The organism is Haladaptatus sp. QDMS2 (genome assembly GCF_029338295.1).
Classification (GTDB): Archaea; Halobacteriota; Halobacteria; order Halobacteriales; family Halococcaceae; genus QDMS2.
Map to the genome: position 1 here is coordinate 230,687 of NZ_CP119792.1, position 56,505 is coordinate 287,191.

The following is a 56,505-nucleotide window of genomic DNA, read 5'->3' on the forward strand; positions in this document are numbered from 1 at the left end:
TTCGCCAGCGGCTCTAACCCGGCACAGTTTTTTGGAAAATGTGAGGGCGTGGGCGGTGGGTCAGTCGTAGACGCGTCCACCGAGGGCGTTCTCCTCGATGTACTCCCAGTCGTAGGTGACCCCGAGGCCCGGCCCGTCGGGGACCGAGACCATCCCGTCAGAATCGATGGTGTCGAGTTGGTCCGAGTAGCCATCGAGGTAGACCGGCGGCGAGGTGTTCGAACACTTCGGTCCGACGAGCGCCATCTCGTAGTAGTTGGAGTTACGCGTCGCAGCCATGCAGTGGCGCTGGGCCGGTCCCGGTGCGTGATACTCCACGTCCAGACCGAAGCCCTCTGCCACTCGGGCCACCTTCATCGCACCCGTAATGCCGGCGTCGTACTCTGGGTCGGCGCGGACGAAGTCCGTCGATTCGTTCGCGATGAAGTCGGTGTGCGATTCGAGCCCCCGGACGTGTTCGGTCTGGAGGATGGGCGTGTCGAGTTGTTGGCGAAGTTTCCGGTGTGCATGCTGGGAGATGCCTGCGTCGCGGAATGGATCTTCGTACCAGAAGAAACCCGCCTCGTCGCACGCCTTGCCCACCTTCAGCGCGTCACCGTAGGTTTCGAGTTGGCAGGCGGGGTCAAGCATCAGGTCCATCTCGTCGCCCACTCGCTCACCAACTTCATGGACGGTGTCGATGACGCCATCCGTGTCTCGCCAGTCGCCGTCCCAGACGTGAATCTTGTAGCCGGGATAGCCCATGTCGAGACACTCCTCGGCGAAGTCAGCGTAGGCAGACGGCGAGTCGAGACCGCCGTTTCGGTCCCCGCCGTAGGTAGACGCGTAGGTCGGCAGTTCGGTTCGATACGTGCCCAATAACTCGTGGATCGGCGCGTCGTGGTACTTCCCCGCGAAATCCCACAGCGCGATGTCGAGCGGACCGATTCCCATGCGGTCGTACTTCCGGAGGGCGCGTTTCATCTCGGACCAGTGTTTCTCGCGGGCGAGCGGGTTCTTCCCGATGAGGTAATCGGCGACCATGTGAATCTGCGCGAAGGCGGGCGAGTTGCCGCCGACGTACTCGCCAGTGATTCCCTCGTCGGTGTGGATTTGCAGACCGAACAGTTTGCGTTCGCTGGTCGCCCCTTCCTCGTAGGCGAGGCTGAAGCCGTTTGGCGCGTACCCCACGTCCGAAAGCGGGTAGCTAAACTCGGTAGACTCGATGCGCGTGATAGTCGGTGGCATCCCGCACGGACAGACGGGAAGCGCCGACAAATAGCTTCGCGACGCGGCGAGCGTGGCCCCCTAGGCGCGGTCGAGCCAGAAGTCGAACGAACGACCCGGCGCGAACACGTCGATGCCGACCGCCACCGCATCACCCGTGTTCTCGACGCGGTGGGGTTCACCCGACTCCAGCCAGACCGAGTCGTACGGGCCGAGTGTCACCTCGTCGTCCTCGGTGTAGACGGTCAACTCGCCTTCGGTGACGAGACAAACCTGCTCGTTTTCGTGGTCGTGCATGGGCGAGGAGTGGCCCGGTGGCTTCTCGAACCACTCGAAAGAGAAGGCGGGCGACCCTGCCATCTCGACACGCCGCCAGCCGTCTTCGGGTTCGTACGACTCCGCTTGCTCGAAAGGAACGTCTTCCATAGCCGGTTGGTACACTCTCACACGGAGCAATGAATGTTGGCGTGGCGGCACGAACCGCGAGAATTAGAGGTTCGACCGCCCCTGACCGCCGTCGATGACGATGGACTGACCGTTGATGTAACCCGCCTTCGGCGAGGAGAGGAAGGCGACGGTGTTGCCGAGTTCCATTGGGTCGCCGATGCGTCCGAGGGGAACCACAGACCCGCGGGCTTTCAGCCCCTGTTCGTAGCTCTCGTAGTCGCCGCGTTCGACGCCCTGTTCTACGAGATCAGTGATGCGGGAGGTTTCGTGGGAGCCGGGCAAGACGGCGTTCACTCTAATGTCTGGGGCGAGTTCACGCGATAGCGTCTTCTCTAAGCCGATGACGCTCATGCGCACCGAATTCGAGAGCACGAGCGAATCGACGGCTTCTTTCACGCTCTGTGAGGTGATGTTCACGATAGTTCCCCCACCGTCCTCTAGGTGCGGCGTCGCCTCCCGAACGAGGCGCACCGCGCTCATCACGAGCAGGTCGTAGGTTCGATACCAGTTCTCGTCGGTCGTTTCGAGGAAGGGGCCGGACGGTGGGCCGCCCGAGGACGTGACGAGGTGGTCGAGGCCGCCGAACTCCTCGACGGTTCGCTCGACGAGTCGTTCGATGTCCTCGGGGTCGGTCAGGTCGCCCTGTACGCCGACGATCTCACCGCTGCCGACCGATTCGAGTTCCGAAACCGCCTCCGCGAGTCGCTCTTCGTCCCGGCCGTTCAGGACGACGTTCGCGCCCTCTCGGGCGAGCGCCGTTGCGGATGCGTTGCCAAGACCACTGCTCGACGCCGTCACGAGTGCGGCGTTCCCACTGATTTCGAGGTCCATGACAGGGAGTGACGGACGCGCCCGCTAAAATTCTTCGTACAGGGGCAACAACCCGGAGAACAGGCTGCGGCTACTCGATAGGGTCGAACGTGGGTTCCCCCCGTTCGAAAGAGAGTCTGGACTCTCCCGTGACGCTGACGTGGGTGACGTCTTCTCGAGCGAGGGCGGACGAGACGCGGAACGCGGAGAGGTGTCCCGTATCCCGAATCCACGCGATACGAACCGTCTCCGGGTCGTACGGGCCGATGGAGGAGACGGCGGCGGTCAGCGCGTGTCGGTCAGTCGGGAGCGCGACGGGCAAGCGGGCCTTCGAGAGCGATCCACTCGTGAGTGCGTTCGTGTAAATCTGGTCCAGGTCGAGTTCAGCAATGACGGCCTCGGTGGTGAGGTCGGCGAGGCCGATGCCCTGGCCGTTGCCGTGGGTCGCCTCGGTCAGGCCGCGGACGAGGATGCGTTTGATGTCCGGGAACTCCGGGTCGTCCGTGTTCAGGACCTCGTAGCGCCCGATGACGTTGGTGTCCATGCCCGCTCCCGAGATGTCCTTTCCAATCTGGTCGACGACCAGCACGTCCAATTCGTCGTACGGGAGCATCGGCATGTGCTCGTAGGCCCGTTCGAGCAGGTCACCCTCACGCTCGGGCAAGTCCCCTGCCGGCACGCCCGTGACTTCCGCCGTCTCGTCGTAGAAGTTCTCGACGATGGCGACTCCGCCGAGATGGGTGGTCGCCTCTCGGACTACCTCGAACGCGCCGCCGATAGCGGGTTCGTACCCCTTTACGAGCGCCTGCTCGTGGATGGCTTTCGCACCCACCTGCTTGCCGAGGCCGATGGTGGACATCTTACACAGGCCACTCTCGAACGTCCCGTCGAAGTTGGTGTGGGCCTTGATGCGATTGACGACCAGAACGGCGTCGGCTTCGAGAACCGTCTCTGCGAGGTAGACGTCCCCACCGATGGCCGACTCGCCGACGAGTTGGGTGTCCATCCGTGGGTCAATCGAACAACCAAGAGCGTCCTCCGTCAGGCCGAGCGTGGCGAGCGTCCTGCGCTGGCCCTCCGCGGTCGCGCCCCCGTGGCTGCCCATCGCGGGGACGACGACGGGGTCGAATCCTCGGTCAGCTAATTCACCGACGACGGCCGTGGCAATTTCCACGATGTTGGTGATGCCGCGACTGCCGAGGCCGACAGCGACGGTGGCCCCCGCCGGAAGCGATTCGAGCGGGAGGTCGCCGACTGCCGCCCTCGCGGCGGCCGCAACGTCGTCGAGTTCCGGTGCAGGTGGGTCGTAGGACATGTCGAAGAAGGTGGGAAACGACACGTCTGGGAGTGCCGCCTCGACGGTGTCCGGGTCGGGGAAGTCCATTTGCGTGGGTATTCGGCCGGGGGGCCTAAAGCAGTTCCTCGAACCGGCAAGGTGCGCGTGGGCATCCGATATTATAAGGGGGTTGCCCGCACAGAGTGGGGCGTATGCAGCCACATTCGACGCGACGGGGTGGTTCGCGATGAGCGACTTGTCCCCAGACGTACTCGTACTGAGACGCGGCGCACACGGCATGTCATCTGCGGACCTGGCGGCAGAACTGCGCGACCGATTGCCCGACTACGACGTGGTTCGGGCGTCGACGCCCCAGGAAGAACGTGAAGCCATCGCGACGGCTCCCGTCGCCGTTGGCCACCGCCTCGACCCGTCACTGCTCGACCACGCAGAAAACCTGAAACTGTTCGCCTGTGCAGCCGCGGGCGTCGGTCACCTCCCCTTAGAGCGCCTCGAAGAGCTGGGCGTGACCGTCACGAACGCCTCGGGCGTCCACGGCCCGAACATTGCAGAACAGGTGCTCGGTAACATCCTCGTTTTCGCCCGCAACCTCCACGTCGGGTGGGAGCGCCAGCAACGACGCGAGTGGCGCCACTTTCAGGCAGCGAATCGGGAACTCTACAGAAGCACCGTAACCGTGGTCGGACTCGGCTCGATTGGCGAGGCAATCGCCGAGCGACTGGATGCGTTCGGTGTCCACACAATCGGCATCCGGTACACGCCCGAGAAGGGCGGCCCGACAGACGAGGTGCTCGGTTTCGAGGAAGCCGACCTCCACTCGGCGCTCGCCAGGAGCGATTACGTCGTCATCGCCTGCCCGCTCACCGAAACGACCCGCGGACTCATCGGTGCGGCGGAGCTCGAAACGATGGAACCCCACGCCGTCCTCGTCAACATTGGTCGCGGCCCAATCGTCGATACCGACGCGCTGTTGCAGACAGTGAAGGACAACGCCATCAGAGGGGCCGCACTCGACGTGACCGACCCCGAACCGCTGCCCGAAGACCACGAACTCTGGGGGATGCAGAACGTCCACATCACGCCGCACAATTCGGGACACACCGTCCAGTACTACCCGCGCGTGGCCGACATCGTCGCCGAAAACCTGGCGCTGGTCGAGGAGACGGGCAATTACGAGAACCTGAACAACCAGGTCAACTGACTGGCGACGGTGCGCGAACCGCCCTCGTGACGGGGACTCCATTCGTCTGCAACATTTATAACGACCCACTCGCAATCTGGCGTATGGCATACGGTCCCGATGCGATCATCGAACTCATCGACGAAGCCGGGTGGACGTACCCGGTGACGGTTCGTCGCCTCGAAAGCGAGTACTCGCTCGCGAACGTCCAGGTGGATGCGAAGGGCAACTCCATCATGCTGGCAGAACTGTTCTTGGACGCAGACGTGGACCGGTTCGAGAGCGAAGCAGACCTGCGACGGAAACTCGAACCCATCTTCAAAGCCGAGAGCAAATCGAGAGAAAAGAGCCTCGTCGGACGGTTGAAACAGACTTTCTTCGGTGGCAACTAGATGGTGAACAAGCTTCGCATCCTCTCGCTCGTGTCGGGATTGTTCCTCATCCTGTTGAGCGGGTGGGCTGCGACGCGCTACGCTGCGGGTCCCACCGCTTTCCTCCCCGGTGTACTCCTCGGCATCGTCATCCTCGTCCTCCCGACGGCGCTCGCCCACGGAAAACTCTGGCAGCGCCGGGGCCACCGCTACATCAGGAGTCGCCGGTCTACGACCAACGAGATTGGTTCGACGTACGTCTCTACGGCTTCCGACCCGGACCCCGAGGCGGCGCTCGCGGAAATCGTGGCGGCCATCCGCGACGGGGATGCGTACGAAGCCGTCAGGCGAGAACCGTTCTCCGAAGGCGACGGCCTGCTCGTCACCCATGCTGGGTTCCACAACTCGTTCGTCCGCGTCACGGAGGCGGGAAAACTCGTCGTGACCGGCGCGTCGAAGAAGACGGGCGAGCTCGCCGCCCACATCGGTGACCTGCGCGGACTCACCCTGCGAAACCAGTCGAACAACCCGTTCCTCCAGCCGATTCCGGTGCGCGGGTCCTCACGGGTGTTCTTGAGTCTCGGTCTCGTCGCCATGCTCGTCGTCGGCACGAGCGGCGTGTTCGGGGCGGCCTACCCGCTCGCGGCGTACAACACCGCAGAGAAGGGCGTATTCGTCTCCTACGACGCGCGTGAGGATTTCGACCCCGGGACGTCTGCCGCCGAAGTCCGGCTCGCGAAGGCCTCGTTCATGGTCGATGCAATCTCCGAGGAGGCGGTCGAAATTTCCTGGGAACGCAATAACTCACAGTACGTCCGACAGAACGGCGAACAGGCGCTTGCGATGAGCCAGGACGTGAGAATCATCCTGGGAGAAGTCGAATCTGGGTCGTCCACCCCCAAGCAACGAGCCGAAGCTGACGCCATCGAGGTGGAACTCCACGAGGCGGAACGACGGGTCGCCGAGGCCCTCACCGCCCGGCTCGCGAACGGGACGGTCCACGACCCAGAACGAGTGCGCGCGGTCCGCGACGACCTGCGCGTGGCGGCGAACACCACCGTCTGAATTGGTCTCACCCAAACTGTTTTTATCCCGTGCCGTATGGACACAGGTGGCATGGAAATCACGGAAATCGAGACGTTTGCCGTCTCTATCCCCTTAGAAGAGCCGGTGGCATTCGCCACACGCGTCGTCGAAGAGCGGGACCACGCAATCGTGTACGTCAGAACCGCAGACGGAACGGAAGGTCTCGGCTACTCCCTCGGCTACGGCGGGGCACAGCTCATCGCAGACGCTGCCTCGGACGTCCTCGGCCCGATGATAATGGGCGAAGACCCGCGAGATACGGAACGCCTCTGGCGGGAGATGTTCGATGGGACGGTCCAGATTGGCCGGAAAGGCGTGATGCTGCGGGCCATTTCGTGTATCGACATCGCCCTCTGGGATATCAAGGCGAAGGCGGCGGGGATGCCGCTGTACAAACTGCTCGGCGGGAGCAAGGAGAAGATTCCCGCGTACGCGAGCGGCGGGTACTACCGCGAGACGAAGGGACTGGACGGCCTCCGCGAGGAGATGGAAACCTACGTCGACCGCGGGCACGACGTGGTGAAGATGAAAGTAGGCCGCGAATCGCTGGCCGACGAGGTAGAGCGCGTGCGAACGGTTCGGGAGGCAATCGGCCCTCATCGAACGCTGCTCATGGACGCGAACGGCAAGTGGCAGAACAAACAGGAGGCGGTGCGCGCCTGCCGCGCCTTCGCCGAATTCGACCCGTACTTCATCGAGGAACCGGTGATGCCAGACAGCATCGACCTGATGAGCGAGGTGAACGACGCGCTCCCGTATCCGGTCGCCGCGGGTGAACTCGAGTTCAATCGCTACGGCTTCGAGCATCTGATGGACTCGGGAGCGGTCGAAATCGTCCAGCCTGACGTGAGCGTCGTCGGCGGCGTCACAGAGTGGCTTCGCGTCGCCCACGCCGCCGCTGCCCGTGACATTCCAGTGGCTCCCCACTACAACTGGGACCTCCACGTTCACCTGCTTGGGGCCATCGAAAACGGCCTGTGGGCCGAGTTCTTCTACCGCGACTCGGACGTGAAGGCGTTCGACGACGTGCTCGTCCACCCGATGGAGGCGAAAAACGGGATGCTCGAAATACCGGACCGCAACGGTCACGGCGTCGAACTCGACCACGAGGCGCTCGAACGGTTCCGTATCTGACGGCCACAAATGTAGCGACGCGAGGGTTTATGCGACCTCGCGTCACACGTCAACCAGACGCATGCGAGACTTTTCCAACCACGCGACCAACCGCGGAGCGGGACGCGACGTGAAGATTACGGACATCGAGACGTGCATCGTGAAAGGCAACTTCGAGTGGAACCTCGTGAAGGTACACACCGATGCCGGCGTGACCGGCATCGGCGAATCCTACCGCGGCGGTGGGGTCCCCGAGATAATGGAGTACATGAAGCGATTTCTCATCGGGGAGAACCCACTCGACGTCGAACGACTGTTCCGACGGATGGTCCAGGAAACCTCGGGACACAGCGGGACGACCGGCAAAGTCGTGACCGCCGCCACCGGCATCGAAATCGCCCTCTGGGACATCGCCGGAAAGGTCCTCGGCGTGCCAGTCTACCAGTTGCTGGGCGGGAAATACCGTGACGAGGTGCGCATCTACTGTGACTGTCACGCAGGCGAGGCGTTCGCCCTCGAACACGGCTACCACTCGCCCGCCTCAGACGACGCCTACTCGGTCGAAGCCTACGCTCAAGAGGCTGGTCGCGTCGTCGACATGGGCTTCTCTGCGCTCAAGTTCGACTTAGACCAGCCGTTCGACAACCACCCCGATCCGTACAACGGACGGGTGAGCAACGCCGCTATCGAGCGCAAACGAGAGACCGTCGAAGCCATCCGCGACGAAATCGGCTACGACATCGACCTCGCGTTCGACATCCACTGGGACTACTCGATGGACAGCGCAAAACGTATCTGCCAGAAGTTAGAGCCATACGACCTGATGTGGCTCGAAGACCCGGTTCCGCCGGAGAACATGGAAGCCCAGCGCGAGATTACGCGCTTCTCTCGGGTGCCGATTGCGACGGGTGAAAATCGCTTCCGCGTCCACGAGTTCAAGCATCTGCTCTACGACTTCGGCGTCGACATCATCACGCCCGATCCATCCACCTGTGGCGGCCTCGCGGAGTCGAAGGCAATCGCCAATCGCGCAGAGGAGAATTACATCGCGTTCTCGCCGCACAACGTCTGTAGTCCCATCGGGACGATGGCGTGCGTCCACCTCGGCGCGAGCGTGCCGAACTTCGACGTACTCGAATACCACGCTCTCGAAGTGGACTGGTGGGACGACCTGCTCGTCCGTGAGGAACCGCTCATTCAGGACGGCTACATCGAGGTGCCAGAGACGCCCGGCCTCGGCATCGAACTCGACGACGAGGTGGCACAGGAACACCTCCTCGACCCCGGCACGATGTACGCCTGATTCAGCCCTCGAATTGAATTCCGACGACCGACGACGCCGGCGCGTCCACGCCGACGCGTCCGTCTGCTTCTATGGTTACGTCGAGCAACTCCGATTCGAACGCCGCGGCGTTCGCCGCCGTCGTGTGCGCCGCTGGCGCGTGACCCTCGAAGAGAACCCTCGCCTCGACACCGGTCTGTTCTCCATTCCCGTCCATCGCAATCTGGACTGTACGCTCGTCAAGGTCGCGATTGCTGAGGGTGAGGAACACCCCGGACTCGTCGCGGGAGGCGGACGCACTTACCAGTGCCACCTCGGTTGTCTCGTCGCCGTCGACGACGGAGCGCGACGCGGTCTCCACGTCGGTTCGAAGCGCTTTCGAGCCCATATGAGGACGGTAGAGGTCGAACACTCGGTAGGTCGGCGTCGCCCACGCCGACTCCTCGTCGGTCTGAACCATACACTGGAGCACGTTTATCGTCTGTGCGATGTTCGCCATCGAGACCACATCCGCCCGATCGTTGAGCATGTCCAGAACGCCCGCCGCGGTGAGTGCGTCGCGGACCGTCTGTTCCTGTTCGAGACCGTTTGCTGGGGTCGCCTGCGGATGCCAGACTCCCCACTCGTCTACAATGATGCCGACCGACTCGTCGGGGACGAACGACGAGAGTACCGCCGCTGCGCGGTCGACGTCGTCAGCAACGGCCTTCGCTCTCGCGAAAAGTCGGAAGTACTGTTCGTCGGTGAAGTCGGTGTCTTCGCCAGCTTCGTAGTACCGGTGGACGGAGATGTGGTCGAGCAGTTCGTACCCACCGATGTCGGCGATCGCCCCGCTCTCGCCCAGCGTCTGCATGAACTGTCGGTTCCAGTCTGGGTCGTTGTCGCCGCAGGCGACGAGTTCGAGCGACCGTTCGCCGAGCACCCGTTCGAACGCCCGCAGGTAGTTCGCGAACCGACGGTACTCCTGAGCGTAGGTATCCGGGTCGTACCGACCACCACAACCCCAGTTCTCGTTACCGACGCCCCAGTACCTGACGTCGTGGGGTTCCTCGTGACCATTTTTGACTCGTTTTCGTGCATACTCGGTGTCGCCGTCGTGGTTGCAGTACTCTACCCAATCGACTGCCTCGCCAGGAGACCCCGAGCCGACGTTCGCGGCGAGGTAGGGTTCCGCCCCGACGGTGCGACAGACACGGAGGAATTCCTCGGTTCCGAAGGCATTCGACTCCTCCCAGCTGTCGTCGCGCCCCTGCGCCCACCAGAGACTTCGGCGACGCGGGCGCTCCTCCCGCGGACCGATGCCGTCCTCCCAGTGGTAGTCGTCTGCGAAACACCCGCCTGGCCAGCGCAATACTGGCGGGTCGAGAGAAGAGAGAAGCGAGAGCGTGTCGGCGCGAACGCCGTCAATCGTCTCTACGTTCTCATCGTCACCTACCCAGAGGCCGCCGTAGATGCAGCGACCGAGGTGCTCCGCGAAATGACCGTAAATCTCTGGGGCGATGCGGCTGATAGGCGTTGCTGTCCGCACGCGAATCGTATCTGTCATCGGTGTCTAACTCCGTCAGTGAGGTGTGTGGCCACACCGCATCGACGCGTGGGTGGTGACAATATTTTCCTCGTCTTTGCTATTCCGTGCGAAACCGTTCGACTGCGTCCTCGTTCACCGAGACGCCGAGCCCCGGCCCCTGCGGGACGGCGAGCGACCCGCCGGTCGGGTCGAGCGGCGCGTCGAGGAGTTCGTCGCGCAGCGGGTTCTGGCTCCGGTCGAACTCGAACAGCAACGGTTCTGGCACGTTTTCGTTGTGTGGATAGGACGGCAAACTCGCGGCGAACTGAAGGGCGGCGGCCACGCCGACGGCCCCGTTCCAGACGTGCGGGTACACGGCAACGTTCTCGGTGGTGGCCCACTTCGCCAGGAATCGCGACTCTGAAAAGCCGCCGGCACGCCCGAGGTCTGGCTGGATGATGTCCACACCGTGGTCGGCGATGAGGCGTTTGTAGTCGAACCGGCCGAAGTGCGATTCGCCCGTGGCGACGGGCACGTCCACCCGGTCGGTGAGTTTCCGGAGGCCCGTGTAGTCCTCGGGCGGCACCGGCTCCTCTATCCACGTGAGGTCGTAGGGTTCGAGGGCGTTCGCGGACTGAATGGCTTGTTTGAGCCGATAATTGCCGTTGTAATCGACCATCAGGTGGGCGTCGTCACCGAGGAGTTCTCTGGCCGTCGCCACCCGCTCGACGTCGTCTTCGACGCTGCGGCCGATTTTGAGTTTCGCAGCCGTGAACCCCTCTTCGACGGCGCGTTCGATTGGTTCCGCCGGGTCCTCGCCCCACTCGGTAATGTACATCGTCGAGGCGTAGGGTGTCACCGCCTCGGTCTGCTGGCCACCGAGCAATCGGTAGATGGGTTCGCCCGTCGCCTTGCCGATGAGGTCCCAGAGCGCGATGTCCACCGCGCTCACCGCGCTCTGGAGGATGGGGCCGCCACCCAGATTGTAGGCCTCCTGGTGGGTTCGCTCGGTAAGGGTTTCGACCTCGTATGGACTCGCGCCTTCGACCATCGGTGCGAGAACTTCTTCGACGGCCGTCGCGGTCGTCTGTGGCGGAGCCAGCGCCTCGCCGTAGCCCACTTCGCCGGTCGTCGTTTCGACGCGGACGAGCATCGCGCTTCGCGTGTCCATGACGCCGCGGGCGTGACCGAAGGCACGTCCGTCTTCGAGGGGATACGAAAGCGGTATTGCCGCTACTGAATCGACTTGCATAGTCTGAGTCGCGTGGCGCGTCGCATAAAACCTCGTTCCTCGGTAACAGGTTACGCGTCGAGGAATTCGGTCCAGGGGCCGTCGATGTGTGGGTACTCCTCGACCACGTCGAGGTTGACCGTGACGCCGAGGCCCGGGCCGTCGGGGAGCGAGAAGTGACCGCCCTCGATTCCGAGGTCCTCCTGAATGATGTCCTCGGCGAGGGGGAACGGGTACATCCCGGCCACGTCGTCGCCGAAGACGGGGTATTCGAGCGGTTCGGCCATGGGAATCGCGGCGGCGAGGTGGGCGTTCGCCACGAGGCCGAGGTGCGTCCCGAAGTTGTGCGGGAGAAAGGTCACGTCACGGTCTCGGCACGCTTCGACGACTTCCCAGCAACCGGTAAAGCCGCGGTGGTGGCGAACGTCTCCCTGCAGGAAGCCAACGGCATCGGTGTCTGCGAGGGCCAGCAACCCCTCGGGAGATTCCTCGCTCTCGCCACCCGCGAGGGGAACGTCAACTTGGGCGGCAAGCCTGCGGTAGGCGTCGTAGTCGGCGGGGGGAACGGGTTCTTCGAGCCAATACGGGTCGAATGCCTCCATCTCGCGGACGAGCGAGACTAGTTCGTCGAACGAGTAGGACGCATCGCCGAGTTTCCACCAGGTGTGGGCGTCCACCATGATTTCCACGTCGTCGCCGACTGCCTCCCGGATGAGTTCGATGGTTCGCAGGTCCTCGTCGTATCCGAGACCGGGGCGATACTTATACCCGCGAAAGCCGCGGTCTGCGATTGCGCGGGCCTGTTTTGCATAGCCCTCCGGTGGCATGTACATCCCGGCGCTCGCATACAAGGGAAGTTCCGTGCGGACGTCGCCGTCCGCGAGCAGGTCGTAAATCGGCGCACCTTGTCGCTTGCCGAGGATGTCGTGGTACGCGATGTCGACGGCGGAAATCGCCTGCGATTCGAGCATCTCGGGGAGGTCGAGGTCTTCGATTCGCGCTCGAACGTCGGCGGGGCCGGAGAGCGGGCCCTCGGTCAGCGCGGGGGCGACCATGTCTTCGAGGACGCCCGCGAAGTCGCTGTGGGAGGCTCCTTCGAAGTATTCACGCATCGCCGAACTCGTCGCGCCACCCGTCGCGACGCCGCGCTCTCCGTCTGCGGTTTCGACGACGACGAGGACCACGTCGCGCTTCAGCAGGCGGCGAACCCCACCGGCGTAGTGGCGGTCCTGGGGCGGGTCGATGGGCGAGGAGAGATTGTACGCACTAATCGTATCGAGTTGCATGCGAGAGAGTCACTGACACGTGAGTACAAAGAACTGCCGCTTTCGGTAACTATCCTGCTCAGAAGACGTATTCCGGACCTTCTTCGTACTCGAAACGGTCCATGAGGTCCTCCCGGAGCGTAAAGCCGAGGCCGGGTTCGTCGGGGGCGTAAACGCGCCCGTCGCGGATGTCGAACGACTCCTCGAAGAGGTCGGTCATGAGCGGCATGTGGGCCTGCCCGACTTCGAGGATGTGGCAGTTGGGAATCGCCATGGCGAGGTGGATGCTCGCGGCGACGAGGACGCCGCTCCCCCAGGCGTGGGGGGCGACCCGGAGACCGTGCGCGGAGGCGAGCGCCGCGATGCGCTTGATTTCCGTGATGCCACCCGCCCGCGAAACGTCCGGCTGGGCGATGTCCGTCGCGCCCTGTGCAAAGAGGCTCTGGAAGTCAAAGCGCGTCCACTCGCGCTCGCCAGTTGCAATGGGGATGGTCGTGGCCCGGCGCACTTCCGCGAGGCCGGCGTGGTCGTCGGGCGAAATCGGCTCTTCGAACCACGCGAGGTCATAGGGTTCGAGCCGGTCGGCGAGGCGAATAGCGGTCGAAACGTCGAGCGACCCGTGGGCGTCAATCATCAGCTCCACGTCGTCGCCGATGCCCCGCCGGGCGGCCTCGACCCGGCGGACGGTGTTCTCGATGGAGAAACCGTCCTTTCCGACCACGCGCATCTTCACGGCGTCGAACCCCTGGTCTGCGTAGCCGCGCATCTCGGCTTCCGCTTCCTCGCCGGGTGCCCAGCCACCGCTCGCGTAGCCTCGGATGGAGTCACGCACCCCGCCGAGCAAGCGGTAGATGGGCTGGTCGAGTGCCTTTCCCTTCAGGTCCCAGAGGGCGATGTCGAGCCCCGAAATCGCTTCGAGCGTGAGTCCCCGGCGGTCCTCACGTGGTTGAGAGTACCCGCGTTCGAGCGACGGTTTCCATCGCGACCCGTTGTACAGCTTTTCCCACAGGCGTTCTGTGTAAAGCGGGTCTTCGCCCTTCAGCAGCGGCGCGAGTTCGTGTTCGACGATGGACTGAATCGTCGGCGGATTGCCGAGTGACGCACCGACGCCCCGGTGGCCGTCGTCCGTCTCCACGAAAACGAGCGTCGTGTCGGTTTTGACCTTCGTCCCGAGGTCGGTTCGGTGACGTTTTTCCTCCGGAATCCGGTTCGACAGCGGAACCGCTCGTACGTCAGTGATTCGCATGGCTGAGACGACGGTGAGCAATGATATAAGGTTCCGGTCGCCCACCCCCCAACCTACCGCAAAGGCTTATGCGCTGGCCCGTGACGCGATGACATGGCACTGACCGTACAGCCAGCGGACGTACTGGACGCCTACGAGGCCGACGACGGAATCGAACTGCGGCCACTCGTGAGCAGCGACGACCTGATGGTCGTCCGCGTGGACATCGCGCCGGGGGCGACCCTCAGAATCCACGACCACCCCCACGAGCAGGCAGGCTACGTCGCGGAGGGCGCGTTCACGTTCACCGGCGACGAGACCCGCGAAGTTGAGAAGGGCGACGGTTACTACGTCCCGCCGGGGCACAAACACGGCGTCGAAGGCGGCGAGGAACCCGCTGTCGCCATCGACGTGTTCACCCCCGCCCGTGACTCCTACCGAGAGTTGTTCGACCATCTCTGATTATTGGTCGGTGAGCGCGTCCACGCAGACCACGCCGAGTTTCGTTCCGTCCGGGGACGTGACCGCCGCGAATAATTCGCGAATATCTGCGTCGGCGCTCGAAGCGTTATCGAGGGACCGCACACGTACCGTGTAGGCACCCCATCGCAGAATGTCGTCGTCCCCCTCCTGGACCGTCTGATTGCGTTCCTGACCGGCCCGCGAGACAGATTGCCAGCGGTCGATATCGACGCGGTAGGTTCGGTTCGCGGGCGTCTCGTAGGCGACGACGTGGGTCACGACCGGTGCTTCGCCGCTCGTGTAGTCGTTCGGGTCGTACGATGTGAGATTCATCTCGAAATCGCTCGTCCACCCCTCCAGTCCCGTCGCCGACGCGCCGGTCACGACCCGCGGACGCAGTGTCTTCGGATGGGCCGTGGTCGGCGGCGGCGGACAGGCCGACGGAATGTCGGAGGCAATCGCGGCGGCCGCCGGTTCGACTGGGGTTGCCGAGATGGACGTTCCCGTTGCCGTCGAGTCTGGCTGGTTGCCACCCATTACAGGCACGTTCGAGAGGATTCCCGCCTGGGTCACGAGGGCCGCAACGGCCACGACGACGGCGAACGCGGCGAGTCGGGAACGAGCACGGCGGCCCGTAAGTGAGGTGCGAACACGCCCGAGGGCTGCCCCCGTCGTTTCGACCCGCTCCCAGTGAGACGGGCCGAGTGGCCCTGCTTCGAGGTGGTCCTCCCAGAGTTGCTCTCGGTCCGGGCCGGAGAGGCCGTACAGGAAGCGTTCTGCGAGGGCGGATTCAGACACCACCGTCTCGGTCTGATGAGTTCGTGAGAGAAAGGCAACGGCGAGCGGCGTTCGCGCGACGACGAGGTCTACCTCATCGCTAATGAGGGGCGCGAACGCGGTGGCGAGCGTGCTGCTCACGACGCGAATGACGACCCGAGAATCGGATTGCGTCGCCGTGACGAAGACACCGGAAACGGTGGTGTCCCATCCGCGTGCTTCCCAGAGCGCGGCGACGAATTGGACGAATCCGTCCGCTGAGAGTGCACGAATCGCCCGCGTGAATTGTGTTCTGTCGGTCGATTCCATGGTACTATTTGCGTCGGTGAGTGAGGGAAGGCCCCCTTACGACCGGTCGGGGGCGATGAGTTCGATTGGGTGGCGCGTGCCGTCGTCGAAAACGGCGTCGAGTTGTTCGAGACACGAGGTCCCACTCGCGACCTTCTCGCGGTCGTGGTGGCCCGCGAACTCGTCACGGAGATCCGCACCGACGTCCATACTGAGTTCGTAGTATTCGGTTTTGTAACCGAACGACCCGGCCATCCCACAGCACTCCGCGTCCGAGGTCACGACGTCGAAGTTGCGGTCGTTGAGCACGGCCTCGGTGTAGGCTTCGAGCCCCAGGGTGCGCTGCTGACAGTGGCTATGGTAGGCGATTTCGCGCCCGCGCCCGTCCGCGAGTGCTTCTGGGTCCGCGCCGTTTTCGAGCAGTCCGTAGACGTACTCGAACACCTCGTAACTCGCGTCTGAGAGACGTTCGTGGGAGCGTTCGGGAAGCAACTTCTCGTACTCGCTTCTGAACATCGCGAGGTCGCTCGGTTCGACGACGACCACGTCGCGCCCGGCGTCGACGTGTTCTACGAGCGCACCGTACACTTCGCTCGCCCGGGCGTCGGCCGTCGAAATCATCCCCTGCGAGAGGGGTGCACGCCCGCTCTCGGTCACGTCGGGAATGTGGACGCGAACACCGAGGGCTTCGAGAGTTCGAACCGCCGCTTTCCCGCGCTCGACCTGCACGTAGTTCGTGTAGGGGTCCGCGTAGAGCACGGCTTCGCGCTCTGCGTCGGCCACCGCTGACCCACCTCGGGCGTCGAACCATTTTCTGAGGGTCGTGCGCTCGAAAGAAGGCAGGTCGCGGCGACTGTCAATGCCCACAGTTCGTTCCATTAGGTCGCGGACCGGACCTGCCTGTGCGACCCAGTTCGAGAGCGGGGCTGTCGCGCTCCCGAGTTTGGCGACCGTCTCGAAGTTGCCGAAGAAGCGTTTCTGCAGGTCGATGCCACCTTCCTCTTCGTCGGGGGTGAGGCCGTCTACGAGCCAGTCGAGTTCCGTGTCCTCGCCGCGATTGACCCGGTCGCGGACGACCGTGTTAATCCACGGAATGTCGATTTTCACCGGGCAGGCGGTCACACACCGCGAACACCCGGTACAGAGGTCGTTGAACTCGCCCGCGGTCTCCGTCCCGTAGATGCCCGCTTCCCAGCCGGTGGCGATGCCGCCGGTGTAGGTCTCGCCGCCAAAGGCGTGGCCGCCGACGTGCTGGAAGTTCGCGCAGGTGTTCGCACAGGCCCCACACCGGATGCAGTAGAGCGTCTCGCGCAACTGGTCGTCTTCGCGCATGTCGAGGCGGCCGTTGTCCACCAGCACGAGGTGGAAGTTGCGGTCACCCTCGGCTTCAGAGAGTGGGGCGTCGGAATCGAAATTGAGTGCCGGCGAATCGACCGGCGGCGAGAACATCGAGATGTACTGCGGGAAGTCCTGTCCCGTCGCCGCGCGAGCGATGAGTTCTGTGAAGGGAGTGAGTTGTTCGACGGAAGGGAGCAGTTTTTCGACGCCCGCCACGGCGACGTGGGTGTCGGGCGTGACCGCACACTTGCGAGCGTTCCCCTCGTTCGTGACGATGACGATGCTCCCGCTCTCCGCGAGAACGAAGTTCGCGCCGGTCATGCCCACGTCGGCCTCGACGATTTTGTCGAGCAGGTAGTCCCGGGCGAAGTTCGTCAGTTCCTCCGCGGTTTCGAGCGGTTCGTCGAGGTCGAAGTGGCCGTTGAACAGCTCCGCGATTTCCGCCGTCGATTTGTGGAGCGACGGACCGACGAGATGGGAGGGAGCCTCACCAGCCACCTGAATCACGAACTCGCCGAGGTCCGTCTCGAACACTTCGAACCCGGCCGCTTCGAGGTGGTCGTTGAGTTCGAGTTCTTCCGTGGTCATCGACTTGCTCTTTACGAGAGACTCTGCGTCTTTCTCGTCCATGACCGACTCGATGTAGCGGTTCGCGTCTTCGTCGTCGTCTGCGAGGTAGACCGTCCCGCCGTTCGCCTCCACGCTCTCTCTGACCTGGTCGAGGAGGTCCGGCAGGTTTGCGATGGCGTCTTCCTTGATTGCGCGGGCTTCGGTACGAGCCGCCTCGTAGCTGTCGAAGCGCTCGATGGCGTCGTACCGCTCGCGGTTCATGTGAACCGTGTTTTCGTGGATGGTGTCGCGTTCGGTTTCGAGCAGGTGGCGGATGTGTTCCGCCTTGCGTCGTGCGTCGCTCATTTGTCACTCACGACGATGACGTGGATGTTCTTTGGCCCGTGGACGCCGTAGACGAGCGCGCCCATGTCGCCGGTCGCACTCGGCCCCGTGGCGAGGACGAGGCTGTCGTCGCCCGCGTCGAACTCGTCAGCGAGTTGGTCGACGAGCGTCGGCACGTCTTCAAGCAGTTGGCTCTGCTTGACGACAGCGACGTGATTCTCCGGGTAGAGGCTCACCGCCTCAGAGCCCTTTTCGTCTGAAGGAACCGCGAGGGTGCCGTATGCGGCCACGGCGTGGCGAACGCCCGTGACGCCGGTCTCGGCAGCAAGCAGTTCGTCAGGCGTCGGGTCCACCGTAACCGGTGCGTCACCGTAGGAGAGGTCCGGGTCTTCGAAATCGATGCCGACAGCCGGTTCGACGACTGCGTCAGCCACCGCATCGGCGAATTCGTCACTGGTCGTCTGCGTGAGGGTTGTGCCCTGCGCCCGCAACGACGTCTCGAACGAAGCGGTCGGTTCTGTAGCCATACATGTCACACTCGACCGGAGTGGGTTAATGTTTGCTTGTCATGGCCACGCATACGCGGCAACGCTTTCCCCCTCTCACTCGAACAGCGCCCGCAGGTCGGTGATAGTCTCGTCTGGGGCTGGTCCGTTCGCGGTCTCCCTCGCGTGTGCGGTCACGAGGATACCATCGATGCCGGCCGCACGTGCGCCCGCGATGTCTGCATCGGGCGAGTCGCCGACCATCGCAATCTGCCCAGAGAGCCCCGAGAGTGCCTGTTCGAACAATGTCGCGTGTGGTTTACCGACCACCACGGGATCCCTCCCGACGGTCGCTCGAATCGCCGCGACGAGCGCGCCGGTCCCCGGTTCGAGGCCGCGAGGCGTCGGGTAGCTTCCGTCTTCGTTCGCGGCAACGAATCGCGCGTCGTGGTCGAGAATCTGTCTCGCTGCTTGCGCGATGTCGTCGTAGGTGACGGTGCGGTCGAGGCCGACGACGACGGCGTCTGCGGGTGCATCCGTGACGGCGATTCCCACCCGCCGAATTTCCGTTTTGAATCCCTCCGGGGCGAGAACGTAGGCTGACTCAACGCCTTCAGCCTGCAGATACTGCGCCGTCGCCGAGGCGGCGGTGAACACCTCGTCTGTAGACGCCTCAACGCCCAAGTCGCGGAGTCGCGCTGCGATTTCCTCGCGAGTCGACCGGGAGTTGTTGGTGACGAACCTGACTGGCGTGTCACATTCACGGAGGCGAGCGATGGACTCGACTGCTCCGCGGACGGGTTCGTCACCGACGTACACCACGCCATCGAGGTCGAAGCAAAACGCGTCGTACCGGGTTGCGAGCATTGCCTGAGCTTCGCCGTCCCCGCACTTGAGTCTCACGTCGGATGAGTGGGGTGACGGGTGCTTGAGAATCGACCAGTCTGTGCCGTGGGAACTTTCCGCTGTCCAAGGCTATAAGGCGATTTGCCGGGTGTGTCCACGTATGACAGACGGGGTCAGCACCATCACCGAGACGTACAGCATCCACTCGCCCGCAGCCATCAGGTACGGCGTCGGGGCGACCGAGGAACTGGTCGAGTTCGCCACGACGGAGGAGGTAGAACGGGCACTGGTCGTCACCGACGAGGACATCGTCGCGGCGGGCGTCGTCGAACCCGTCGTTACCGCGCTCGAACGCGCCGACGTGACGGTGTCCACCTACGACGGCGTGAAACCGGAACCGAAACTCTCGATGGTCGAGGACGTGGTTTCCGTCCTCGCCGAAGACGATTTCGACCTCGTGCTGGGCGTGGGTGGCGGGAGCAGCATGGACACGGCGAAGGTCGCCGCCGCGCTCGCCGTCCACGACGTGCCCATCAGGAGCGTCGTCGGGATGGGGAACGTCCCGGGGAAGGGCCTCCCGCTCGTCCTCCTTCCCACTACCGCGGGCACGGGCAGTGAAGTCACTCACATCGGCGTCTTCTCCGACGCCCAGGACGGCGGGAACAAGGTCGTCGTCTACTCCGAACACCTGTTCGCCGACCTCGCAATCGTGGACCCCGCGCTCACCGAATCCCTGCCGAAACCCGTGGCGGCCGCGACGGGGATGGACGCGCTCACCCACGCCATCGAAGCCTACGTCACCATGCTTCGAACGCCGTACTCAGACGGCCTCGCCCGACAGGCAATCGAGTTGCTCGGGAACAACCTTCGGGCCGCAGTCCACCAGGGGCCGAACAACGACGAAGCGCGATACAACGTGAGTTTCGCCGCGACGATTGCGGGCCAGGCGTTCGTCAACTCCGGCCTCGGGGCGGTCCACGCGCTGACCTACCCGCTCGGCATCGAGTACGGTATCGGCCACGGCCTCGCGAACGCCGTCTTGCTCCCGCACGTCATGGCGTACAACCTGCCCGCAGAACCGGAACGCTACGCCGAAATTGCACGACTGCTCGGCGAGGAACGCGAATCCGGCGACACCACGCTGGACATGGCGAAAAAGAGCGTCGACGCCGTCTTCGCGCTCAACGAGGACATCGGGATTCCGACCCAAATCCGCGACCTCGGCGAAATCGACCGCGAAGAGTTTACGGACTTCGCGGACACCTGTTTCGAATACTCGAAACACAACATCGACCGCAACCCCCGGTCACTCACCCGGGAGGACGTGGTCGAAATCTTCGAAAACGCCTACTGACTCAGGCGAGGTCGAACAGTTCCTGCCCCGGAGCCAGATGCGGTTCGATGGCGTCGGGGTCGAGTTCGATACCGAGGCCCGGTTTTTCGGGCACTTCGATGACGCCGTCTTCGATGAGCGGGCCGCCAGTGTGCATGTCGTCCCACCACTCGACCTCACGGGCGTGCCATTCGAGTGCGAAGGCATTTGGAACCGTCGCGCAGGTGTGGACGCTCGCGATGGTCCCGACCGGACTCGAGATGTTGTGTGGGGCGACCGGAATGTCGAAGGCGTCTGCGAGCGTCGCAATTTTCCGGAATTCGAGCAGGCCGCCACACTTCTGGATGTCCGGGGCGATGATGTCCACCGCCTGTTCGGTGACGAACGGGACGAACCCTTCGACGCGAGTGAGGTTCTCGCCGGCGAGAATTGGTGTCTGCGTCCCGTCGGTGACCTTCAGATGGGCGTCCACGTTCTCCGGTGGAACCGGGTCTTCGATCCAGTCGAGGTCGAACGGTTCGACGCCGCGTGCGATTTTCACCGCCGTCTCCGTCGAGAAGTTCCAGTGTAGGTCGAATCCGAGCGTCGGGTCGGTGCCAATCTCCTCGCGCACGGCCTCCACAATGTCGATTTTGTGCTGGATGGCGTCGTTCGAGAGTCGTCGAGTTGCCGTGTCTGCATCCTCGATTTTCACGTCGAGGTCGAACTTGAGCGCGTCGAAGCCCTCGTCTACGACCTCGCGGGCGACGCTGGCGTACGACTCGGGCGAGTAGATTTCCCGGGGGTCTGCGTCCGTCGCCTCCGCGAGATTCTCACCCGCGTGGCAGTCTGCGTAAATCTCCACCTCGTCGCGGTACTTTCCGCCGAGCAACTGGTACACCGGGAGCCCGGTGACCTTGCCAGCGATGTCCCAGAGGGCGATTTCGATGCCGCTCACCGCCGCCTGTGAGTAGCCGAGCGACCCGCCGAGTCCCGAGACGAGCTGGGTCATGTGTTCGACGAGTCGGTCTACGTCGAGTGGATTTTGCCCGACCAGCCCGGGTTTGAGAAACTCGACGTACTCGCCTGCCGGACCGGGAAACGCCTCCCCGATGCCGTACACGTCCGAATCGGTTTCGACCTTGATGAGGTTCCACGGGAAGTTCCCCTCGACCACGACACACTCGATACCCGTGATTTGCACGTCTCGTTCGGCAGCGCGTCGCTGGCCCGACTCGCGGAGGTCGCGCCACCCCTGCCCGCCGGTCATATCTGCCACTAACTGTCGGTACTTCGACTGTTGCATACACCGAGACGGTTGCTAGCGACTCACAAAGAGGTTCGGGTCCCGACGAATGTTAGGGATACAGATTAGTCCCGTTCCGGGCGTGGGGTGTACGTCTCCAAATCGACGTTCGGATACAGGACGGCGTCGAGCGTGACCAACTCCTCTGCCACGGTGTTCGCCGTTTCGATTGCCTGTGAGAACACCCGACGAGGCTCGACGATACCGTCGGCCCACGCATCGGTCGTCGTACCGTCCGCCGCGAGGCCGACCGATGCGGGCTGGGTTTCTGCGGTCGAGTGGGCGACGCGGAGCGCGGCCAGCGCGTCGATGGGGTCTGCCCCCGCGTTCTCCGCGAGCGCGACGGGCACCTGTTCCAGCGCCTCCGCGAACGCTTCGACGGCGAGTTGCTCGACGTCGGGGATGGTCGGCGCGTACTCGCGCAATTCCTGCGCCACCGCCATCGCTGGTGCGCCCGCACCGGGAAGCACCTGTGCGTCCATCACCGCAAGCGCCGTCACTTCGAGGGCGTCCGCCAGTACGCGTTCGTGCTGGGTACGGGCCGTCTCCGTCTCCACGTCCACGACGAGCGTGAAGACGCCACCGTCACACCCCTCGAAGAAGGTCCACTTCTCGTCGCCAACCCGGCGTTCAGTTACCTGTGGGACGGTCCCGAGCCGGTCCGGCGTGAGGTCCGTGAGGTCGCCGACGACGGTTGCGTCGCATGCCCGCGCGAGACGGTACACGTCGGAGAGCGGGTACTCGACTTCGTCCACGACGGCGACGCCGTGTCGATCGAGGGCGGTGCGAATCCGGTCGTCGACCGCCGGCTGGGAGACGAGCACGTCCACACCGAGGCTGGCAACCTGCGCGGCGACGCCGTCGAGATGCGCGTCGAGTTCCTGCGTGTACGTCTCCAACTGTTCGAGCGTCTCGACAGTGACTCCCGACTCCTTCCCCTCCCCGAAGGTGGCGCCGGTTCGCTCGAAGTCGATTTCTCGGTCGATGAGCGCCACCGTCGCATCCTCGACGGGGTCGAGCAGCGACCAGTCGAACTCGGTCTTCGCCCGGTCTGACTCGTGGAGTGGGCCAGGGAACCGCCGGACGATGAGTCCCTCGTAGAAACCACCCTCACCGGGGGGCGCACTGAGCAGTTTCACGTCGTCCGTGTCCAACCACTCGCCGTCCGTCGCCCGAGAGAGCGCCTGCACCGCTTCTACCACCCGACTCGCGTACGTCTCGCGTGTTTCCGCGTCGAGGTCGCTCGTCATCGACGTCGCGGCGACCTGTCGAAGGCGGGCTGTGTTTTCGACCGTGACCTCGCGGGCCAGTTCGTCGAGCACCTCGCCGGCGCGGGCGGCGGCCATGGCATACCCGATGACGACGTTCCCGGGGTGGAGTCCCTCCTCAATGCGGTCGAGACCGTTGTCCACGAGCGCCGCGGTGAGCACGATGGCCGTCGTCGACCCGTCTGCGAGCCCCGTCTGCATCGAATCGATGGCATCGACGAACAATGCGGCGACGGGATGGTTGAACCCCTCGCCGCGTTCGACGGCGTCGAGAATCTGACTCGCGTCTGCGGTCTGGACCGTCTCGGGTTCGTCCTGGAGATTCTTCGTGCGAATCTGTTTTTCCATGCCGAGCGGGCCGAGTGTCGAGCGAACGAGCGATTCGACCCCCCTCGTCGCTAACTGGACGTATCTGCGCGCCTCCTCGTCGCGAATCGTCCACTCGCCACTTTCGACGGCGGCATACCCGATCTCGTCGCGTCCGCGTTCCATGGCCACTCTTGGGGCACCCCTGTGATAAATGTGACCGTGTCATCGGCTGTCTCGAAACCGGCCGCAGTGGGCGGTTTTCAGAACGGTGATTGCCGCGTCTCAGTCCTCTGCGGGGAGTTCGGCGTCACGGGTGTCGAGCGCCGAATCGAAGGCATCCTTCATCGCCTGCCCGCCTTGCAGGAGGTAGCGGGTGTCCGTTCCGACGATGAGCCAGTCGAAGCCGAGTTCCATCCACCGGTCTACGTCTTCTTCACTGACGGCCAACGACCCGACGGGGACATCTTCGTCCCCGGCAACCGAAAGGACGTGATTCATCGCGTCGAGCACCTTCTGGTCGCCCCACTGACCGACCACACCGAGCGACGCAGAGAGGTCGGATGGACCAACGAAGAGCGCGTCTACGCCCTCGACGGCGGCGATTTCCGCGGCGTTCTCGACGGCTTTCTTCGTCTCGATCTGGATGATGGTGACCAGTTCGTCGTTCGCCTTCGAGACGTACTCGTCGAACTTTGTGCCGTACGCCGAGGCGCGTCCCCCGGCGAGTCCACGAATCCCCTCCGGTGGGTAGCGCATCGCCTCGACGGCGGCGCGAGCCTCCTCCGCTGTCTCGACCATCGGGACCATGACGCCCGCCACGCCGATATCGAGGACGCGCTTTATCTCGACCGGGTCGTTCCACGGAACCCTGACGATGGCCGCGGGCGAACTGCCGTAATCGACCGACCGGACGAGATTCTCCACTGTCTCTAAGCTGTTGGACGTGTGCTCGATGTCGATGACGACGAAGTCGAAGTCGATGAGGCCGTTTATCTCTGCGACCTTCGGGTGCCCAATCGAGAGCCAGTTGGCGACGAGGTTCTCACCGCTCCGGAGCGCTGCCGCGAACTCTGTATCCATGAGGTCACCGACTCACTGGATGACTATGATACTTTCTCTTGGTAACACGGACCAAGCCGGTCACCTCGTACAGTAAAGTAATCGGGGTTCGATAGCTAGCACTGACCACACATGCGAACAGAACGAGGCTCCCACCGGACCGATGGCTGAAGACCACCCTTCGAGCGAGCGAACGACGCTTTCCCCGGAGACGGCGGTGGCGTACCTGCGACGACACGACGTGCTCACTGACGGCGAAGACGCGACGGCAGAATCGCTCGGCGGCGGCGTCTCGAACGCCGTCGTCAAGGTCGAAGCAGGGGATGAGGCCTACGTCCTGAAACAACCCCATCCAAACCTCGCGGTGGAGGACGACTGGCCCGCAGATGTCTCTCGGGTGCACAACGAGGCGGCCGCCGCTCGCGCCTACGACTCGATTCTCGCCGACGGTACAGTCGCTGGCCTTCGCGTCCCGGGAGTCGCCACAGAGAGTCACGACGACCACATCATCGTCATCGACTGCGCCCCCGACGGGGCGACGATGTGGAAAACCGACCTGCTCGCAGGGACGGTGGACGCGAGCGTCGCGCACCGCCTCGGTCAGTTTCTCGGAACGGCCCACCGCGTCGCTGCGGGCCGACCAGACATCCGCGAACGGTTCGCGGATAAGACGCCGTTCGACCAGTTACGGGTGGACCCCTACCACCGGACGACGGCGAAGCACCATCCAGAACTCGAAGCGCCGATTCTGGCGGAGGCAGAACGCGTCCTCGCCGCAGACCGGACGCTCGTCCACGGCGACTTCAGTCCGAAAAACGTCCTCGTCAACCCGGGTACGGACGCGCTCTGGGTCCTCGATTTCGAAGTAGCCCACTGGGGTGACCCCGCCTTCGACACCGGATTCATGCTCAACCACCTCTGTATCAAGGCCGTCCACGTCGCCTCCCACCGTGAGGAGTTTCTCGACGCCGCACTCGCCTTCTGGGAGGCCTACACCGACGCGGCGGGGTGGGACGTGGAACGCGACACGACAGCGGAACTCGCGGTGCTCATGCTCGCCCGGGTGGACGGGAAGTCACCGGTCGAGTACACGGACGTGGAGACGGAGGCCACCCTCCGGCGTATCGCCACGCGGGCGTTACGTGAACCGGTAGAGCGCGTCCCGGCATTCGTCGAACTCGTCCGGGAGGAAGCGCGATGATTACCGACGTAGACGCGTGGGAAGTGCTCGACTCGCGAGGAAACCCGACCGTGCGCGTCGCCGCCCACACGGCGTCAGAACGCGGCGTGTTCACGGTTCCGTCCGGAGCGAGCACGGGGGCGCACGAGGTGCTCGAACGCAGAGATGGTGAGGGACGGTACGACGGGAGGGGCGTCCGTGAGGCGGTTCGCGCCGTCCGGCAGGAACTCGCACCGGAACTGGTCGGCGCAGACCCGACCGACCAACGTGCAATCGACGCGAGAATCGAGGACTGCGACGGGACGGACAATCTCTCGCGACTCGGCGGCAACGCCGTTCTCGGCGTCTCTGGTGCGATTGTACACCTCGCGAGCAACGTCCGCGACGAACCGCTGTACGAAACCCTCGCAACAGAGACTCCGGGACGACTCCCCCGCCCCATGGTGAACATCCTTAGCGGCGGCCTCCACGCCCGGGGCGGCGTTGAGATTCAAGACTTCCTCGTCGTGCCCCGCGGAGCGACCACCTACCGGGAAGCACTCGAAACCGCATGGGCGGTCAGAGACGCCGTCCGTGCACGAATCGAGGCAGACGGCCACCGCCCGCTCGTCGCCGACGAAGGTGGGTACGCACCGCCACTCGACCGCATCGACGACGCCTTCGACCTGCTCGAACGCAGCGTTCGCGACGCCGGATTCGAACCACACCGAGACGACGTGGCATTCGCCGTCGACGTCGCCGCGAGCCACTTCTACGACGCCGAGAGCGAAACCTACGAACTGTCGAGTGTGGGGCGAACGCTCGACCGCGACGAACTGACCGACCTCGTCGCCTCGTGGGCTGACCGCTACCCGCTCGTTTCCGTCGAGGACCCGCTGGCGGAGGACGACTGGGCCGGGTGGCAGCGCCTCGCAACCCGCCTTGACGGGGTGCAGCTGCTCGGCGACGACCTGCTCGTCACCGACGCGGCGCGAATCGAGCGGGCTATCGAGACTGGAGCGGCGAACGCGGTTTTGGTAAAACCGAATCAAGCCGGAACCATCACCCGTGCCCGCGAGGCTGTGGCCACGGCCCGAGACGTCGGCCTCGCGACGGTCGTTTCGGCGCGGTCTGGCGAGACGAGCGACACCACCATCGCTGACCTGGCAGTCGGTCTCGACGCCGGCCAGATAAAAATCGGCTCGCTCGCCCGGTCAGAGCGGCTCGCGAAGTACAATCGCCTGCTCGAAATCGACCGAGAACTGGACACGGGGCTGGCCGCAGATCCCATCCTCTGAAAATTGCATCGGAGGTCGCACGCCACACCAGCCCCGACATTTATCACCTCCCTCTCGCATGTGAAGGTATGACAGGCGACTACTCGATGACGCTCGTAGCCGACGTAGAACCGAAGCCTTCCGCGAGTTCCGGGACCGACCACGTCGATCTGGTCAGCGAACTCGGTTGCACGGAGATGCGACCGAAGGTGTGGTACCTCTCGCCGGGGGACGCGATGAGCTATCACCGGCAGACAGAACAGGAGGAGTTCTACTACGTTCTCTCCGGGCCGGGCCGGATGAAAATCGAAGACGAACTCCACGACGTGCCCGAGGGGACGGCCGTTCGCATTCCGCCGGAGACGCGCCGCCAGGTGTTGAACGACACCGAGGGCGAACACGTCTGGCTCATCGTCGGCGCACCACCGGCTCTGGACGACGGCAGACCAGCCAACGACGAATAAGCCGGGTGGCCTCGGTTAGTCCTCGTCGTGGTCGAACAGTTTCTCGATGGTTCGCTGTTCGGCCTGGACGAAGTCGGAGTTGCGCTGTTTCTTGTAGAGGCGTTTGAGCCCCGGATGGTCGAGTGACTGCTCTGCGCTCCATTCGCGTACGAACGACCCGTTGTCGATGTTCCGGAGTTGCTCCTCGGTGAACTCCTTGAGCGGTTCGACGTACTCAGCGACGAACTCGTCGGCCCGCGAGAGTTGACCGTACTGGCTCGTCGGTGAGTGGTACGGCAACTGTCCGAGGAACCCTTCTGCGGCCATCAACTCGAAGATTTCCGCGAGTTCGGTCGAGAGGTAGAGTTCGGACATGATGATCTCCTCGGGGATGCCGTGGGCGCGCTCGACTTCGAACTTCGCCTGGAACGCGCCCATCATCATCGGCACGAGCGCCTGCTCTGAGAGCAAGTCCACCTTCGTTTCCATGTCGAAGGTGCCCTCGACGACGCCCGCCTGCGTCGAACCGATACCCTTCGCGAGCGCCAGCGCGATAGCCGTCGCCTCGCCGGAGGCGTCCTGTTCGACCGCCATGATGCTCGGGAAACTCTTGCCCGCCTCGTACAGGGTGCGCACAGACGGGCCGGCCATCCGCGGTGCGACCAGCACCACGTCCACCGTCTCCGGTGGTTGGATAAGGTCGAAGGTGATGTTGTAGCCGTGAGAGAAGTAGAGAACGTCACCCTCCTCCAGATTCGGATGGATGTGTTCGTCGTACACCGCTGGCGCGACTTCGTCGGGGATGAGCAGGCACACGATGTCGCCCGCGGCCGCCGCTTCGGGAATGCTGAGGGATTCGAATCCATCCTCTTCGACGGTTTCTCGGTAATCGTCAGACCGATTGCCGACGACCACTTCGACACCGGAATCGCGCAGGTTGAGCGCCTGCGAACGCCCCTGGTTGCCATAGCCGATTATCGCCACCGCCCGCTCGTCGAGAGTCGATAGCGTCGCGTCTGCATCGTGGTAAATCGTCGTCTCTGTAGCTGCCATCAGCCGAGTGATTTGTGAGCATGTGTCAAGGCTTTACCGGTCGGACAGACGCGACCAAAACGCGCCCGCCCCTCAGTCGAACGAAACCAGTCGTGCCTCTTTCTCTGCTGGGTCGATACGGTAGCCGTGACCTGGCGTATCCGGGAGGACGACGTGGCCGTCTTCGACGACGGGAGTGGGGTCGAGCACCGGGCCGACGTCGTACTCAGGAATGTATTCGACGATGAAGCCCGTCTGCGCTGCGCTCACGATGTGGGAACTGATGGTATAGTAGAAGTGGGTTGCGACAGGGACGTCGTAGGTGGCGGCGAGGTTCGCGATTGCCATCTGACCCGTGACGCCACCGCCGCGGACGAGGTCGGGTTGGGCAATTTCCATCCCGCCGCTGTCGAGCAGATAGCGAAACTGCTCGGGTCGGTTTATCATCTCCCCGGTGGCGAGCGGTGGTTCCGTTGCCTCCACCACTCGTCGATGGCCCGCGAGGTCGAACTCGGAGATTGGTTCTTCGACCCAGTCGAGCCCATGGGCGGCCATCGCGTCGATGGTTCGAATTGCCTCCGAAACGGTCCACGCCTGATTCGCGTCGACGAAGATTTGGGCAGCCGGCCCGACCGCCTCGCGGACTTCCGCGATACGCCTTGCCTCCTCTGCCGGCGATTTGTCCCCGACTTTTGTCTTGAAAGCGGTAAATCCCTGCTCCGCAAATCCGCCATGGAGGTCGGCCAATTCGTCGAGGTCGTGGTGGGCGTCCATACTCGAAGCGTACGCCCGGACTCTGTCTTCCTCTCCGCCGAGGAGTTTGTACAACGGCTGCCCGGCGGCCTGTGCCTTGATGTCCCAGCAGGCGACGTCGATGGCCGCCCTCGGCCACGCGGAGATACCGAGTTCGCCGTAGTAGACCGTTTGTGCACGGAGCTTTTTTCGAATCGCCTCGGTGGCGAAGGGGTCTTCGCCGACGAGAAGGTCCGCGAACTGCGACTCGACGAACCGTTCGAGTAAGTCGGGCGCGTATCCAAGTGAGTTCATCCACCCAGTTCCCGTATACCCTGCATCAGTGGCAAGTTCCACGACCACGACGTACATATCGGTGACGCTGAGTCGCGAGTCACCAACGACACGGTCGATAGGAAGATGGAGCGTATAGGTCTCTACGTCTGTAATTTCCATGGATAAGGTGCGCGACGAAGCTTGTTAAATGTTCGCACAGGACACAGATTCCGCTGCTTCATTCGAATACCCGGCGTGTGAATCGGAAGGATTCGACTGGTCGGAAAGAGCTATGGTCCTCGTCTCAGCAACGTAGAGTATGTCTGAAACATACACGCACACGCCGGTCTCCGTCCGAGACAAGACGGCAGTCGTCATCGGCGGAACGAGCGGTATCGGACGGGGCATCGCACTTGGATACGCCGCAGAGGGCGCGAACGTCGTGGCGACGAGTCGTACCCAGGAGAAAGTAGAACGCGTCGCTGGGGAGATTCGCGACCAGGGGGCGAAGACGCTCGAAGTCACCTGCGACGTGAGTGACCGGGAATCGCTCGAAACTCTCTACGACGCCGTCGAGGACGAGTTCGGCGGCGCAGACATTCTCGTGAACTCCCCGAGCGCCATCGCCCGGAAGTCCGTGCTCGACGTTTCGGAGGAGGAATGGGCACACGTCCTCGACATCCAGCTGAACGGCGTCTACCGCGCCTCGCAGGTGTTCGCCCGACGAATGGACGCCGGAAATATCATCAACATCGCGTCGCTCTCCTCGGTGGTTACCATCAAAGACCTCATCGCCTACTCGACGGCGAAGGGCGGCATCGACTCGTTCACCAAAGCAGCGGCGAAGGAACTCGCGCCGGACATCCGGGTCAACGCCATCCGCCCGGGGTTCATCGAGACGCCACAGACTGCAGACGCCTACCACGAAGGCTCAGAGCGGTACCGCGAGGTGACAGAGCGGGCGGTCATCCCGCGCATCGGGCAGCCCGAAGACCTCGTCGGGGCCGCCATCTATCTCGCGAGCGACGCGGCGGGCTACACGACCGGCGAAATCGTCACTATCGACGGTGGGTTCACGGCAAGCGCGTTCGAATAAGTCGAAAAAAGCGGGCTCCTATTCGCTCGCCCACGGCGGGTTCAGCCGCGGTGGGCTGAATATTTCCACGCCGACAGCCGGTTCGTCGCCGCGGTTCTCCGCCGCGTGGACCACGTCGCCGGGAATGGCGAACGAGTCGCCCGCTTCGAGGGTGTACTCGGTGTCGTCGATGATAAAGGTGAGTTGGCCCTGTTGGAGGAAACCCGCCTGTTCGTGTTCGTGACTGTGGTCGTCCACGTACGCGCCGGGGTCGATGGTGAAGTGCTGGACGCTCATCCGGTCGCCTGCCGCCAGTTGCGCCAGGTGCACGCCGTCGATTACTTCCGGTGCGTCGCAGTCGCTTCGTGAGACTACGTCCATATGTGACACACTCACGCACCCCTCCTAAAGCTTACCCGAAATCGAGCGGTTTCGCGCCGGAAGACTGCCCCATGGCAAGGGACTATTACCCCGGAGTGAGAGCACAAACCTAGACATGAGCGGTCAATTCGACGGCCAGACAGCAATAGTCACGGGTTCGAGCAAAGGTATCGGCAAGGCAATCGCGATGAAGTTCGCAGCAGAGGGCGCAAACGTCGTGACGAACTCTCGGTCGTACGAGCGAGCAGCTGAAACGTCGGAGGAGATCGAGGCGGCGGGCGGCACGGCACTCCCAGTCGAGACGGACGTGTCGGACCCCGATTCCGTCGCCGCACTCGTTGACGCGACGGTAGAGCGGTTCGGTCGGCTCGACGTGATGGTGAACAACGCGGGGATGACCATCATCGGCCCAGCAGAGGAAATGGACCCGGCCGACTGGCAGAAGGTCATCGACGTGGACCTCTCGGGGGTCTTCTACGGGTCGCAGGCGGCGGGTCGCCAACTCATCGAACAGGGCGACGGCGGGGCCATCGTCAACGTCTCCAGCATGATGGGTTCGATGGGGCTCGACCGCCGAACACCCTACTGTGCGGCGAAGGGCGGCGTCGACAACATGACGCGAACGCTCGCCGTCGAATGGGCAGAACACGACATCCACGTGAACGCCCTCGCACCCGGGTACATCCGGACGGCCATCACCGACCAGTCCCAGGCATCCGCGGGCTACACGGACCAGGACATCCAGAACCGGACGCCACTCGGGCGGTACGGGTCGACCGAGGAGATGGCCAACTGCGTGCTGTTTCTCGCCGCCCAGAACAACTTCGTGACCGGCGAGGTGCTCACCGCAGACGGTGGCTGGTCGGCCTACGCCTGGGGGAGTGAAGGGAAGTAACGAGTAGGATACGGATGATGGGGTTTTTACGTACTACTATGAGCCTGCACTGAGAGTCTGATGTATGCAAGACGTTACCATCGAGCATGTCGAGACCATCGGCGTCGAAGCGCCGCTCGACGAACCGTTTGGCTACTCGCAATCGTGGGTCGAGACGCGCACCGCGACGCTCGTCAGGATTGAAGCGAGCGACGGCACGGTCGGGTGGGGTGAGTGCTGGGGGCCCGTCGCCGGAACCGGAGAAGTCGTAGAGGAGGTCCTTGCCCCGCATATTCTTGGCGAGAATCCACTCCACGTCGAGCGACTCTACGACCGATTGTACGACGTGGGCCGAGCCACGTACCAGACTATCGTCCCACTGCCGGCGATTAGCGGACTCGACATCGCGCTCTGGGACCTCGCGGGCAAACTCCTCGACCAGCCGGTTTCTGCGCTGCTTGGTGGGCGGCGGCGCGAGCGAATCCGCCCGTACGCAACCGGCCACTACTTCAAACCGGTCGAGGGAATCGAGGCGCAGTACGAGGCCATCTGCGAGGAGGCGGTGGCGAACGCGGAGGCATTTGGCGCTATCAAGTTGAAAGTCGGCCTCGAACTGTGCGGCTACGGACCCGACGAAGACATCGAACTCGTTCGCCGCGTCAGGGACGCGGTGGGTGACGAGACGACGATAATGGTCGATGCGAACTACGCATATGACCGCAAGACCGCCCGCCGAGTCGGGGGTGCGCTCGAAGCAGAAGGCGTCTACTGGTTCGAGGAACCAGTCCCGCCAGAGGACATGGACGGATACGCCTCCCTGCGCGAGACCCTCGACGTCCCAATCGCTGGCGGCGAGTGTCACACGCCGAGCGAGTTCGACCGTCTGTACGCCATGGACGCGCTCGACTTCGCACAACCCGACGTCTGCATCGTCGGCGGACTCACGCCGGCCCGACGCATCGCCACCCGGGGGCGCGACAACGGCGTCGCCGTCGTTCCACACGTCTGGGGGACGGCGGTGGCAATCGGCGCGAGTCTGCAACTCGTCGCAACCGTCGAAGGTCGGCCGTGGCTGGAATTCGACCGCTCTGCGAACCCGCTTCGCGAGGAACTCGCCGTCTCGCCGTTCGTCGCGAGCGACGGGCACGTCTCGATTCCGGACCGCCCCGGCCTCGGCGTCGAACTCGACGAGTCTGCACTCGCCACGTACCGGGTCGATTGAGGGGCGTGCTACCGCGACACGGAGATTGAAGAGGGCGAATTACGAACGGAAAGGTATGACTCGCGTAGCCGCAGTCACGACTGCACTGTACGGCGTGCCCAACGAAGAGGCACTCGCCGACGCCACCCAATCGTTCGACGAACTCGAACTCGTCGTCGTCGAAGTCGAACTCGAAGATGGAACGGAGGGCCTCGGCTTCACCTACACCATCGGTGAAGGCGGGGCGGCAATCAAAACGTTCGTCGAATCGACGCTCGAACCGGTACTGGTGGGCGGTCCCGCCGCCCCGCGCGTCGCCCGCGACCGATGCAGAGCGGCGACGACCTACGTCGGGCGCGAGGGTATCTCCGAACTCGCCATCTCCGCCGTGGACATCGCGCTGTGGGACGCCCTCGGACGACGATGTGACGCGCCGCTGTACGAACTCATCGGCGGCCAGCGTGGGCGCGTGCCGGCCTACCAGACCCACGGCGGGTGGCTCCACTTCGAGAAAGCGGAACTCGTCGAAAACGCCCACGAAACGGCCGAACGCGGCTTCGCCGGCATGAAGATGAAAATCGGCCGTGGGCACGCTGCGGATGCCGCGCGGATTCGCGCCGTCCGCGAAGCCCTCCCTGACGACATGGACCTGATGGTGGACGCAAACTGCGCCTTCACCGTCCCGGAAGCCCGGCGGTTCGCGCGTCACCTCGGTGACGTGCCCCTCGACTGGCTCGAAGAACCCCTCGACAAGGGCGACATGGCCGGCCACGCTGACCTGCGGGCGCGCATCGACGTCCCAATCGCGATGGGTGAGAATCTATTCAACGAGCGTCAGTTCAAGCAGGCCATCGCCGCAGACGCCGCGGACGTCCTCCAGCCAGACGTGTGTCGCGTCGGCGGCATCACCGCCTGGCTCGCGGTGGCAGACACGGCCCGAACCTGGGGCCTCCCAATCTCACCACACTACGTCGAACCCCTGCACATCCACCTGGCCACCGCGTTCGACAACGTTCCCTACATCGAGAACCACTCGACCATCCTCGACAGCGTGCTGGAATCGCCGCCCGCCTTCGAAGACGGTGCGTTCGTGCCACCCGAACGAGCTGGTCACGGCATCCGCTTTGCGGGACTCGACGCGCACAAAAAAGTGGTGCAGGAAAAATAACCGGCGCAGTCAGTTGGTGATGTTCTCGCCGGTTTCGTCGTCGAACAGATGAATCATCTCGAGGCTCGCGGCGAGCTGGACGATTTCGTCTTCTTCGACGGTGCTCTTGGGCGAAACACGGGCGGTGAACTCCTGACCCGAGCCTTCTGCCGTCGTGAGCGTGAAGAATTTCTCCGACCCCATCGGTTCGATGAGTTTCAGGAAGGCGTCGAAGGTGTTCCCTTCTTTCGCCACGTCCGGATTGACCTCCACGTCGTAGACGTCCTCAGGACGCAACCCGAGGGTGAGTCCATCGAGCGGGCCACCCCAATCTTCGACCTGTGCGGCCTTCTCATCGGGGAGTTCGAACTCGAAAACGTCAGAGAGGGCGATGTAGCCGTCCCCTCGACGTTCGAGTTCGACGTCGAAGAAGTTCATCGGTGGTTCGCCGATGAACCCGGCGACGAACTGGTTGACCGGGTTGTCGTAGATGTACTGAGGCGGGGCCAATTGCTGGAGTTCCCCGTCGTTCATCACGGCGACGCGGTCACCGAGCGTCATCGCCTCCGCCTGGTCGTGGGTGACGTAAATCGTCGTCTTGCCCACACGCTTGTGCAGTTCGTTGAGTTCGGTCCGCATCTGTACGCGGAGTTTCGCGTCCAGGTTCGACAGCGGCTCGTCCATAAGGAACACGGCGGGTTCGCGCACGATTGCGCGGCCCAGTGCGACACGCTGTTGCTGCCCGCCGGAGAGTGCCCCCGGTTTCCGGTTCAGCAACTCGGAGATAGAGAGCAGTTCCGCCGTCCGCTCGACGCGGTCCGCAATCTCGTCTTTCGGGTACTTGCGCACCTCGAGTGGGAACGAAATGTTCTCACGGACCGTCTTGTGCGGGTACAGCGCGTAGTTCTGGAAAACCATCGAGATGTCCCGCTGGCGCGGGTCGAGTCCTGTAACGTCCTCGTCCTCGATGATGATACTGCCCTCGGTAGGCGTTTCGAGGCCGGCGACGGTCCGGAGCGTCGTGGTCTTCCCACACCCTGACGGGCCGACGAGGACGAGGAATTCGCCCCGGCGGATGTCGATGGTGATGTCGTCAACCGCGACGACGTCGCTCCCATCGCTCTCCTGGAACACCTTGGTCATACTGTCGATGCGAACGTTGTAGTCCTCCGCCGCGGCCGACGACCCGGCCGCCTCGGTGGACGCTGTCGTTTCTTCGGATTGCATGCTGTTACTCATGAGTTGGTCGTGACGACTGGTGTCGCTCGCGCCCAGTCGGCGCGGGTCTGCGTATCGATTCGAGCCGGATTCGTGTGTGGTCCCATCGTGCTTACTCCCCCTTCATCGCGCCGGCGGTCAGGCCACTCACGATGTATTGCTGGAAGAACAACACGACCAGGATGGTCGGAACGATGGCGAGGACCGCTGCCGCCGCCATCTGGTCCCACGAGACGTTTACCTCACCCACGAAGTCGTACACGGCGACCGAGATTGGTCGCGACGCCAGCGTGTTCGAAATCATGAACGAGAACAGGAACTCCCGCCACGAGTAGAGGAAGGTGAGGATGCCCACCGCGGCCACGCCGGGCTTTGCGAGGGGCAACACGACCTTCCGAAACGCCTGAATCTTCGTACAGCCGTCTACGAGCGCGGATTCGTCGATCTCCTTCGGGATGGAGATGAAGAAGTTGCGCATGATGTAAATCATGAGCGGCAACCAGAGATACACCTGCGCGAGGATGATGCCCGTGGTGCTATTGAGCAGGCCGAACGCAGCCAGTCCCTGGAAGTACGGAATGATGATGCCAATCGGCGGGAACAGCCGCGAGAAGATGACGCCGATGAAGATGGCGTTGTCGAACTTGAAACGGAAGCGGCTGAACCCGTAGCCCGCCGGGATGGCGAGCACCATCACGATGATGGTCGTCGACGTGGAGATGACCATGCTGTTCAGGAGCGCCTTCCAGTAGTTGTTCTCGATGAGTACCTGCTGGTACGCCTCGGTGGTGAGTTCCGGCGGCAGGTACGCGGCGGTGAACACGCCGTCTGCCGTCTTGAACGAGGTGAGCGTCATCCAGAGGATGGGCACGAGGATGGACAGGACGGTCAGTATCATCGCCGCGTGGACGACGTACGGACCTTCGACTACGTTCCAGAAGGCCTGTCGCTTCTCGTAGCTGATCCGCTCGAAGCTATCCTGCGTGCTCATCGGTGACCACCCTTCCGGGGTGCGTCTGTCGTCGGTAGATGTGTGTCGTACATTGGTCTCATTCCTCGATTCGTTCGAGCACCACCGTCACGTAGAAGATGGCGAGCAGTACCGTAATCGCGACGAGGAACACCGCGATTGCAGAACCGTACCCGAAGTCCAGTTTGATCATCCCCTCGCGGTAGATGTACACCGCGAGCGTGGTCGTTCTGACGCCGGGGCCACCCTGCGTCATCGGATAGATGATGGCGAACGCCCGGAACGCGAACATCCACGAGATGAGGCCGACGATGGCCATGTACGGGCGCAGGTACGGGACCGTGATGTTCCAGAACCGCTGGAGCGTCGTCGCGCCGTCCACCTTGGCCGCGTCGTACATGTGCTGGGGAATCGACTGCAACCCAGCGAGGAACACGACCATCGCAAACGGCATGCGCAGCCACGCGTCGACGAACGTCACGAGCGGGAGCGCGAGTTCCTTGTTCGCGAGCAGGCTGATGGGACCGTCGGTGAGACCGAAGTCCATCAGGAGCATGTTCAACAGCCCGTAGGGCTGGCTCACGAAAATCCACTTCCAGGTGAGCGCGACCACGGCGAGTGGGAGCGCCCACGAGAAGAGGATGATGGTCGAGTACGTCGAGCGAAGGCGCTTGCTCACGACCTGGTTCGCGGCGAGCGCAACGCCGAGTCCCGCGGTGAACGAGAGAATCAGCGACCCGAAGGAGTAAATCAACGTCTGCTTCAGGTACAGCCAGAACTCGGGGGCCGAGAACAGCCGGGTGTAGTTATACAGCGGCTTGAAAATCGGCTCCGGGAGCCCAGGCGCGGTGAAGAACAGCGACTGGTAGAACATCCACAAGACGGGGTACAGGAAGATGGCCGTGATGATGGCCAGCGGCGGCCCGAGCATCACGAGGACGACGTGGTCGTTCGCCCACTTGCTCAACTTCCCGACGAACCCGTTCGCGGACGTATCGATCCCTCCCGGGGAGACATCAGTTGACATGAGTTTGACCTGTGTGCATGAATATGGTGAAGTGTGGTTATGTCCCGATTACTGCCCGAGGACCGTGTCGATGAAGGTCTGGGCCGCATCGAGTGCTTCCTGTGCGGATTTCTCGCCGGAGTAGGCGAGGCCGAGTTCCTCGCTGACCTTCTGCATGACCGCCCGCTGCTGTGGGAAGGTCTCGTTTTTCGCGACTTCCATCGTCTTCCCGCGAACTCTCGAGAACGGGACGGCGTCGACCTCTGCGGCCTCGTCGTACGGTTTCTTCGGCCAGCTCAGGTTGCTCTCGACGACGTACTCCCACCAGCCGTTCTCGTGGGAGAAGCGGGCGTCTTGCAGCAGTGCGCCCGCGACCTTCTCCGGCGTCGGCGCGAAGGCGTTGGTCGCGAGGACGGGACCGCCTGCCCAGGTCGCCTGCGTCGGACTGGGGCCGACGTTTGCCTTCGGCGGCGGCGCGAGCACGTACTGGGAGTCCAGTTCGTACTTCTCGCCGGCGTCCGCGAACAGGTCCGTCGCCACGGGAACCATTGCGAGGTTGCCAGAGAGGAACCCGTCTGCGAGGTCGCCCTGCGTCCAGGTGGTCGAGGCGTCGGGGAGCCAGCCGTTGTCGAGCCACTCGATGAGTTTCTCGAGGGCGGCGAGCGCACCCGGCCCGTTGACCTTGATACTCTCGTCGTCCTGGATGTACTGGCCGCCGGTCTGGTACCAGTGGATGCGGAAGTCACGCTCGGTGTATGTGAGCGAGGACCCGCGGAAGCCCCACGCGTGAATGCCGGTGCCCTCGAACGCTTGCATCACGGTTTCTAAGTCGTCCCACGACCAGTTGCCGTTCTTGATGCCGTCGATGACGCTCGAGTCGATGCCCTGTTCTTCGAGCATGTCGACCCGGACGTGGACTGGGTTGCCCTCGACGTTCGCGGGCGCGCCCCAGTTCGTGCCGTCCCACGTGAACGTCTGTTTCATCAGTGGCAGGTACGGTTCGTACATCTCCTCTTCCGGGAGGAGGAAGTCTGCCGGTTCGAGCCACCCGTTCTGTGCGTACGTCGTCATCGACGTGTCGGTCGTTGCTTGCAGCAGATGCGGGTCGCCCTGTTTCGAGGACAGCGTCGCAGCCATCTTCGGAATCGCCTGGTCGACGACGATCTGGATGCGCTCTACGGAGATGCCCGTCTTCTCCTCGAACATGGCGTCGACCGCGGCCGTGGCCGGGTCGAACTGCATGTCACCGTAGTTCAGAACTTTGAGCGTGTCGACCTCGCTCGCCACGGTCTCCTCCCAGCCTTTCGGGGGTTCCCACGTCGAACTCTTTACCGATTCAGACTGGAGCCACCCGTCGGACGTATAGAGGGCGTCTCCAGTGGGAATCTGCGACCGTTTCTCCATCGGCCACTCGTCGAGCGACGTCGTTCGGCGCTGTTTCCAGTTTGACGAAAAGTCAATTTTTCCGATTGCCTTCTGGAATTCCGAATCACTACTGCCGCCACCACCGCCGCCGCCAGGGTTCTGGTTCGCGCCATCGCCGCTATTACCACCCATACAACCAGCAAACCCAGCAGCTGCGCCGCTACCGAGGTATGCTAACATTTCTCTCCTACTGAGACCACCAATGCTATCAAATGCCATACAACGAAGTAATTACTCAAACAACCAATACCACTTTTGGTAGACGCAACATTTGTCAGTTAATAATCAACCGGCAAAGAACGGCGCAGCGTGTCGGATTCGTCTATTCGAGGTATTTCGAAGTTCCTTAACCTACACATCGTTTAAAATAAATACGGGACGCACCGGTCAGGCCGGTTCGGGCGCACGGAGGACGAAGGCGATACCAGCTATCGCGACGACTGTGGCGAAGCCGTAGCCAGCGGTCCACGAGAACGTCTCGATGAGCCACCCGGCTACGACGGGCGCGGAGAGCGACCCGAACGTTGAGATGGTCGTAAGGACCGCGAGGCTCGTACCCGCTGCGCCCTCGTCGGCGAGCTCACTCACGAGAACGAACACGACGCCGATGCCCAGTTGTGAACTCAGCCCCGCCGCAGCGAGGAGCGCGGCGAAGCCGACCGGCGTGGCGACCAGCGAGATGGCGGCGATAACCGGCAACGAGAGGACGAACGAGGCGATGACGACGGGGCCACGCCGACCCCCAAACCGGTCAGAGAGCCACCCGCCGCCCGGCCGAGAGAGGATGCCGGTGAAGGGGACGAGCGCCGTCGCGGCCCCCGCCGCGGCGAGGTTGATGGAGAGCACCTCGGTGGCGTAAGTGGGCATCCACGAACTGAAAAAGACGAACAGGGCGTACGCGCAGGCGGCGGCCATCGAGACCGACAGCACCGCCGGGTTGCGGAGCGCAGTGGAGAACTCGCCGAGTGAGATGCGCGAGTCGCTTCGAACCGGCGTCCGACGGACGACGAACAGCCCGAGGAGGCCAGCGATGACGATGAACGGGTAGACGAAGAACACGGTCTGCCAGCCCGCCGCACCCGCGATGAGCGGACTGCCGAACTGCGCGATTGCCTGTCCGGCCGGGCCGCTCGCCACGAACAGACTCGTGCCGAGGGCGCGGCGATGCTCGCCGAACACCCGATTGACGATGTTCGTGTTGGCCGTCCAGAGGAACGCGCCGGTTGCCCCCGCGACGAAGCGCGTCACCAGAAACAGGTCGTAGCTCGAAACGACGGCCCCAGCCCACGCGGCGAGGACGAACACGCAAACGCCGCCGAACACGAGTCGACGGTTGTCGTAGCGGTCCGTGAGCAACCCGCCGGGGATACCGAAGACACCCCAGCTGAGGAAGAAGACGCTGATGGCGAGCCCCGCCGCTGGTTTGTCGATGCCGAACTCGGCGGTGAGCAGCGGAATGATGCTCGCCGGGGCGATGAGGTAGGCGTTGAACCCCGCGGCCATCGTGAAACAGCACGCGAGGACGGCCCAGGGTCGCCACGCTCGATTGGAAGTCACACCGGAGAACGGACAGCGACCAGTAAAATAATCCGGGCACCGGCGGGTTTGGCCGTCGGTTCGTCAGTGCATCCCCGGCGTCGGCGCGGTGAACTGGCCCTCGTCGTCGAATTCGATGGGTTTTGGCTCCTCGACCACCCGGAGGTCCTCGCGGTCTCTGGCCTCCTCGACGAGCGCCTCGGAAACGTAGAGTCGCTGGAGGCGCATCGTGTCGGTCACACGCGCGACGCGGATTTCGTCGGGCGCGAGGATGCCGACGGTCGAGACGCAGGCGACCAGTCCCGCCCGGTCAGTCTCCATGATTGGCGGCACACGCGCCCCGTGGGGAGCACTCGCCGTGATGGTGTTGATGACCGCCTTGTACAGTTCGGTGTCCGCGATGAGGTCCTGGTGGACGAAGTCGGCCATGCCGAGCGCGGTGGCGTTTCCGTGCGAGGGGGCGGTGAGCGAACGGACGAAGATGCGCTTTACGTCCGGTGATTCTGGTTCGGGTTCGAAGCCAAAGCCACGACGCCCGATGACGTTGGTGTCCATCCCGGAGCCGCTGATGTCCTTGCCCATCTGGTCGACGACGAGCACGTCCAGTTCCTCGAACGGCAGCGTCGGCATGATGTCGTAGGCCAGTTCGAGCAACTCGGCTTCGCGCTTCAGGAAGCCAGAGGGGGGGACGCCCTCGAGGACGGCGGTGTCGTCGTGCTGGTCTTCGACGAGGGCGACCCCGCCGACGACCGGCAGGTTCTCCAGGTGCAGCGAGGCGATTTGCGGAATCATCTCGCGGAAACTCCAGTTGACCGCCCCCTCATGGGCGAACTTCGCGCCGCGCTGTTTGCCCATGCCGATGACGAGCATCTTCGAGAGCCCGCTCTCGACTTTCCCGCTGAAATCGGTGTGTGGTTTCACGCGATTGATGGGAATGATGGCGTCCGCGGCGGCGGCGTTCGCGTCGGCTACCACCGAAACGCCACGTTCGGGCGTCTTGCCAACTTCTGTGACCTCCATCGTCGCTCGAATTTCACACCCGACGGTGTCCTCGTTCACGCCGAGCGCGTCGAGTTTTCCGCGCTGGCCCTCGGCGGTCGCGCCGCCGTGGCTCCCCATCGCCGGGAACACGAACGGCTGGAACCCGTGGTCTGAGAGGCCGCTCACGACGCCGCGGACGATGATGGGCAGGTTGGCGATACCCCGACTCCCGACGCCGACCGCCACCTCGCCGCCCTCGGGTATCCGGTCGAGTGCGAGGTCCGAGACGGCGGCGGCGGCCTGCGATTCGATTTCGTCTCGCGGAATCGGGTCTGTGTCCCACAGTTGCTCGATGACTCCCATCTTCGGGAAATCCTGTTCGCCACAGGCCGTGAGAATCGTCTCCTCCGGTATCGGGCCGACCACTGGTTCGGCAGAATCTGACATGACACACACTCCCAAGCGAAAGAGCATAAAAGAATCGCTCGCGGGGTACACGGTCCTTGACTGCCCGCCCCTCCCGAGAACGAAGCCATTCTCGAATCACGCAGTTGCGGGAAATACTTATCATACTCGTCGCTCCACGTTTGCAGTATGCGGTACTACCTGCTCCCGACAGCTTCGGGAGAGAGACTGATAGCTGAGACGCCGGACGGCGCATACGACCTGACGGCCGCGAAGCGGACACTCACATCGTTCTCGCAGTTGGCGGAGAGCGCCGACCTCGCCGAGACATCGGTCGATGCTATCGCGTCGGGACTCATCGATTCTGCACCCGAGGTGTCGAAAGACCGCCTCGACGATGAGGCAACGCTCCCGCTTCGCCCCGACGAGGTGTGGGCCGCGGGCGTCACCTACCAGATAAGCGAGCAAGCCCGCGAGAACGAAAGCGGGATGCCGGAGATGTACCTCGACGTGTACCAAAACGAGCGTCCGGAAATCTTCTTCAAGGCGACGCCGAACCGAACCGTCGGTCCCGGCGAGGCCATCGGCATCCGCGCCGATTCCGACTGGGACGTCCCTGAGCCGGAACTCGGCATCGTCCTCTACGACGGTGAAATCGTCGGCTACACCATCGGCAACGACGTGAGCAGTCGTTCTATCGAGGGAAGCAATCCGCTCTATCTACCCCAGGCGAAAGTGTACGACCGTTGCTGTGCGGTCGGCCCGTGCGTCGCGACGGCCGATTCGATTGGCGACCCACACGAACTCGAAATGTCGATGTCCATCACGCGCGATAGCGAAACCGTCTTCGACGGAACCACCTCGACGAGCGAGATGGTGCGCGACTGTGAGGAACTCGTCTCCTACTATCGCCGGCACAACCACGTCCCGAAGCTCGCGGTGCTCCTGACCGGGACGAGTCTGGTGCCGGACGACGACTTCACGCTCGCAGAGGGCGACGTGGTTCGCATCTCCATCGAGAACGTCGGCTCGATAGAGAACACGGTAATTACCGTCTGATTCGACGCGAGTGGCGTCTCCGAAAGCCGACTGAATGCAATCGAAAAAACGCTGGTCGACGCGTTACTCCGCGACGTAGTGTTCGAGCGTGCCGATGCCCTCGATTTCTACCTCGACCGTGTCACCTGGTGAGAGCGGACCGACCCCTGCTGGCGTCCCCGTAGAGATGACGTCGCCGCGTTCGAGCGTCATGTAGGTCGTCACCTCGGCGATGAGTTCGGGCACGGAGAAGATGAGCTGTGAAATCGACGACTCCTGTTTCGTCTCACCGTTGACGCGCAGCGAGACGCTCGCGTCCTCCGGGACGTGTTCCGGGTCCGCGACGACAGGACCCATTGGCGCGGCGTTGTCGAACGCCTTGCCACGCACCCAGTTTTGCTCGACGCGCTGGTCGTCGCGATTGGAGATGTCGTTCAGACAGGTGTACCCCGCCACCACGTCCATCGCATCTTCTTCAGACACGTTTCGACACTGCTCGCCGATGACGACGCCGAACTCCGCCTCCCAGTCGACTCGCTCTTTGCCTTCGGGGAGCGAAATCGTGTCGCCGTGGCCTGCGAGCGTGTTCGGCGGTTTGAGGAACAACAGCGGGCGCTCTGGGATGTCGCTGTCCGTCTCCTCTGCGTGGTCTGCGTAGTTGAGGCCGACACAGACGATTTTCGACGGCTCGGTCGGTGGTAACAGGTCCACCGCCTCGGGGTCGTACAGCTCGCCGGCGAATTCGATACCGTCGTCGGTCCATGCTCCGTTGCGTACAGTGCCCGCTGAATCGCGGAATCGTGCGTGACGCATACGATACCTGTCGGCTCAGCCCTCAAAATGGTTCGGTTGGCGGCGAACGTTAACTCCCTCCTACCACGAGGTGACGGTCACGTCTCGGAGCGGGCGTGAGAACGGGACCGTGACCTGCCCGCCGGTCGAGTCGGCGAGGTAGAAGCCGACGATGACTTCGAGCGACCGGGTCGCCTCCCGCCCTGTCGAGTGATTCGACGCCGTCCCTTCGAGGAGGCCAACGATGTGGTTCGTTGCGTTCGCGAACGACCCGCGGTAGTCTTCGTCCCACTCCCAGGCGGTGTCGATGCCGGGAATCGGACGTTCTACGTGGGTGCCATCTTCCAGACTCCAGTAGCGCCACTCGCCGTCGTCGTTGTTCATGTAGAGTTTGCCCTCCGTGCCGATGAACTGGAACGTCATCGAGGAGATGTCGCGTGCGACGGTACAGTCGATGGTGACGAACGTGCCGTCGTCCATGACGACGAACCCACCGCCCCCGGAGTCGTCCACCTCGCGGTCACCTTCCAGCGCAGTCACGGCGTCGTTTTCGCCGTTGAGGTAGCCGCTCACGCGCTCGGGGCGTGCATCGAGCAGGAACACGAGCGTGTCGATGAGATGTGTCGAGTTGCGCAGGAGTTCGCGTCTGAACTGGGCGGTCACCGATTTCACGTCACCGAGCAGGCCATCTTGAATGAGGCCCTGTACGTGCTGGAGTTTGTCCGTAAAGCGAAACGAGTGGTTGATGACGAGTTCTGTGTCCGTCTCGTCGCAGGCAGAAATCATCGCCTCCGCGTCGGATACGCTCGACGCGATGGGTTTCTCACACCAGATGACGTCCGGATTCGCGTCCGAGTAGGCGGCGTCCACGACGTGGTCGTGATGGAGGAACGTGGGCGTACAGACGGAGACCACGTCGAGGTCCTCCTTGGCGAGCATGGCCTCGTGGCCGACGTACCGTCCCTCCTCGGGAATGTCCCACGCGTCGCCGAACCGGTCGATTTTCTCGGCGTCCACGTCCGCCACCGCGACGAGGTCGATCTCGTCTACGGCGTGGTAGCCGCCCGCGTGACTCTCCACGAACTTTTTCTGGCCGATATCCTCCTCGTCGTGCAGTCCGAGGACGCCCATCCCAGCGATGCCTCCCGTGCCGATGATGCCCGCTCTATAACTCATGCGTGGATTGCAAGTGTTTGCTGAAACTATTTGAAGATATGCCATCGGGTGACACTCGCAGGAATATTCCGTGCCGGGAGGGCCGCTACGAGGCCAATTCGAACGAATGCCGGTGGCCAAACACTTAACCCACCGCCACAGAGATTTGGACGGTAGCGCACCATGAGAGCGATTATTCAGACGGAGCGAGAGCGAGGCGGAATCGAATTCGGGGAACACGAGCGGTCGGACCCGGCACCGGACGAAGCGCTGGTGAAGGTCCACACCGCGGGCCTCTGTGGCAGCGACGCCCACGCCTATAAATACACGGCCGGATTCGAGTGGATTCCCGTCCCGCGGGTGATGGGTCACGAGTACTCGGGCGAAGTCGTCGAAGTCGGCGAGAACGTCGTCGACCTGCAACCCGGCGACAAGGTCGTAGAGAGTCCCATCCACGACTGTGGACACTGCTTCCAGTGCAAAAACGACCAGTCGAACGTATGTGCGAATTTCAAGGTAACCGGGATGCACAACGACGGCTGTTACACCGAGTACACCACCGTCGGTGAGCGCCACCTGCACAAGGTTCCCGAAGCCGTCCCGCTCGACGAGGCAGCCATCACGGAACCGACGAGCATCGCGGCCCGGGCGGTCCTCGAACGAGGGACCATCCAGCCGGGACAGAACGTCCTCGTCGAAGGGCCAGGGCCGATTGGCATCCTGACGGGGGCCATCGCGGACGCCCGCGGCGCGAACGTCGTCGTCTCCGGCCTCGGTGCCGACACGAAGTATCGGCTGCCACTGGCTCAGGAACTCGGCCTCGAAACCGTCGATATCGAGAACGAGGACCTCGACGCCTTCACCGAGAACTACACCGACGGTATCGGGTTCGATGCCATCTTCGACACGACGGGCCATCCCTCGGGCGTGGAGAACGCCGCGGAACAGATTCGTCGCGGTGGTGAAATCATCGTCATCGGCCTCCCGACGGGCGAGAGCGAGGTGTTCTTCACCCCGCTCGTCCGCGGTGAAGTGGACGTGAACACCTCCTACGGTTCGACGTGGCGCAACTTCGAGCAGGCGCTTCGCCTCATCGAAAACGGCGACATCGACGCGAAGACAATCATGGACACCTCCTACAGCGTCGAAGAACCGGTCGAGGCGTTCGAGGACTTCCTCGCCGGAGAGACGTGCAAGCCGGTGTTCCGCTTCTGGGACTGAGACATCCCGCAACTTTTTGGTCGGGTGGACAGAGCGAGTGATATGGAGTACGCTTTCCTCGTCGTCGCAGACGACCTGACGGGGGCGATGGACACGGGCAACGAGTTTGCGAGGCGTGGCTACGCGACGACGGTCGCACTCGGCGCGAGGCTCGACGACGACGCCGCGTCGGTCGCCGTCGTCAACACCGAATCGCGCTATAGTTCGCCAGTCGCCGCCGCGGAAGCCATCGAACGTGCCGTGCGTGAGACGCCCGCTGGTGTCGTCTACAAGAAGGTGGATTCGACGTTGCGCGGGAACCTCGTGGCTGAAATCGACGCCGCACTGAAAGCGACCGGCGCGGACCTCGCCGTCGTAGCCCCGGCCTTCCCGGCGAACGGCCGGACGACCGAAAACGGCATCCACCGCGTGAACGGCACGCCAGTCACCGAAACAGCGGCCGGGAACGACCCGGACAAACCCGTCGAAACGGCCCACCTGCCGACGTTGCTCTCGGCCAGCGACCACCTCGTTTCGCACCTTCCAGCGGCAACGGCAGAAGCAGGACCCGAAGCGGTCGCGACGAGTCTCGCGGAGATTGCCGACAGTGAGGGACCTGCTGTCGTGTCCTGTGACGCAAGGAGCGCGGCCCATCTCGCTGCGATTGCAGAAGGTAGCGCAGACTCGGGTCTCGACATCGTCTACGTCGGGAGTGCGGGCCTTGCAGAGCACGTTGGCGTCCCCACAGAACCGACGGAGGGTGAACACGCCGACGGCCCACCCCGCATCGAAGACCGGGAGGCTCGGGTTCTCGGCATCGCGGGCAGCACGAGCCCGGTAACGGTCGAACAGGTAGCGGCGGTTCCAGAAGCTCTGCGAGTGCAACTCGACCTGCGCGAGACAGTCGTAAACCCGGAGACAGCCACAGCAGATGCGGCGACTCGGACCCGCACCTGCCTTCGGAAGCAGAATATTGCACTGCTCGAAACAGTCGGCGAGGACGCGGACGAAGCCCTCCGCGTTGGGCGGGAACGGGATATTCCCGAACGTGAGATTCGGTCGCGTATCTCTGAAACGCTCGGTGCGGTGACCGCACGTCTCGTCACTGAGGAAACGGTGACTGGGCTGTTTCTCACCGGTGGGGCCGTCGCCGCGGACGTTCTCGGGGCACTCGGAACCGAGGGCATCAGACTGCAGGGCGTGGCAGTCGAGTCGGGTGTTCCCATCGGCCGCCTCGTCGGTGGCGAGGCCGCCGGCTTACCCGTCGTGACGAAAGCGGGTGCGTTCGGCGAGACAGGGACAATACATAACTGCCTCGCTACCCTCGGAGGAGTCGATGAGTGACCGACCTACTGTTGGTGTGACCATGGGCGACCCCGCTGGTGTCGGCGGTGAAATCATCGTGAAAGCGTATCCGCAGCTTTGCGAATTGGCCACCGTCGTCGTCATCGGAGACGCAGACGTGGTTCGGAAGGCTGTCGATGTTTGCGACGCGGAACTTTCAGTTCGAGCGATTTCGACGGTCGATGCAGCCACGAGCGACCCCGGCGAAATTCCCGTCCTCGACCTCGACAACGTCTCTGACCACGCCTACGGCGAACTTCGCGAAGCGTACGGGAAGGCGAGTCTGGCGTACGTAGAGCGGGCAATCGAACTGGCGAAGTCGGGCGACATCGACGCCATCGTGACCGCGCCCATAAACAAGCAGGCGACGCGCATGGCCGGCAGCGAACACGCCGGCCACACCGGGATGCTCGCCGCCCACACTGGCACCGAGAACTACTCGATGATGCTCATCGAGGAAGACCTGCGAGTAACGCACGTCAGCACGCACGTCCCGTTGCGGGAGGCCTGTGACCTCGTGACGACTGAGCGCGTGCTCGCCACCATCGAGGTGACGGCCGAAGCACTTCGACGACTCGGCATCGAAGCGCCGACTATCGGTGTTGCGGGGCTGAACCCCCACGCGAGCGACGGCGGGTTGCTGGGTACGGAAGACGACTCCGAGATTCGCCCAGCGGTCGAACAGGCCCGCGAGCGCGGTATCGACGCCCACGGCCCAGAATCGCCCGACACCGTCTACGTCAAAGCCTCCAGCGGAGCCTACGATTGCGTCGTGTCGATGTACCACGACCAGGGGCACATTCCCATCAAGATGCTCGGGTTCAGCGACGGTGCGGCGGTCAGTGGCGTGAACATGACCATCGGCCTCCCCATCGTCCGGACGAGCGTCGACCACGGAACGGCCTTCGACATCGCCGGCCAGAACGTGGCCTCGGAAGCGAGTCTCATCGACGCCACTCGTGTGGCGGTCAGGGCCGTCAGGTCGTCACAAACCGTTCACTCTGAGTGAACGGCTGTCTCCGCCGTCGAAACGGGCCGTCGAGCGCGGGAAGTGAAGGCGAAACCGTCACTTGCGTTCGGCAGGCGGACGCCTCCGTTCGCGTAGGGAGCGATGCTGTTCAGTAACACTGAATAAATGTTTTATGGGAGGGGATAGTGTGCATAGCACGCATGACCACCAAACAAAAAAACACGGTCGGGGCGATCGAGACGACGCTGCGAATAATGGAGACGCTGAAAGAACTCGACGGCGCGGGGGTAACGGAGCTTTCGACCGAACTCGACATCCCAAAGAGCACGGTCCACAGCCACCTTTCGACCCTGCAGGAAAACGAGTACGTGGTCCGAAACGAGAACGACTATCGACTCGGCTTGCAGTTCCTCGAATTCGGGGAGTACATCCGCAGTCGCCGCCACATCTACGAGGTAGCGAAACCGGAGGTGGAGCAACTGGCAGAGGAGACGGGCGAACTGGCGAATCTGCTCGTAGAGGAGTGCGGACAGGGGGTCTACCTCTGTCGGGCGCGGGGCACGAACGCCGTCCAGCTCGACACCTACGCCGGCATGCGCGTGAACCTCCACTGTACGGCGCTCGGAAAGGCGGTCATGGCCCACTACCCGGAAGAACGGGTCGACGAGATACTCGACCGCCACGGGATGCCCGTCCGGACGGAGACCACGATAACAGACCGCGAAGAACTGAAACAGGAACTCGCCGAAGCGCGCGAAAAGGGGTACGCAATCGACAACGGCGAACGCCTTGCCGGGCTGCGATGCATCGCCGCGCCCATCACCGACCAGCAATCCAGGGCGCTCGGCGCGATTAGCATCTCCGGCCCGACGAGCCGAATGCAGGGTGAGAAGTTCGACCGGAAACTCCCGGAACTCCTGTTGAGCGCCGCGAACGTCATCGAACTGAACATGACGTACTCGTAATCGTCGGGCTAGGACTGTCCGGCCCCGCTTTGAGCCCATCTCGCCGCGTCTCCCCACACGCGACACAACCGTCCACCATCGCTGAACAGCTAGTTGGTACCAACTGACACTGGTCGCGGACGGCGGAATCGAGTCGAGAAACCGGTGAACGAAAGGATTTTGCCCCCGTGAATCAGTTCTTCGACAACGCGATGGTCAACGATTCACCCGGGACCGAAACCGCACAGGCGAACTCGAAAATACAGCGAGTGACCGAGAAGTACGGGCTGGACGACGTAGACGAAGAACTAACAGAACGGTGGACGCGCGCCGAGAATCCGGAGAGCCTGCGAGACCTCGCAGACCAGTTCAACCGGTGGGTGCTCGCCGCCGCCGTTTCGAACGCCGGAATGAACGTCCTCGATGGCGAACTCGACAATCTCTACAGACTGCTCACGGACGACGTGAGTAGGGGTGTCAGGACGGAGGCGACGAAGCGCCTCGAACGCAACGGTATCGACCCCGATACGCTTACGAGCGACTTCGTCTCCCATCAGACCGTCCACAACCACCTGACGAAACACCTCTCGGTCACCCAGGAGACGGTTTCCGACGAAGAGCGCATCGAGAAGGGGCGCCAGTCAGTGCTCCGCCTGCAAAACCGGCTTCGCGCCATCACGGAGGAACTGCTCGACCGCCTCGAACGAACCGGACGCATCACGCTCGGAAGCTTCACCGTATTCGTGAACGTCAACGTGTTCTGTGAGGACTGCGGTGTGCAGCTGGGCGTCGACGACCTGCTCACCGCCGGCGGCTGTGACTGTGCAGACGACGAGTAAAGAGGCAGGTGGATTTACAGTAATATGGCTGTAAATACAAGATGTGGCGACACCCCCTCCCCGCTCGCTGATGCGTTCAGCCGTGGAATATTTGCGTTCAGTATGGCTGAATGATTTGCGAATGCCGTGTGGGTTGATACCATTGTTGATTCGCAAAATCTCACGGCCAGTTTGCGACATCCATCCACTCTCGGCGCTGAAGCGTTGAAATACTACAAATGTCATCACCGATGCACAGGTGTGCCCATTACTGCGAGGAGAAAGTCAGGTGGTGACCATCACGTCGAAAATAGCGGATTGTTGGGTCACCGGTTGTCGGTTTTCACTGAAGAGACGGTGAGTCGAGGGGGTCGAGTCCGCCGTTGGAGCCACGGAACCAGTCGATTCGCCATGTCCGGGTAGTCGTTTCTTCTAGTTGAACGGGTATTTCCACATGCGGGCCGCGTACGCGAGGCTTTCCCTCGATTTTTCGTTCGCCCGTCGAGAAGTCGTATGCGAGCTCGTACCGTGATGTAAACCAACGTTTCGCGTGAATCGGCCCCAAAAATTATCAGTGAGGACGTTCCTGTCTCGGGTCAACCTCGAGGGGTGCCGCCGGGCACAACCGCGCCATCCCACGGTTTTCTGCGAGAGCGACACTGAGTGGGCCGTCCACACTGGATGAATCGAGTTGCGGCGTCCGTTCGGGCGATGACGCCGACGACGAAGGGGCACCTTGAGGCGAAGAACTATGCCATCTCATTTCGAAACGTGAGACAGATGGTACCGACATTCACGGGTTACAGACGAGAGAATGGACGGATCGGCGTCAGGAACCACGTGGCAGTCATTCCCACGTCGGTCGCCGCCGCGAGCGTCGCGTCGCGAGTCGCGGGGGATGCAGGGGCGTGGGCAAGAGCGACGCCGCATCAGATGGGGACCTCCCAGCCGGAGGCGGCACGGAAACAGACAGAGCGCGTCCTCGTCGGCGTCGGACAGAACCCGAACGTCGGGTCCGCGCTGGTGGTCGAACTCGGCACCGAGGACATAGACGCGGAAGTGGTCGCAGACCGAATCGCGTCGGTCGGCAAACCCGTCGAGACGCTCTCGATTCGAGACGCCGGTGGAACCCGTACCGCGCTCGATGCTGGAGCGGACGTGTGCGAGGACCTGAATCACGCTATCAAAGATGCTCGTCGCGAAGAGGCAGACGCCTCGGAACTCGTCTTCGGCGTCGAATGCGGCGGCAGCGACGCGACGAGCGGCATCGCGGCGAACCCGTCGGTGGGGAACGCCTGTGACCGCCTCATCGCGGACGGCGGCACGGCCAGTTTCAGCGAGACGCCAGAGTTCATCGGTGCAGAGCACCTTCTCGCCGACCGCTGTGTGGACGAAACGGTGCGCGAGCGACTCCTCGCCCGCGTCGAACGCCGTGAGAACATGGCGAAGATGATGGGCGTAGACATCCGCGAAGCCCAGCCGTCACCCGGTAACAAGGAGGGCGGGCTTACGACAATCGAGGAAAAGAGTCTCGGCGCAATCTCGAAAGGCGGGACTTCGCCCATTCGGGGCATCGTCGATTACGGGGAGCAACTCCCCGTCGGCGGGGGGCTCGTCCTGATGGACACCCCCGGCTACGACGTAGAGAGCGTCGTCGGCAAGGTGGCCGGCGGCGCACAGGTCGTCGCCTTTACGACCGGGCGCGGGAGCACCACCGGCAACCCAATCGCCCCGGTCATCAAGGTGACGGGGAACCCGAAGTGCTGGGAGCGCATGTCCAACAACATGGACGTGAATGCGAGCACGATTATCGACGGCGAATCGCTCGACACCGTCGGAACGCGAATCTACGACAAACTGCTCGCCGTTGCGGACGGGGAACGAACCGAAGCGGAGAAGCGCCGTCTCGAAGAGTTCGCTATCAACGAACTCCAGCCGAACGAACTGGCGCGACTGGGGGCGGGCGTATGAAGGGTGAAGTCGTAGACGGCGCGGCGCTGCTCATGACCGAGCGCGACGTGGTCGTCACCGCAATTGCCGACCTTCCGACGGGCCACGAAATCGCCCTCGATGGCCGGACGATTACGCTCGCAGACGACGTCGATTTCGGCCACAAGTTCGCCATCACGTCGGTCGCTCGCGGCGAGGACATTGTGAAGTACGGCGAGGTCATCGGCCGAGCCTCGACCGACATCGAACCGGGCGACTGGGTCCACACGCACAACTGTGAGAGCACCCGCGGGCGTGGCGATTTGGAAGCCACCACCTCGGGAGGTGAGGTCGCATGAAGTCGGCCGGCACGGTCAGGGAAACCGAAGGTGCGGTGCAGTTCGAGGCGTTCGACCGCGGTGACGGTCGCATCGGCGTGCGAAATCGCGTCCTCGTCCTCCCCTCGGTCATCTGCTCGCACATGGTCGCAGACCGCATCGCCGCCTCAGTGCCCGACGCCGTGAGCACGCCCCACGACCACGGGTGTGCGCAAATCGGCAGCGACAACGACCAGACGAGGCGAACATTCCTCGGCATTGGAACCAACCCGAACATCGCCGGCACGGTCGTCGTCGGCCTCGGATGCGAGGTGATTCAGTCGGACAGTCTCGCGGCAGACCTCGCAGCCCGCGGCGTGCCCGTCTCGGAACTCTCGATTCAGGGGGTTGGCGGAACCGACGAGTGCGTCGAACAGGGCATCGAGCTGGTCGAAGAGCTGAAACGGTCGGCCCACGAGACCGAGCGCGGGTCGGCCAGTCTCGGAGACCTCACCGTCGGCATCGTCTGCAGCGACCTCAGCGAGTCGAGCGTCGAGACGGCAGAACCGCTCGTCGGTGAATTCACGGACGCAATCGTCGATGCGGGTGGCCGCGTCGTCGTCGCAGGCAGTGAGCGAATCACCACCCACGGCGATGAAGCGGTTGCCGCCGCGGCAGACGAGGAGACGGCGGCGCAGGTCGAAGCCCTACTCTCTCGCCACCGCGACCTCCCGCCGAAAGCGAGCCATCTCGCTGCTGCATCGAGCGGCACGTCTTTCGACCGAGTGACCGGCGTCTGGGGCGACCAGTCCGCGCGGGAAGTCGTCGAGTATGGCGACCAGGTCACCATCGATTCGGGTCTCGCGTTGCTGGACGCCCCGTCGAACTTCGAGGAGGCGGCGACGGGCCTCGCAGCCGCTGGCGCGCAGCTCGTCGTTCACGTCACTGCGGACGGCATCCCGGCAGGCCATCCAATCGTCCCGGTGCTCAAGGTCTCGGGCGACGTGGACACGGTGGCAGCACTGCCAGACGACATCGACATCGACGCGACGACGACGGACCTCGACGGGCTCGAAGACCGGGTCCGCGCCATCGCAAACGGCGACCCGTGCTGTGCGGAGAACCACGGCCTCACCGAGTTCGCCATCACGCGAGTCGGCCCGTCGATGTAGGCTCCGGGTGGGGATTGCACCCACCGAAAAACCCCTAAGGCTTGGGTGAGAACGTCGTCGTGTATGGGAACCAACCTGAATTTCGTAAACGGGGAGTGGACCGAAGCCGAGACGGGTGACACGTTCGAGAACACCAATCCGGCCGACCCGGCGGACGTCATCGGGAGCTATCAGTCCTCGAGCGCCGCAGACGCAGAACGCGCCATCGAGGCGGCGGCCGAGGCAGCGGACGAGTGGGCGGCGACACCCGGTCCGAAGCGGGGCGCGCTGCTCCGACGGACTGCCGCCGCGCTCGACGACCGACGCGAGGAGGCGACGGCGACGCTCGTCCGCGAGGAGGGGAAGACGCGACCCGAAGCCGCGGGCGAAGTCGGCCGCGCCGTCGATATCTTCTACTACTACGCGGAGAAAGCCCGCGAGATTGGCGGCGACGTGAAAGCGGCGAGCGGCGGTTCGACGGACCTCTACACGGTAAACGAACCAGTCGGCGTCGTCTCGCTCATCACGCCATGGAACTACCCCATTGCCATTCCGGCGTGGAAACTCGCCCCGGCGCTCGCGGCGGGCAACACGGCGGTTCTCAAGCCGGCGTCCATCGCGCCAGAGTGTGCCCGCATCCTCGTCGAGTGTCTCGACGAAGCCGGCGCGCCCGACGGCGTCGTGAACTACGTCACCGGGTCGGGGAGCAAAATCGGCGGCCCGCTTTCGACCCACGAGGCCATCGACGCCGTCTCGTTCACGGGGAGCGCAGAGGTAGGCCACCACGTGTACGAGGAGGCGACGGTGGAAGGAAAGCGCGTCCAGACGGAAATGGGCGGAAAGAACCCGACGGTCGTGACGGAGAACGCAGACGTAGACCGCGCGGTAAACATCGTCGGTTCGGGCGCGTTTGGCGTCACGGGGCAGGCGTGTACTGCAACCTCGCGAGCAATCGTCCACGAAGACGTGGTAGACGACTTTGTCGAAGGGATCGTCGATTACGGAGAGTCGCTCGAAATCGGCCCGGGCGACAGTGGTGCTGACATGGGTCCGCACGTGAGCGAGTCCGAACTCGAAAGTACGCTCAAGTACATCGAACTCGCCCAGGACGAGGGTGCAACGCTCGTGTCCGGCGGCGAGAAAGTAGACCGTGACGGCTACTTCGTCGAACCGACCGTGTTCACGGACGTGGACAACGGCATGCGCATCGCCCAAGAAGAAGTGTTCGGGCCGGTGCTCGCCGTCATCACCGTCTCCGATTACGAGGAGGCAGTCGAGACGGCAAACGATGTCCAGTTCGGTCTCTCTTCGGCCATCGTCACGGAAGACCTCAACGAGGCAAAACAGTTCACCCGCGACGCGGAAGCGGGCATCGTGAAGGTCAACCAGAAGACGACGGGCGTCGAACTGCACGTCCCGTTCGGCGGGTTCAAGAACTCGTCGAGCGAGACGTGGCGCGAGCAGGGCGACGCCGGCCTCGACTTCTACACCATCTCGAAGACGGTGTACGAGACGTTCTAAGCAGCCAATTGCGGTTGTGGCTTTTCTTACATTTTTGCCCGTTCCCATAGCTTTTCGTCCCCCCTCCACGGTAGCCCGTCACATGCACGTCGCAGAGATGCAGGTAATACCCGTCGCACATCGCGAGCCGCCGTTGCGAAACTCGTGGGGGGCGCACAGCGAACTCGCCGCCAGAACCATCGTCCGCCTCGTGACCGCAGACGGCACCGTCGGCGTCGCAGAAACCTACGCCGACGACCGCGTCATCGACGCACTCGAACGCGCTCGGTCGCTCGTCGAGGGGAGAAACGTCTACGAACTGCGCCCGCTCGAACTCAGGTTGCAGGACCCGATGGCCTACGGAGCCGTCGATACCGCCATCCACGACCTGCTCGGGAAAGCCGTCGGCGAACCGGTGTACAACCTGCTCGGCGGCAAGGTGCGAGACGAGGTGGAGTTCTCCGGCTACCTGTTCTACAAGTACGCCGATTCTGACCCCGACGGCGCGGCCATCGCCCCCGAGGAGGTCATGACGCCGGAAGCCATGGTCGGCGAGGCGCGACAGTTCGTGGACGCACACGGTTTTCGGGTCCTGAAGTTGAAAGGCGGCGTCCTGCCGCCGGACGAGGAACTGAAGACCCTCGAACTGCTCGCAGAAGAGTTCGGTTCGGACACCCCGCTCCGCATCGACCCGAACGGAACGTGGAGCGTCGAGACGGCCATCGACGTGGCGACGCGGCTGAGAGACTCCGACCTGAACATCGAGTTCTTAGAAGACCCGGTGGCGAACCTGCACGCCCACGCCCGGTTGAAGCGCCACGTCGATTATCCCGTCGCGACGAACATGTACGTCACCGAGTTCGACCACATCGCCCCGGCCGTCGAGATGGACGCGGTCGACGTCATCTTGAGCGACCACCACTACTGGGGCGGCCTCACCGGCAACACCCGCTTGGACGACGTCGCGCGGACGTTCAACCTCGGCGTCGGGATGCACTCGAACTCCCACCTCGGCGTGAGCATGGCGGCGATGGCTCACGTCGCCGCGGCCATGCCGACGGTTCGGTACGCCTGTGACACCCACTATCCGTGGATGGCAGACGATGTCATCGAGGAGCCAATCGAGTTCGAAGACGGCTGTATCGAACTCTCTGACGACCCTGGCCTCGGAGTGACTATCGACGAGGGGGAACTGGAGCGGATGCACGAACTGTACGAGGAATCCGACCCGCTCGCCTACTCCTCCGTGAGTTCGATGGCCGCCGAGTACGCGGACGGCATGGCCGACGTTGGCCGAGCGGATTGGCTGCCGAACAAGCCGCGCTGGTAGTCAGCGGCGTTTAGAAATCGGCCAGTACGTCAGCTACTGACTCCCCGATGTCAGCTTTCGCGTCCGCGTCGAGTTCGACGAGCGGTGGCCGGACGGCCGCCGAGTCGAGCCAGCCGCGGGCTTCGAGCGCCGCCTTCGTTGCAGGGGCGAAGCCGTGGGTCACGCACTGCTGGAACAGCGGCCCGATGTGGTCGTTTCCGATGGTGCGTGCCCGTTCCGTATCGCCTGTTGCCACGGCATCGCGAGCCGCGACGAACGCCTCTGGAACGACGTTCGAGAGCGCGTTGATGCCGCCCGCAGACCCCATGAGCAGTCCGGGGACGACGTGGCTGTCGAATCCCTGGAACAGCCGAAAGCCGCGCGGGGCGCGTTTGTGGGCGTTGAGGAAGTAGTTGAAGTCGCCGCTCGAATCTTTGAGGCCGTGGACGTTCTCGTGGGCTGCGACCGACGCGAGCGTTTCGAGGTCGATTTCCTGCCCGGTGCAGGCCGGAATGTTGTACAGGTAGACCGGGAGC

General features: G+C 63.5%; 53 protein-coding genes (2 of these 53 only partly in view). 26 read left to right on the top strand and 27 right to left on the bottom strand.

Features of this window, described 5'->3' with window-relative positions:
• Window positions 1–17, top strand: partial view of a tartrate dehydrogenase gene (locus P1M51_RS17120; protein WP_276248919.1) — the 3' end only. It extends 1,039 nt beyond the left edge of the window; only the last 17 of its 1,056 coding nucleotides appear in the window; the start codon falls outside the window, past its left edge; its stop codon occupies window positions 15–17.
• Between the two features lie 43 nt (window positions 18–60).
• On the opposite strand, the gene P1M51_RS17125 is transcribed toward P1M51_RS17120, so the two are convergent.
• The 4 genes from P1M51_RS17125 to P1M51_RS17140 form a co-directional block, all read right to left on the bottom strand.
• The gene (locus P1M51_RS17125) at window positions 61–1,227 is read right to left on the bottom strand and encodes an enolase C-terminal domain-like protein (protein ID WP_276248918.1); all 1,167 of its coding nucleotides are present in this window, start codon (window positions 1,225–1,227) and stop codon (window positions 61–63) included.
• A 60-nt stretch (window positions 1,228–1,287) separates the two neighbouring features.
• Window positions 1,288–1,632 (bottom strand): cupin domain-containing protein, encoded by a 345-nt coding sequence (locus P1M51_RS17130; RefSeq protein ID WP_276248917.1) that lies wholly within the window; start codon window positions 1,630–1,632, stop codon window positions 1,288–1,290.
• A 63-nt stretch (window positions 1,633–1,695) separates the two neighbouring features.
• Window positions 1,696–2,484: an SDR family oxidoreductase gene (locus tag P1M51_RS17135; protein WP_276248916.1), complete on the bottom strand. Its 789-nt coding sequence runs from the start codon at window positions 2,482–2,484 to the stop codon at window positions 1,696–1,698.
• 70 nt (window positions 2,485–2,554) lie between these two features.
• Window positions 2,555–3,847: a lactate racemase domain-containing protein gene (locus P1M51_RS17140; protein WP_276248915.1), complete on the bottom strand. Its 1,293-nt coding sequence runs from the start codon at window positions 3,845–3,847 to the stop codon at window positions 2,555–2,557.
• Between the two features lie 139 nt (window positions 3,848–3,986).
• Between P1M51_RS17140 and P1M51_RS17145 the strand changes: the two genes are divergently transcribed.
• The 5 genes from P1M51_RS17145 to P1M51_RS17165 all read left to right on the top strand — a co-directional run bounded on the left by P1M51_RS17145 (window position 3,987) and on the right by P1M51_RS17165 (window position 8,813).
• Window positions 3,987–4,961, top strand: a complete 975-nt coding sequence (locus P1M51_RS17145) for a D-2-hydroxyacid dehydrogenase (RefSeq protein ID WP_276248914.1) — start codon at window positions 3,987–3,989, stop codon at window positions 4,959–4,961.
• An 83-nt stretch (window positions 4,962–5,044) separates the two neighbouring features.
• Complete coding sequence (locus tag P1M51_RS17150) at window positions 5,045–5,332, top strand: hypothetical protein (protein ID WP_276248913.1); 288 nt, start codon at window positions 5,045–5,047, stop codon at window positions 5,330–5,332.
• Window positions 5,333–6,376 carry a hypothetical protein gene (locus P1M51_RS17155; protein ID WP_276248912.1) on the top strand — a complete coding sequence of 348 codons (1,044 nt, stop codon included), beginning with the start codon at window positions 5,333–5,335 and terminating at the stop codon, window positions 6,374–6,376.
• Window positions 6,377–6,427: 51 nt separating this feature from the next.
• Entirely contained in the window at window positions 6,428–7,531 is a 1,104-nt protein-coding gene (locus P1M51_RS17160; protein WP_276248911.1) for a mandelate racemase/muconate lactonizing enzyme family protein, read from the top strand.
• 61 nt (window positions 7,532–7,592) lie between these two features.
• A complete protein-coding gene (locus P1M51_RS17165; protein ID WP_276248910.1) occupies window positions 7,593–8,813 on the top strand; it encodes a mandelate racemase/muconate lactonizing enzyme family protein in 1,221 nt (406 codons plus the stop codon).
• A gap of 1 nt (window position 8,814) precedes the next feature.
• Here P1M51_RS17165 and P1M51_RS17170 read toward each other — a convergent pair whose 3' ends face one another.
• The 4 genes from P1M51_RS17170 to P1M51_RS17185 all read right to left on the bottom strand — a co-directional run bounded on the left by P1M51_RS17170 (window position 8,815) and on the right by P1M51_RS17185 (window position 14,041).
• Complete coding sequence (locus P1M51_RS17170) at window positions 8,815–10,338, bottom strand: alpha-N-arabinofuranosidase (protein WP_276248909.1); 1,524 nt, start codon at window positions 10,336–10,338, stop codon at window positions 8,815–8,817.
• A 79-nt stretch (window positions 10,339–10,417) separates the two neighbouring features.
• On the bottom strand, window positions 10,418–11,551 hold the full coding sequence (locus P1M51_RS17175) for a mandelate racemase/muconate lactonizing enzyme family protein (protein WP_276275200.1): 1,134 nt from the start codon (window positions 11,549–11,551) through the stop codon (window positions 10,418–10,420).
• Between the two features lie 50 nt (window positions 11,552–11,601).
• Window positions 11,602–12,816, bottom strand: coding sequence for a mandelate racemase/muconate lactonizing enzyme family protein (locus P1M51_RS17180; RefSeq protein WP_276275201.1), 1,215 nt, complete (start codon window positions 12,814–12,816; stop codon window positions 11,602–11,604).
• Window positions 12,817–12,874: 58 nt separating this feature from the next.
• Complete coding sequence (locus tag P1M51_RS17185) at window positions 12,875–14,041, bottom strand: mandelate racemase/muconate lactonizing enzyme family protein (RefSeq protein WP_276275202.1); 1,167 nt, start codon at window positions 14,039–14,041, stop codon at window positions 12,875–12,877.
• A 93-nt stretch (window positions 14,042–14,134) separates the two neighbouring features.
• Here P1M51_RS17185 and P1M51_RS17190 point away from each other — a divergent pair, with 93 nt between their 5' ends.
• On the top strand, window positions 14,135–14,482 hold the full coding sequence (locus tag P1M51_RS17190; RefSeq protein WP_276275203.1) for a cupin domain-containing protein: 348 nt from the start codon (window positions 14,135–14,137) through the stop codon (window positions 14,480–14,482).
• Here P1M51_RS17190 and P1M51_RS17195 read toward each other — a convergent pair whose 3' ends face one another.
• The 4 genes from P1M51_RS17195 to P1M51_RS17210 all read right to left on the bottom strand — a co-directional run bounded on the left by P1M51_RS17195 (window position 14,483) and on the right by P1M51_RS17210 (window position 19,131).
• Window positions 14,483–15,568 (bottom strand): hypothetical protein, encoded by a 1,086-nt coding sequence (locus P1M51_RS17195; protein ID WP_276275204.1) that lies wholly within the window; start codon window positions 15,566–15,568, stop codon window positions 14,483–14,485. It abuts the gene before it with no gap.
• Between the two features lie 36 nt (window positions 15,569–15,604).
• Entirely contained in the window at window positions 15,605–17,800 is a 2,196-nt protein-coding gene (locus P1M51_RS17200) for an LUD domain-containing protein (protein ID WP_276275205.1), read from the bottom strand.
• Window positions 17,797–18,306 carry an LUD domain-containing protein gene (locus P1M51_RS17205; protein WP_276248902.1) on the bottom strand — a complete coding sequence of 170 codons (510 nt, stop codon included), beginning with the start codon at window positions 18,304–18,306 and terminating at the stop codon, window positions 17,797–17,799. Before P1M51_RS17205 ends, P1M51_RS17200 begins: the two co-directional genes overlap by 4 nt.
• A 75-nt stretch (window positions 18,307–18,381) precedes the next feature.
• The gene (locus tag P1M51_RS17210; RefSeq protein ID WP_276275206.1) at window positions 18,382–19,131 is read right to left on the bottom strand and encodes an HAD-IIA family hydrolase; all 750 of its coding nucleotides are present in this window, start codon (window positions 19,129–19,131) and stop codon (window positions 18,382–18,384) included.
• Between the two features lie 139 nt (window positions 19,132–19,270).
• Between P1M51_RS17210 and P1M51_RS17215 the strand changes: the two genes are divergently transcribed.
• Entirely contained in the window at window positions 19,271–20,464 is a 1,194-nt protein-coding gene (locus tag P1M51_RS17215) for an iron-containing alcohol dehydrogenase (protein WP_276248900.1), read from the top strand.
• Between the two features lies 1 nt (window position 20,465).
• On the opposite strand, the gene P1M51_RS17220 is transcribed toward P1M51_RS17215, so the two are convergent.
• The 3 genes from P1M51_RS17220 to P1M51_RS17230 form a co-directional block, all read right to left on the bottom strand.
• The gene (locus P1M51_RS17220) at window positions 20,466–21,728 is read right to left on the bottom strand and encodes a mandelate racemase/muconate lactonizing enzyme family protein (RefSeq protein ID WP_276248899.1); all 1,263 of its coding nucleotides are present in this window, start codon (window positions 21,726–21,728) and stop codon (window positions 20,466–20,468) included.
• A gap of 65 nt (window positions 21,729–21,793) precedes the next feature.
• Window positions 21,794–23,488: a TCP-1/cpn60 chaperonin family protein gene (locus P1M51_RS17225; RefSeq protein WP_276248898.1), complete on the bottom strand. Its 1,695-nt coding sequence runs from the start codon at window positions 23,486–23,488 to the stop codon at window positions 21,794–21,796.
• Window positions 23,489–23,587: 99 nt separating this feature from the next.
• Entirely contained in the window at window positions 23,588–24,385 is a 798-nt protein-coding gene (locus tag P1M51_RS17230) for an HpcH/HpaI aldolase/citrate lyase family protein (RefSeq protein WP_276248897.1), read from the bottom strand.
• A gap of 142 nt (window positions 24,386–24,527) precedes the next feature.
• Between P1M51_RS17230 and P1M51_RS17235 the strand changes: the two genes are divergently transcribed.
• From P1M51_RS17235 to P1M51_RS17245, 3 genes are all read left to right on the top strand, one after another.
• The gene (locus P1M51_RS17235) at window positions 24,528–25,565 is read left to right on the top strand and encodes a phosphotransferase family protein (RefSeq protein ID WP_276248896.1); all 1,038 of its coding nucleotides are present in this window, start codon (window positions 24,528–24,530) and stop codon (window positions 25,563–25,565) included.
• Window positions 25,562–26,821, top strand: a complete 1,260-nt coding sequence (gene eno, locus P1M51_RS17240) for a phosphopyruvate hydratase (RefSeq protein ID WP_276248895.1) — start codon at window positions 25,562–25,564, stop codon at window positions 26,819–26,821. Before P1M51_RS17235 ends, eno begins: the two co-directional genes overlap by 4 nt.
• 68 nt (window positions 26,822–26,889) lie before the next feature.
• Window positions 26,890–27,264 (top strand): cupin domain-containing protein, encoded by a 375-nt coding sequence (locus P1M51_RS17245; protein ID WP_276248894.1) that lies wholly within the window; start codon window positions 26,890–26,892, stop codon window positions 27,262–27,264.
• Between the two features lie 15 nt (window positions 27,265–27,279).
• Here P1M51_RS17245 and ilvC read toward each other — a convergent pair whose 3' ends face one another.
• Entirely contained in the window at window positions 27,280–28,308 is a 1,029-nt protein-coding gene (ilvC, locus tag P1M51_RS17250) for a ketol-acid reductoisomerase (RefSeq protein ID WP_303657554.1), read from the bottom strand.
• Between the two features lie 60 nt (window positions 28,309–28,368).
• The gene (locus P1M51_RS17255) at window positions 28,369–29,463 is read right to left on the bottom strand and encodes a mandelate racemase/muconate lactonizing enzyme family protein (RefSeq protein ID WP_276275207.1); all 1,095 of its coding nucleotides are present in this window, start codon (window positions 29,461–29,463) and stop codon (window positions 28,369–28,371) included.
• Between the two features lie 139 nt (window positions 29,464–29,602).
• Here P1M51_RS17255 and P1M51_RS17260 point away from each other — a divergent pair, with 139 nt between their 5' ends.
• Window positions 29,603–30,379 (top strand): SDR family NAD(P)-dependent oxidoreductase, encoded by a 777-nt coding sequence (locus P1M51_RS17260; RefSeq protein ID WP_276248892.1) that lies wholly within the window; start codon window positions 29,603–29,605, stop codon window positions 30,377–30,379.
• Window positions 30,380–30,397: 18 nt separating this feature from the next.
• On the opposite strand, the gene P1M51_RS17265 is transcribed toward P1M51_RS17260, so the two are convergent.
• Entirely contained in the window at window positions 30,398–30,739 is a 342-nt protein-coding gene (locus tag P1M51_RS17265; RefSeq protein ID WP_276248891.1) for a cupin domain-containing protein, read from the bottom strand.
• 115 nt (window positions 30,740–30,854) lie between these two features.
• Between P1M51_RS17265 and P1M51_RS17270 the strand changes: the two genes are divergently transcribed.
• The 3 genes from P1M51_RS17270 (at window position 30,855) to P1M51_RS17280 (ending at window position 33,982) form a co-directional block, all read left to right on the top strand.
• Entirely contained in the window at window positions 30,855–31,634 is a 780-nt protein-coding gene (locus P1M51_RS17270; RefSeq protein WP_276248890.1) for an SDR family NAD(P)-dependent oxidoreductase, read from the top strand.
• A 64-nt stretch (window positions 31,635–31,698) separates the two neighbouring features.
• A complete protein-coding gene (locus P1M51_RS17275) occupies window positions 31,699–32,835 on the top strand; it encodes a mandelate racemase/muconate lactonizing enzyme family protein (protein ID WP_276275208.1) in 1,137 nt (378 codons plus the stop codon).
• Between the two features lie 55 nt (window positions 32,836–32,890).
• Complete coding sequence (locus P1M51_RS17280) at window positions 32,891–33,982, top strand: mandelate racemase/muconate lactonizing enzyme family protein (protein WP_276248888.1); 1,092 nt, start codon at window positions 32,891–32,893, stop codon at window positions 33,980–33,982.
• Window positions 33,983–33,991: 9 nt separating this feature from the next.
• On the opposite strand, the gene P1M51_RS17285 is transcribed toward P1M51_RS17280, so the two are convergent.
• From P1M51_RS17285 to P1M51_RS17310, 6 genes are all read right to left on the bottom strand, one after another.
• Window positions 33,992–35,188 carry an ABC transporter ATP-binding protein gene (locus P1M51_RS17285; RefSeq protein WP_276248887.1) on the bottom strand — a complete coding sequence of 399 codons (1,197 nt, stop codon included), beginning with the start codon at window positions 35,186–35,188 and terminating at the stop codon, window positions 33,992–33,994.
• A gap of 103 nt (window positions 35,189–35,291) precedes the next feature.
• On the bottom strand, window positions 35,292–36,170 hold the full coding sequence (locus tag P1M51_RS17290; RefSeq protein WP_276248886.1) for a carbohydrate ABC transporter permease: 879 nt from the start codon (window positions 36,168–36,170) through the stop codon (window positions 35,292–35,294).
• A 58-nt stretch (window positions 36,171–36,228) separates the two neighbouring features.
• On the bottom strand, window positions 36,229–37,176 hold the full coding sequence (locus P1M51_RS17295) for a carbohydrate ABC transporter permease (protein WP_276275209.1): 948 nt from the start codon (window positions 37,174–37,176) through the stop codon (window positions 36,229–36,231).
• 48 nt (window positions 37,177–37,224) lie between these two features.
• Complete coding sequence (locus tag P1M51_RS17300) at window positions 37,225–38,712, bottom strand: ABC transporter substrate-binding protein (protein WP_276248884.1); 1,488 nt, start codon at window positions 38,710–38,712, stop codon at window positions 37,225–37,227.
• A gap of 255 nt (window positions 38,713–38,967) precedes the next feature.
• Window positions 38,968–40,137: a nitrate/nitrite transporter gene (locus tag P1M51_RS17305; protein WP_276248883.1), complete on the bottom strand. Its 1,170-nt coding sequence runs from the start codon at window positions 40,135–40,137 to the stop codon at window positions 38,968–38,970.
• Window positions 40,138–40,200: 63 nt separating this feature from the next.
• Complete coding sequence (locus P1M51_RS17310; protein ID WP_276275210.1) at window positions 40,201–41,544, bottom strand: DUF362 domain-containing protein; 1,344 nt, start codon at window positions 41,542–41,544, stop codon at window positions 40,201–40,203.
• A gap of 147 nt (window positions 41,545–41,691) precedes the next feature.
• Between P1M51_RS17310 and P1M51_RS17315 the strand changes: the two genes are divergently transcribed.
• Complete coding sequence (locus P1M51_RS17315) at window positions 41,692–42,561, top strand: fumarylacetoacetate hydrolase family protein (RefSeq protein WP_276248881.1); 870 nt, start codon at window positions 41,692–41,694, stop codon at window positions 42,559–42,561.
• Window positions 42,562–42,624: 63 nt separating this feature from the next.
• On the opposite strand, the gene P1M51_RS17320 is transcribed toward P1M51_RS17315, so the two are convergent.
• A complete protein-coding gene (locus tag P1M51_RS17320) occupies window positions 42,625–43,353 on the bottom strand; it encodes a fumarylacetoacetate hydrolase family protein (RefSeq protein ID WP_276248880.1) in 729 nt (242 codons plus the stop codon).
• A gap of 60 nt (window positions 43,354–43,413) precedes the next feature.
• The gene (locus P1M51_RS17325) at window positions 43,414–44,508 is read right to left on the bottom strand and encodes a Gfo/Idh/MocA family protein (protein ID WP_276248879.1); all 1,095 of its coding nucleotides are present in this window, start codon (window positions 44,506–44,508) and stop codon (window positions 43,414–43,416) included.
• Between the two features lie 162 nt (window positions 44,509–44,670).
• On the opposite strand from P1M51_RS17325, the gene P1M51_RS17330 reads away from it, so the two are divergent.
• The 10 genes from P1M51_RS17330 (at window position 44,671) to P1M51_RS17375 (ending at window position 55,990) form a co-directional block, all read left to right on the top strand.
• Window positions 44,671–45,708: a zinc-binding dehydrogenase gene (locus P1M51_RS17330; protein WP_276248878.1), complete on the top strand. Its 1,038-nt coding sequence runs from the start codon at window positions 44,671–44,673 to the stop codon at window positions 45,706–45,708.
• Between the two features lie 42 nt (window positions 45,709–45,750).
• Window positions 45,751–47,031: a four-carbon acid sugar kinase family protein gene (locus P1M51_RS17335; protein ID WP_276248877.1), complete on the top strand. Its 1,281-nt coding sequence runs from the start codon at window positions 45,751–45,753 to the stop codon at window positions 47,029–47,031.
• On the top strand, window positions 47,024–48,040 hold the full coding sequence (gene pdxA, locus P1M51_RS17340; protein ID WP_276275211.1) for a 4-hydroxythreonine-4-phosphate dehydrogenase PdxA: 1,017 nt from the start codon (window positions 47,024–47,026) through the stop codon (window positions 48,038–48,040). The genes P1M51_RS17335 and pdxA overlap by 8 nt, the downstream gene beginning before the upstream one ends.
• 161 nt (window positions 48,041–48,201) lie before the next feature.
• Window positions 48,202–48,966 (top strand): IclR family transcriptional regulator, encoded by a 765-nt coding sequence (locus tag P1M51_RS17345; RefSeq protein WP_276248875.1) that lies wholly within the window; start codon window positions 48,202–48,204, stop codon window positions 48,964–48,966.
• 167 nt (window positions 48,967–49,133) lie between these two features.
• A complete protein-coding gene (gene rdfA / locus P1M51_RS17350; protein WP_276248874.1) occupies window positions 49,134–49,784 on the top strand; it encodes a rod-determining factor RdfA in 651 nt (216 codons plus the stop codon).
• A gap of 759 nt (window positions 49,785–50,543) precedes the next feature.
• Window positions 50,544–51,734: a UxaA family hydrolase gene (locus P1M51_RS17355; RefSeq protein WP_276248873.1), complete on the top strand. Its 1,191-nt coding sequence runs from the start codon at window positions 50,544–50,546 to the stop codon at window positions 51,732–51,734.
• Window positions 51,731–52,051: a UxaA family hydrolase gene (locus P1M51_RS17360; RefSeq protein WP_276248872.1), complete on the top strand. Its 321-nt coding sequence runs from the start codon at window positions 51,731–51,733 to the stop codon at window positions 52,049–52,051. Before P1M51_RS17355 ends, P1M51_RS17360 begins: the two co-directional genes overlap by 4 nt.
• On the top strand, window positions 52,048–53,181 hold the full coding sequence (locus P1M51_RS17365) for a UxaA family hydrolase (RefSeq protein ID WP_276248871.1): 1,134 nt from the start codon (window positions 52,048–52,050) through the stop codon (window positions 53,179–53,181). Before P1M51_RS17360 ends, P1M51_RS17365 begins: the two co-directional genes overlap by 4 nt.
• A gap of 63 nt (window positions 53,182–53,244) precedes the next feature.
• The gene (locus P1M51_RS17370; protein WP_276248870.1) at window positions 53,245–54,681 is read left to right on the top strand and encodes an aldehyde dehydrogenase family protein; all 1,437 of its coding nucleotides are present in this window, start codon (window positions 53,245–53,247) and stop codon (window positions 54,679–54,681) included.
• A gap of 82 nt (window positions 54,682–54,763) precedes the next feature.
• A complete protein-coding gene (locus tag P1M51_RS17375; RefSeq protein WP_276248869.1) occupies window positions 54,764–55,990 on the top strand; it encodes an enolase C-terminal domain-like protein in 1,227 nt (408 codons plus the stop codon).
• 10 nt (window positions 55,991–56,000) lie between these two features.
• Here P1M51_RS17375 and P1M51_RS17380 read toward each other — a convergent pair whose 3' ends face one another.
• Window positions 56,001–56,505, bottom strand: the 3' portion of a protein-coding gene (locus tag P1M51_RS17380) for a dihydrodipicolinate synthase family protein (protein WP_276275212.1). 398 nt of this gene lie beyond the right edge of the window; the window shows 505 of its 903 coding nt (coding positions 399–903); its start codon lies beyond the right edge, outside the window; it ends in the stop codon at window positions 56,001–56,003.

Excerpts from the sequence above, each read along its gene's own strand:
- P1M51_RS17125 (WP_276248918.1), bottom strand. The coding sequence starts at position 1,227 with ATGCCACCGACTATCACGCGCATCGAGTCTACCGAGTTTAGCTACCCG.
- P1M51_RS17130 (WP_276248917.1), bottom strand. The coding sequence starts at position 1,632 with ATGGAAGACGTTCCTTTCGAGCAAGCGGAGTCGTACGAACCCGAAGAC.
- P1M51_RS17135 (WP_276248916.1), bottom strand. The coding sequence starts at position 2,484 with ATGGACCTCGAAATCAGTGGGAACGCCGCACTCGTGACGGCGTCGAGC.
- P1M51_RS17140 (WP_276248915.1), bottom strand. The coding sequence starts at position 3,847 with ATGGACTTCCCCGACCCGGACACCGTCGAGGCGGCACTCCCAGACGTG.
- P1M51_RS17145 (WP_276248914.1), top strand. The coding sequence starts at position 3,987 with ATGAGCGACTTGTCCCCAGACGTACTCGTACTGAGACGCGGCGCACAC.
- P1M51_RS17150 (WP_276248913.1), top strand. The coding sequence starts at position 5,045 with ATGGCATACGGTCCCGATGCGATCATCGAACTCATCGACGAAGCCGGG.
- P1M51_RS17155 (WP_276248912.1), top strand. The coding sequence starts at position 5,333 with ATGGTGAACAAGCTTCGCATCCTCTCGCTCGTGTCGGGATTGTTCCTC.
- P1M51_RS17160 (WP_276248911.1), top strand. The coding sequence starts at position 6,428 with ATGGAAATCACGGAAATCGAGACGTTTGCCGTCTCTATCCCCTTAGAA.
- P1M51_RS17165 (WP_276248910.1), top strand. The coding sequence starts at position 7,593 with ATGCGAGACTTTTCCAACCACGCGACCAACCGCGGAGCGGGACGCGAC.
- P1M51_RS17170 (WP_276248909.1), bottom strand. The coding sequence starts at position 10,338 with ATGACAGATACGATTCGCGTGCGGACAGCAACGCCTATCAGCCGCATC.
- P1M51_RS17175 (WP_276275200.1), bottom strand. The coding sequence starts at position 11,551 with ATGCAAGTCGATTCAGTAGCGGCAATACCGCTTTCGTATCCCCTCGAA.
- P1M51_RS17180 (WP_276275201.1), bottom strand. The coding sequence starts at position 12,816 with ATGCAACTCGATACGATTAGTGCGTACAATCTCTCCTCGCCCATCGAC.
- P1M51_RS17185 (WP_276275202.1), bottom strand. The coding sequence starts at position 14,041 with ATGCGAATCACTGACGTACGAGCGGTTCCGCTGTCGAACCGGATTCCG.
- P1M51_RS17190 (WP_276275203.1), top strand. The coding sequence starts at position 14,135 with ATGGCACTGACCGTACAGCCAGCGGACGTACTGGACGCCTACGAGGCC.
- P1M51_RS17195 (WP_276275204.1), bottom strand. The coding sequence starts at position 15,568 with ATGGAATCGACCGACAGAACACAATTCACGCGGGCGATTCGTGCACTC.
- P1M51_RS17200 (WP_276275205.1), bottom strand. The coding sequence starts at position 17,800 with ATGAGCGACGCACGACGCAAGGCGGAACACATCCGCCACCTGCTCGAA.
- P1M51_RS17205 (WP_276248902.1), bottom strand. The coding sequence starts at position 18,306 with ATGGCTACAGAACCGACCGCTTCGTTCGAGACGTCGTTGCGGGCGCAG.
- P1M51_RS17210 (WP_276275206.1), bottom strand. The coding sequence starts at position 19,131 with ATGCTCGCAACCCGGTACGACGCGTTTTGCTTCGACCTCGATGGCGTG.
- P1M51_RS17215 (WP_276248900.1), top strand. The coding sequence starts at position 19,271 with ATGACAGACGGGGTCAGCACCATCACCGAGACGTACAGCATCCACTCG.
- P1M51_RS17220 (WP_276248899.1), bottom strand. The coding sequence starts at position 21,728 with ATGCAACAGTCGAAGTACCGACAGTTAGTGGCAGATATGACCGGCGGG.
- P1M51_RS17225 (WP_276248898.1), bottom strand. The coding sequence starts at position 23,488 with ATGGAACGCGGACGCGACGAGATCGGGTATGCCGCCGTCGAAAGTGGC.
- P1M51_RS17230 (WP_276248897.1), bottom strand. The coding sequence starts at position 24,385 with ATGGATACAGAGTTCGCGGCAGCGCTCCGGAGCGGTGAGAACCTCGTC.
- P1M51_RS17235 (WP_276248896.1), top strand. The coding sequence starts at position 24,528 with ATGGCTGAAGACCACCCTTCGAGCGAGCGAACGACGCTTTCCCCGGAG.
- eno (WP_276248895.1), top strand. The coding sequence starts at position 25,562 with ATGATTACCGACGTAGACGCGTGGGAAGTGCTCGACTCGCGAGGAAAC.
- P1M51_RS17245 (WP_276248894.1), top strand. The coding sequence starts at position 26,890 with ATGACAGGCGACTACTCGATGACGCTCGTAGCCGACGTAGAACCGAAG.
- P1M51_RS17255 (WP_276275207.1), bottom strand. The coding sequence starts at position 29,463 with ATGGAAATTACAGACGTAGAGACCTATACGCTCCATCTTCCTATCGAC.
- P1M51_RS17260 (WP_276248892.1), top strand. The coding sequence starts at position 29,603 with ATGTCTGAAACATACACGCACACGCCGGTCTCCGTCCGAGACAAGACG.
- P1M51_RS17265 (WP_276248891.1), bottom strand. The coding sequence starts at position 30,739 with ATGGACGTAGTCTCACGAAGCGACTGCGACGCACCGGAAGTAATCGAC.
- P1M51_RS17270 (WP_276248890.1), top strand. The coding sequence starts at position 30,855 with ATGAGCGGTCAATTCGACGGCCAGACAGCAATAGTCACGGGTTCGAGC.
- P1M51_RS17275 (WP_276275208.1), top strand. The coding sequence starts at position 31,699 with ATGCAAGACGTTACCATCGAGCATGTCGAGACCATCGGCGTCGAAGCG.
- P1M51_RS17280 (WP_276248888.1), top strand. The coding sequence starts at position 32,891 with ATGACTCGCGTAGCCGCAGTCACGACTGCACTGTACGGCGTGCCCAAC.
- P1M51_RS17285 (WP_276248887.1), bottom strand. The coding sequence starts at position 35,188 with ATGCAATCCGAAGAAACGACAGCGTCCACCGAGGCGGCCGGGTCGTCG.
- P1M51_RS17290 (WP_276248886.1), bottom strand. The coding sequence starts at position 36,170 with ATGAGCACGCAGGATAGCTTCGAGCGGATCAGCTACGAGAAGCGACAG.
- P1M51_RS17295 (WP_276275209.1), bottom strand. The coding sequence starts at position 37,176 with ATGTCAACTGATGTCTCCCCGGGAGGGATCGATACGTCCGCGAACGGG.
- P1M51_RS17300 (WP_276248884.1), bottom strand. The coding sequence starts at position 38,712 with ATGGGTGGTAATAGCGGCGATGGCGCGAACCAGAACCCTGGCGGCGGC.
- P1M51_RS17310 (WP_276275210.1), bottom strand. The coding sequence starts at position 41,544 with ATGTCAGATTCTGCCGAACCAGTGGTCGGCCCGATACCGGAGGAGACG.
- P1M51_RS17315 (WP_276248881.1), top strand. The coding sequence starts at position 41,692 with ATGCGGTACTACCTGCTCCCGACAGCTTCGGGAGAGAGACTGATAGCT.
- P1M51_RS17320 (WP_276248880.1), bottom strand. The coding sequence starts at position 43,353 with ATGCGTCACGCACGATTCCGCGATTCAGCGGGCACTGTACGCAACGGA.
- P1M51_RS17325 (WP_276248879.1), bottom strand. The coding sequence starts at position 44,508 with ATGAGTTATAGAGCGGGCATCATCGGCACGGGAGGCATCGCTGGGATG.
- P1M51_RS17330 (WP_276248878.1), top strand. The coding sequence starts at position 44,671 with ATGAGAGCGATTATTCAGACGGAGCGAGAGCGAGGCGGAATCGAATTC.
- P1M51_RS17335 (WP_276248877.1), top strand. The coding sequence starts at position 45,751 with ATGGAGTACGCTTTCCTCGTCGTCGCAGACGACCTGACGGGGGCGATG.
- pdxA (WP_276275211.1), top strand. The coding sequence starts at position 47,024 with ATGAGTGACCGACCTACTGTTGGTGTGACCATGGGCGACCCCGCTGGT.
- P1M51_RS17345 (WP_276248875.1), top strand. The coding sequence starts at position 48,202 with ATGACCACCAAACAAAAAAACACGGTCGGGGCGATCGAGACGACGCTG.
- P1M51_RS17355 (WP_276248873.1), top strand. The coding sequence starts at position 50,544 with ATGGTACCGACATTCACGGGTTACAGACGAGAGAATGGACGGATCGGC.
- P1M51_RS17360 (WP_276248872.1), top strand. The coding sequence starts at position 51,731 with ATGAAGGGTGAAGTCGTAGACGGCGCGGCGCTGCTCATGACCGAGCGC.
- P1M51_RS17365 (WP_276248871.1), top strand. The coding sequence starts at position 52,048 with ATGAAGTCGGCCGGCACGGTCAGGGAAACCGAAGGTGCGGTGCAGTTC.
- P1M51_RS17370 (WP_276248870.1), top strand. The coding sequence starts at position 53,245 with ATGGGAACCAACCTGAATTTCGTAAACGGGGAGTGGACCGAAGCCGAG.
- P1M51_RS17375 (WP_276248869.1), top strand. The coding sequence starts at position 54,764 with ATGCACGTCGCAGAGATGCAGGTAATACCCGTCGCACATCGCGAGCCG.